Raw genomic sequence first — 48,519 nt, forward strand, 5'->3', positions numbered from 1 at the left:
CCAGAAAAAGAAGCTTTTCCGATAAATATTAAATGTATTGATGGTTATGCCTACTATGTTGGCCCAGGAAGAGATATTTATAAACGAATCGATATTGGTCAGTGGCAACAGATACAAAATGGTATTCCAGAGAGTAAATTCAATACAGATATGGGGTTTGATGATCTCGATGGTTTCTCTGAGCAGGATATGTATGCCGTTGGCGGTGCAGGTGATGTTTGGCATTATAATGGCGAAATCTGGATCCCTTGTGGTTTTCCCTCTAATGAGCAATTAAGTGCAGTATTGTGTGCCCCTGATGGTTATGTGTATATCGGCGGTGAAGGGGGCAGTTTATGGCGAGGGCGTGAATACCAATGGGAAAAACTTTATCACGGCAGTTCGGCTATTTTACTGAACCAGTTGCGTTGGTTTGAAGATAAAGTGTGGGCATGTGATGACTATCGCTTACAGTGTTGGAATGGTAAAGAAATGGTCCGTCCCAAGGATGGTGATAGAAATGTTATCGCCTCAGGTCATATGGATGTCCGCGATGGGATTTTAGTTGTAGCTGATGATTATAATGTTGATCTGTATGATGGAACCGCTTGGCATAAGATAGTGAGACCTTATAAATAATAGGATTATTGTGAACATCAAGGCCTTATTGGAACTTACCCCTCCAGAGTTCTAAAGCCTTTTCACCGGAGGAAAAACCTCCAGCATATGGCCTATTTTGAGTGGTTCAGGTGCTGTCAGTTTCAATGTCATTCCTCTTAAGGGGATTTAGACATCACTGTTTTTCGTAATGTCTCGTTGCTTACAAGTGTTGCATCAAGCGGGTTGATAAATTCCTGATAAACTTCGGGATTAACATTTATGACTCGCAGATCTTTCAGTGTTTCTTCAGCTGAACGTCGAACGGCTTTCAAAACAAATTCAGTATGGTTTTTTCCCACAGCACGAATAAAACAATAAAAAACCCAACAACGTATCTAATTAAACGCTGTTGGGTTATAAAACGTGTTATTTAACTGTATGCTTTAAAACGATGAAAAAGCCATTAAAGTACAGCGACAATGGCTTCACACAATGGAACCATATTTTCCAGTGTTAAGCCTGCGACATTAATACGACCAGAGCCGACAATATAAATACCATATTCAGCACGTAGACGTTCAACTTGCTCTTTATTAAGGCCACTAAATGAGAACATACCATTTTGGTCAATAATAAAGCTGAAATCTTGTTTTGCGCCTTTTTCTTGTAAGGTTGTCACCAGCAATTGACGCATACGCTGAATGCGCTCACGCATTGTGGTGAGCTCTTCAATCCACTCTTCTTTTAACTCTGGGTTAGATAAAATAGTGGTCACCACAGATGCACCATGTGCCGGTGGATTAGAGTAGTTTGCGCGAATAATCGCCTTGGCTTGGCTAAATGCTTTCTCAGCAGTATCGCTCTCTTTTGCGACAATAGTGCAAGCACCTACACGCTCATTATAAAGGCCAAAGTTTTTTGAATATGAGCTTGCAACAATCAGCTCAGGATTGCTTTCAGCAAACAGGCGTAAGCCTTGCGCGTCTTCTTCAAGACCATTAGCAAAACCTTGGTAAGCAAAGTCAAATACTGGTAACCAACCTTTCTCTGCGGATAAGGCAGCCAATTGACGCCATTGCTCTAACGTTGGGTCAATACCACTTGGGTTATGGCAACATCCGTGGAACAGCACAACATCACCTGCTTGTGCATTTTGTAGGCTAGCTAGCATACCTTCAAAATCTAAACCGTGGCTTTCGGCATCATAATAATCATATTGGCAAATCTCTAAGCCTGCAGTCTGAAAAATATTATTATGGTTTGGCCAAGTCGGGTTACTTATCCATACACGTTTAGCATTAGTTTGCTGAGCAATAAAGTCCGCAGCAATACGTAATGCTCCAGTACCACCCGGAGCTTGTGCTGTACGTGCACGTTTTTCTGTGATGATAGGGTGTTGTTCACCAAACAACAGTGCTTGAGTGACCGCACCAAACTCAGGAATACCGCTAATAGGAAGATAATTTTTAGTGGTTTCGTTTTCTAATAAATATTTTTCTGCTTTTTTAACGGTGGTGAGTACAGGTGTTTTACCTGTTTCATCCTTATAAACACCAATCCCTAAGTTAATTTTGTTTTCACGAGTATCAGAACGGAAACTATCAGCTAAACCCAGAATAGGATCGGCTGGTGCAGCAATGATTTTCTCAAACATAGTGTAATTATTCCCTAAGCTCAAAACGAAGCCGAATTATGAGTAACAAGAGTAACGCTATAGAATCGGTTTGCCAACAGTTTGTAGAGAAATTAGCAAGAAGTTGTGAACTAAGTGAGAATAAATAGCAAAACAAGATGTAAATAAGTAAATCTTTCGTGATTACATTAACATGTAAATATAACCACTAAAAATAACCAATAGTTTAGTATAATAAACTGTTTATCTTGGTATTAGAAAAGGAGGAACAGAAAAGCGAGCAATATAAATAGGATAGGCAAATAAAAAAGCAACACCGAAGTGTTGCTTTTCAAATCAATTAACTTGACTGTTTAATTACCTTAAAGGGTAATTAGAACTGATAAGTCAGACCTAAACCAACTACGTTGTCAGTTGCAACGCCGTTAGCTTTAGTGAAGTCATCTTCATCTAACAGGTTGATTTTGTAATCAACAACTGCAGTCATGTTTTTGTTAAATTTGTAGAAAGAACCTACAGAGATATATTTAACTAAATCATGGTTGTTGTCTTTCAGACCGCCAACACCATTATTCAGATCTTTACCTTTAGATTGAACATAACCTAAAGATGGTTTGATACCTAAATCAGCAAAGTCATACTGTGCAGTTAACTCGATATTTTGAGTTTTGTTTGCAATTGCACCGTCACCATAGTAGTTCATGTTACGGGTTTCACCGTACATTGCTGCTAAGTAAACATTGTTAGCTTCGAATTTACCACCAACGTTCCATGCTTCAGCACGTTTACCAGTAGCATCACTCTTATGTTCTTGCCAGTTAGTACGAGCAGAACTTGAGTAACCACCACCCAGTGTTACGCCCCAGCCTAAGTTATAAGCTGTAGAGAAACCAAAACCGTCGCCATTTGCTTCAGCGTTGTCTTTACGTTTATTGTTGGTGTTTTCGTTATTTTTGCCTTGATATTGCAGAGCAAAGCTTAAACCATCAACATAACCGAACATATCGGTGTTACGGTAAGTTAATACGCCAGTAGTACGGCTAGTCATATAAACGTCAGTTTGCGCCATGGAGTCACCACCCCATAAAGGCAGAACGTCAGTCCATGCGTTGGTGTCATAAATTACACCGTAGTTACGACCGTAATCTAAAGAACCGAAGTCAGCAAATTTCAGACCAGCATATGCTAGACGAGTTTTAGCTTTGTTCTCGCCTTCAGTAGTGTTTGTTTTAACTTCGTATTCAAAACGACCGAAACCAGTTAAATCTTTATTGATTTGAGTTTCGCCTTTGAAACCGATACGTGCACGAGAAGCGTCACCGCTTTCATGATCGCCTTTAGTATCAGCATCAGCGAAGTAATGACGAACGTCAACTTTACCGTAGATATCTACTTTGTTGCCGTCTTTGTTGTACATTTCAGCTGCGTTTGCTGCACCAGCAAACATTAAAGCTGGGATTACCACTGCAAGAATATTGCGCTTCATCATTATTATTACCCTCATTGGTGTTATTCAGACACCTTTGCCACTGCCAGAAATAGTTTCTTAATTTTTATGGAACTATTTATGAGAGTTAAGTGTCGTCTGTGTCGGGTGACAGTGTTCCATTGGTAAAAAATTTTATCTACCCCGAATTTGCTACAAAATCGAAAAAAGTGTAACAAATTGTAACAATGTATTTCAAAGTATGTATTTGGGGGAACTTTTCCATCAAATTGTAGCCATGCATAAAAAAAGCCAACCCTGAGGTTGGCTTCTGGTATAACTAAAGTTAGTACAATTAATCAGCAACACAAATGTTTTTTGTTGGCTGCTAATTAATCAAACTATTAGAAATCGACATTTCTTGGTGTACGTGGGAATGGGATCACTTCACGAATATTTGTGACGCCAGTCACATAAGCAACTAAGCGTTCAAAGCCGAGACCAAAACCAGAGTGTGGTACTGTGCCATAACGGCGTAAATCACGATACCACCAGTAGTCTTCTTTATTCATACCCATCTCAGCTAAACGTTTATCAAACATCTCTAAACGTTCTTCACGTTGAGAACCACCAATGATTTCACCGATACCTGGTGCTAACACATCCATTGCCGCAACTGTTTTACCATCTTCATTCATACGCATATAGAATGCTTTGATATCTTTCGGGTAGTTCTTCACAACCACAGGGGCTTTAAAGTGTTTCTCAGCAAGATAGCGCTCATGCTCGGAGGAGAGGTCGACACCCCAATAAACTGGGTTTTCAAATTTCTGGCCGCAATTTTCTAACACAGTAATCGCATCTGTGTAGTCAATTTGTGCGAAATCAGAAGCGATAAAGTGCTCTAAACGTGTAATGGCTTCTTTATCAACGCGTTGAGCAAAAAACTCCATATCATCTCTGCGCTCAGCTAACACGGCAGAAAAGGCATATTTCAGCATTTTTTCTGCTAATCCGGCGATATCATTCAGATCAGCAAAAGCCACTTCAGGTTCAACCATCCAGAATTCAGCTAAGTGACGACTAGTATTTGAATTCTCAGCGCGGAAAGTTGGGCCGAAAGTATAGACTTTACTTAATGCAGAGGCATAAGTTTCGCCGTTTAATTGTCCTGATACGGTTAAGAAAGCTTCGCGACCAAAAAAGTCTTCGCTAAAATCAACTTCACCTTTATCAGTACGTGGCAGGTTGTTCATATCTAAGGTAGAGACACGGAACATTTCACCCGCACCTTCGGTATCCGCCGCCGTAATTAATGGCGTAGAAACCCAGAAAAAGCCTTGTTCATCGAAGAAACGATGTAGTGCTTGTGCCAAGGTATGGCGAACACGTGCAACAGCACCAATTAAGTTTGTGCGTGGACGAAGATGAGCAACTTCACGCAGATACTCAACGCTGTGACGTTTAGCGGCCATCGGATAAGTTTCCGGATCATCAACCATTCCTACTACCACAACTTTGGTCGCATGAATTTCAAAGTTCTGACCTTGACCCGGAGATTCAACAATTTTACCGGTGACTTCCACAGAGCAACCTGTGGTTAAGTGCAGCACTTCATCTTGATAATTCGGTAAATTATTATTAATGATGGCCTGTACTGGATTAAAGCAGGAACCGTCATAGACGGTAAGGAATGAGATACCAGCTTTTGAATCTCTTCTTGTACGTACCCAACCGCGAACGGTGACGTCTTCGCCAACCGCGATACGGCCTTGCAGTACGTCGACTACAGGCGCAACGATCATAAATAAATCTCTCTTCGTTTAATTAAAATAATTGTTTAGTAAATTCATTCTGCCCCTGTCGGACAGTTTTTCTATGTTACTTGCAATAGCGCAGGAAACAAGTAGGAAATTTCAGTTTAAAGAGGGAATCAGCAAGAGAAAAGCCTTTATAGAAAATATTTTGCTAAAAATAGGTAAAATCAGTCGAATAGTGGGGGTGATAGCAAAAAGAAAGGGCAATATTGGCCCTTTCTTTATAGATAGAATAGATAGAGTGAATAAATAGCGATTTAATCTTTATTAACAAGCTTGCCTAACAAGAGGAACATCAAAGGCTTTACGTAGCTTGTCGACAAACTCATCATCTTCACAAATGGTTTTACCTGGACTATCTGATAATTTAGCAACAGGTTTACCATTACACTCCACCAGCTTAATCACAATATTAAGAGGTGTAATATTCGGGATATTACAAGTCAATCTGGTGCCGATACCAAAAATTAAGCGGATACGCTTATGGAAATGCTTATAAAGTACTAAGGCTTTCTGAAAGTCGAGGCTATCAGAGAATACCAATACTTTACTCATCGGATCGATACCGAGCTTTTCATAATGAGCAATGGCTTTTTCACCCCATTCAATCGGATCACCTGAGTCATGACGTAACCCTTGATAACGGCTGGCGAATGGCATATCAAAGTCACGCAGGAATGCATCCATAGTGATACAATCAGTGAGTGCAATACCGAGTTGATCTGGGTATTCATCTAGCCATGATTGCAATGCAGCCCGTTGACTATTGGCAAGCTCAGGACTAATTTGCTGATGTGCTTGGAACCATTCATGGGCTTGTGTGCCTACGGGCGCCAGTTGCATACGTTCAGCAAAATGATAGTTACTAGTGCCGATAAGATAAGGGAAATGATTTTTTAATTCATCGACAATGGCACGTTGCACATCATAAGAAAAGCGACGACGAGTACCAAAATCCATCAATTTGAAATCCGCTAAATCAATCTGTTGTTCAGCCGCATCACGATAGAAAATATCGATAAGTTTGCGTAATTGAATAACGGCGTCATCAGCGGTGATTTGTGGCGAACGAGCACGGTGGACAATTTCACTCACCAATGCTAACAAAGGAACTTCCCATAAAATAACTTCACGCCAAGGGCCAGTTATCTTAATCGTCAATTGATTGTCAGCAGTGGTCGCGATATGCACTTGCTCGGGTTTAAAGCGAAAATGTTTAAACCATTGCAGATAGTCATTTTTAAAGAAAGGCAGGCTTTGAAGATAGCCAAACTCTTCATTAGTTAATGACAAGTCTGCCATCATATCCACTTGATGGCGTAAGGTTGTTGCATATTCACCTAGACGTTCATCACTCCGGCAGCGGAATTCAGCAACGACAGGAATATCACTATAATGATGGTAAACCGCCTGTTGCATGTGGAGCTTGTATGCATCGGTATCCAACAGTGATGTAATAATCGGTGTAGCGTCTAAAATCATAGCGCGTCAAGCATCCTCACGGAGCGTTTTTATGTCAGCTAAATCGTTAAGGTTGGAGAGTATACCCGAATATGATGATAATGCGTCACTATTCGTTAATATTTCTCTGCGACATAAAAACAAGCTGTAAATCTCTATTGAGTTTACCACGTTAAACATAATTTGGGAGTATGTTAGCATCAATTAGCAAATAAATTAGTTACACATATTAATATCCCATTAACATTCTATTGACTTTTAATGTGCTCAATTGAATATTCGACTAGCTAAACCGTTTTTTGACGAGTAAGCTTTGGTTATATAACCGTAAAATAGTCGTGTTAACTAAAAGGTTTTTTTCTATGACACAACAAAGAATTGCTAAATATCGTAAAGATTACCGCGCCCCAGATTACACCATCACTGATTTGCATCTTGATTTTATCTTAGATAAAGAAAAAACACAGGTTACTGCTATTAGCCAATGCAAGCGCTTAGCGACAACGGCAACGTCGTTGGTGTTAGATGGGGAAGATTTAACATTAAAATCTATTTTTGTTAATGATGTTGCTTGGACACACTATAAAGAAGAAAACGGCAAACTCATCATTGACCAATTGCCTGAACAGTTTACGTTAAAAATTGTTAATGAGATTAACCCATCAGCTAATACCGCTTTAGAAGGGTTATATGTTTCTGGCGATGCGCTATGTACACAGTGTGAAGCGGAAGGCTTCCGTCATATTACTTATTATTTAGATAGACCGGATGTTTTAGCGCGCTATACCACTACGATCACTGCAGATAAAAAACAGTATCCTTATCTATTATCTAATGGTAACCGTGTTGCACAAGGTGATCTTGAAGATGGTCGTCATTGGGTGACTTGGGAAGATCCACATCCTAAACCAAGTTATCTCTTTGCATTAGTGGCGGGAGACTTTGATGTATTACGCGATACATTTAACACTAAAAGTGGTCGTGAAGTTGCTTTAGAGTTATTTGTCGATAAAGGTAATCTTGATCGTGCTGATTGGGCGATGACATCACTAAAAAATGCCATGAAATGGGATGAGTCACGCTTTAATTTAGAATACGATCTCGATATCTATATGATAGTCGCTGTTGATTTCTTTAATATGGGGGCAATGGAGAATAAAGGGCTTAATGTCTTTAACTCTAAATATGTTCTTGCTAAAAGCGAAACAGCAACAGACAAAGATTATTTAGGGATTGAATCTGTTATTGGCCATGAATATTTCCATAACTGGACAGGTAACCGTATTACTTGCCGTGACTGGTTCCAATTAAGCTTAAAAGAGGGACTAACGGTTTTCCGTGATCAAGAATTTAGCTCTGATTTAGGCTCTCGCTCAGTTAATCGTATCAATAACGTGCGTGTTATGCGTACAGCACAGTTTGCCGAAGATGCAAGCCCAATGGCTCATCCAATTCGTCCAGATAGTGTGATTGAAATGAATAACTTCTATACCTTAACGGTATATGAAAAAGGGGCGGAAGTGATCCGTATGATCCACACGCTACTCGGTGAAGAGAAATTCCAAGCGGGTATGCAGATGTATATTCATCGTCACGATGGTAGTGCAGCGACCTGTGATGATTTTGTACAAGCGATGGAAGATGCCTCTAATGTTGACCTGACTTTATTCCGTCGTTGGTATAGCCAATCAGGTACACCGGTATTGACTGTACGTGATAGCTATGACGCACAAAAACAGCAATATACATTAACCGTCAGCCAAATGACGCCACCAACGGCAGATCAGGCGGAAAAACAAGTTCTACATATTCCGTTAGATATTGAATTATATAATCAACAAGGGGAGGTTATCCCTTTACGCTCACAAGGTCAGCCGGTTTCTAATGTATTAAATGTGGTGAGAGAAGAGCAGCAGTTTATTTTTGATGATGTTGCTCAACAGCCAATTCCTTCATTATTGCGAGAATTCTCTGCGCCAGTAAAACTTGATTATCCTTTTACGGATGAGCAACTCTCATTCTTAATGAAACATGCACGTAATGCTTTTTCTCGTTGGGATGCGGCGCAATCTTTATTAGGTCGTTATATTAAAGAAAACGTTTCGCGTGTTCAAAAAGGGCAACCATTAATTTTACCTGAAATGGTAATTGATGCTTTCCGTGCTGTATTGCTTGATAAAGATATCGATCCTGCCTTGGCGGCACTTATTCTGACATTACCTACCGATGTTGAAGCGGGCGAAGCTTTTGCTATTATCGATCCTATTGCTATTCATCAGGCCTTAGGTTTTATTCGTAAAACTTTAGCCACTGAAATGGCTGATGAGTTCTCTGCGGTTTATCACTCAATGCATATCGGTGCTTACCGTGTCGATCATGGTGATATTGCTAAACGTGATTTACGCAATGTCTGCTTGGGTTATTTAGCCGTTGAAAACCAGCAAACGGGTAATCAATTGGTTGAAGCGCAATATCACAATAGCGACAATATGACCGATGCACTCGCGGCCTTAAATGCTGCAGTAATGGCACAATTACCTTGTAAAGAGGCACTATTACAAGAGTTTGATGATAAATGGCATCAAGATGGCTTGGTAATGGATAAGTGGTTTAGCTTACAAGCAATGAGTCCGGCAACTGATGTATTACAAACAGTACGCAGTTTGCTATCACATCGCTCTTTTACTTTAGCTAACCCAAATCGTACTCGTGCTTTAATCGGTGCGTTTGTGAATAATAACCCTGTGGCTTTCCATGCAGAAGATGGCTCAGGTTATTTATTATTGACAGAAATTCTGACTGACTTAAATAGCCGAAATCCACAGGTTGCATCTCGTCTTATTGAGCCGTTTATTCGTTTGAAACGCTATGATGCTAATCGCCAAGAGAAAATGCGTGCCGAGTTATTAAAGCTAAAAGCCCTTGATAACTTATCAGGTGATTTATATGAGAAAATCACTAAAGCATTAGCGGATTAACACTATATCGCTATCACTAAGTAAGTGATAAGAAGGTATTAAGTTAGCATGATAATTAGATCCCCAGCATATTCTGGGGATTTTTTATGGTAAGTATTTCATACAAAAAATTATAATGGTTTAATAATATGTATTGAATAAAAGCTAAGGGGTTATGACTATTATTCAAATAATTTTTGGCGTTCTTTTTCTAATTGTAAAATTAATTCTTTTTCGCTTGGTAATTCAAGCATATATTTTGAAGCGAATAGCTGTTTACTTTCATTTAGAATGGAGTATTTGGCTACTGTGTGATTTTTTTCAGTGCAAAGAATTAGCCCTATGGTTGGATTATCATCATGACGGCGTTTTTTCTCTTCATACATGCGGACATACATATCCATTTGCCCAACATCTTGATGGGTGAGTTTATGCATTTTTAAGTCTATTAACAAAAAGCATTTTAAGTGAAAGTTATAAAAAACTAAATCAATATAGAAATCACCATCATTAGTACTAATACGTTGTTGTCGTTCGACAAAAGCAAACCCTTTTCCTAATTCGAGTAAAAATTCTTTTAGGTTTTCTATTAAAGTTTGTTCTAGTTTATTTTCTTGCAGGATACTACTAGGTAGTCCTAGAAAATCAAAAATATAGGGATCACGTAAATAATCTTTGACTGAAGTTGCGAGTTCAGTAGTTTTTTGTTTTCCTTCAGCTAATACAGGATAAATACTTTGCTGTTTCCCCTGTGTTGAAAGTAATCGTTCATAATATAATGTGCTAATTTGTCTTTCTAATGCACGGGCGGACCAAGATTGTGTAATTGCTTCATCTATATACCATTGACGGGCGAGTTCATTCTTTAGTTTTAGTAGCGTTCTATAATGAGTCCAACTTAATTCGTGACGCACTGCGTCACGAATTGGAAATGTGAGATAAAATTTCCTCATATATCGAAGATTTGAGGTATCAAATCCTTTACCAAATTCTTTTGTTAATTCAGCTGATAAAGTTTGTAAAACTCTTTTTCCAAATTTTGCTCGATTATCTCCATGTTGTTCATCTTCAACAATTAAACGACCGATTTCCCAATATGTTTGTACCATTATGCTGTTTACTGCTTGTACTGTGTTTTTTCTACCTTGTATCAAGAGGTTTCGAATATTCGTAAGTAAAGGGGGGTGCGTGTTAATGGTTTTTTTATCGTTCATAAAGTAGTTTCCATTTTTGAGTATAAAAGACTCTTTTACTCAATTTACTATCCAAGTTTAGCGCTACTGAATTGCTAGGATTTAACTAGTGTTATATTGCTCAATAATTGTAGAAAACTTTATTTATTGATAAATATGAAAAAAATCTTAAATATTGATTTTTTTAAGTTTTTTGAGATGTTACATCATCTTAATGAAAGGAGAATTGTGCGAGGGACATCATAAACTGGGGATTTTTTATGGTGAATTGTGCAATTGAAACGTTTACTTTTCGTGCTTTTATCTATATGATGCTCGACGCTTAAATCGTCGTAGACATATCATTCCTAATACCCGATATTCTCAATGGAGATCGTATGTATTATTCCTTAGTAAGGAAGGCATTGTTTCGGCTAGATCCTGAACGTGCCCATGATTTTACCTTTCGTCAGTTAAAACGCTTATCTCATTCCCCATTTCAATTTCTTATTCAACAATCACTTCCTGCCAAACCCGTTTCTTGTATGGGACTTTCATTTAAAAATCCTCTCGGTCTTGCCGCCGGCCTTGATAAAAATGGTGATTGTATTGATGCACTAGGGGCAATGGGTTTTGGCTTTATTGAAGTCGGTACTGTTACACCACGAGCACAAGTAGGTAATGACAAACCGCGTCTCTTTCGCTTAGTAGAAGCTGAAGGCTTAATTAATCGAATGGGGTTTAATAATTTAGGGGTTGATAACCTAATAGAGAATGTAAAACAATCTCAATATGGTGGTGTGCTGGGTATTAATATCGGTAAAAATAAAGATACCCCCGTAGAGCAAGGAAAAGATGATTACTTAATCTGTATGGAAAAAGTTTACCCTTATGCAGGTTATATTGCGATTAATATCTCTTCACCTAACACCCCCGGCTTACGGACACTCCAATATGGTGAAGCATTAGACGATTTATTATCTGCGATTAAAAATAAACAACTTGAGTTACAAGGGAAATATCAAAAATATGTGCCTGTGGCCGTTAAAATTGCCCCTGATCTTACTCATGAAGAATTAATCCAAGTTGCAGATAGCTTAGTGCGTCACCATATTGATGGCGTAATTGCGACCAATACAACATTAGACAAATCATTAGTGAGTGGATTAGATCACTGCAATGAAGCCGGTGGGTTAAGCGGTCGCCCGGTTCAATCAAAAAGTACACAAATTATTCGACAACTAAATGAAGAGTTAAAAGGCACTTTACCTATTATTGGGGTAGGGGGGATTGATTCATTGACTGCCGCACGCGAAAAAATGGATGCAGGTGCTTCTTTAATACAAGTCTATTCAGGATTCATTTATCATGGTCCTGCACTTATAAAATCTATAATTAATCATATTTAATTACATTCAATAATCAGTTAAGGGCTTTTCTTCTGCCCTTAACTCGTTTATATTGCCTCTAGTTGATTATTTTTTATTAAATGGCAGTGATTGTGCTTAATTAATAAAAAAATGAACCCTGTTTTTGTTAGGTGGTATTAAATATTTTATTTAGGTTATTTAATATTGAGTATCAGAGAAAAAAGCAGGTAATAAATCGAAGGGGGAATAATTAGTGATAATAAAACCCGATGATCGCTGGCGCTGGTATTTTGATGACGAGCAACAAAAGTTGATGCTCGATTTAGCTAATGGAATGATTTTTCGTAGTCGTTTTCCAAGTAAAATGCTAAGTGCAACTGCTCATCAATCATCACCTTTTACTGTTGATGATGCTGCTCTTTATTATGGATATGATGAGCAAATCCGCCAGATTGATATGCCTTCTGAGTCGCGAGCAGAATTAGCGTTAAACGCATTAATAGCCCATCGTTTTTTAAAGCCATTAATGCCTAAGAGCTGGTATTTTGAAGTGAGTCATTCATCAACCCGCCCTTATTTAGCTCAAGTGGTGGAAGCCGCATTGAAAGATAGCAATGAAAAAGTGCTTTTTTTAGTGGCAGAAGTGGGAGAGCAAGCCTGTTTATGCTTATTAGCCCAGCCTCAGTTAGCATTATTTGATAGAACACTAACGTTTTGTGATCCACTAAAAATCATGAATGATCGGTTAAGTGAATATCATAAACAGTCTGAGCCAAGATCGTTTTTGTACGAAAAAGTCATCTAATAAAAGAGTAAAAAGGACTTACTCTTTTATTTTCACTTATTGTTTATAATATGCTAAAAACAATTGGCCTTAAACAACACTTCCTAAAATCAAATCTGCATTATTCTCTTTTTGCAACAAATTTATAAAAGTAAATAAAGTGAGTTTATAGTTAATTTAAAATTGAGTTATTGATGAGATAATTCTTAATCAGCAGAGCAGATCATGCAAAATAAAAAGAAGATAAGGACAGTTTACCTTCTTTTTATTTGTGATAAAGATAAGCGTTATTTTTTATTAAGTGAAAGTTTTACATTGCCTTTAGGAACACAACTACATGCGAGTATTCTGCCAGAACGTTTTATGGCACCTGCTTTTAATGCATTGACATCACCTTCATCTAATTGAATAACACAAGAGCCACAAATCCCCGCACGACAACTATAGGGAATAGCATAACCGTGATTTTCCAGTTGCTCTAACAACACCTCTTGATTATTCCCGGCAAAGCTGATGCCATTAAATTCAATAGTGACAGCTTGTTTTGGCTCTTGAGCGGAGGCTGCTGTAACCGCATTGTCAGTTGCTGGTTCGGTTGTTTGCTCTGTTGTTTGTAAATAAGATTTCGCTTCTTTATAAGCTAATATTTCAACTTTATCCCCAACACGAATAATACCTGATTGGCGAATGATAATATTTTGACCAAAATCCACATCGCCTTTTTCATCTGTACGGAATGTTTGCAGTGTTGCTAACGGTTCTGTGGTAGGATGCTTAATGCCTTTATCGATACTGATAGTGGTCATAATACAGCGACTGCAAGGCTTGACTAAGTCCATGACGACAGAGCCAATACGGATTGTTTGCCAGCTATCTTCTGCAAAAGGTTTTGCACCTGTGATGATGATATTACCGCGAAATTGCTCAATATTGATTGAAGCTGGGCAACGCTGTTGCAGAGACTGAAATGAGGCTTCATTAATCAATAGATAAGGGTAACCGTCAGCGAACGAAACCGCGGTTTCAGGAGATTTTTTTACTCGACGTGTTGATTTTTCACCCGTCCAGCGAAGTTGTACATCCATGCCTAAATAGCGGCTGAACCATTGATTTATTTCATCTGGGGCAACATAAGCGGTAAAATGATTTCCCCACACTTCAGTTGGTTGTAATGAAGATTGAAAATCCTGATAAGTAATGGCAATTCCTTCACCATCGGGTGCTTGAATATAAATACCATTTGTCATTACAGTGGGAATAAAACACAGCAACAAAGGGTATTTACGTGCGGTGATAAATGTCCCCTCAGGGGTCGTTATCATAAAATCACGATCAAACGTGAAGCCGCTTTCACGGGCAAAGGCTTGAGAAAGACGAGTCCCTTTCATTGATTTTACAGGGTGTATATAAAGGCGTGATACGTTGATCATCAGTGCTCCCAAAAAGGTTTTATTATTTTTTTATCGTCAGTAACTTTATGACAACGTAATACAATTAGCTATAATGCCCAACAATTTTATTTTAGGTGGTAACAATATTATGCGCTCTCTGTTTGCCAGCACAGGCCGAGGTCTGGAAGAATTATTAAAAACTGAACTTGAACACCTTGGTGCCCAGTCTTGCCAGATTACGCAAGGTGGTGTCTATTTCCGTGCTGATGATAAAACCATGTATCAGTCTTTGCTCTGGAGCCGTTTAGCTTCTCGCATCATGCTTCCGCTAAATGAATTTAATGTCTACAGTGATCTAGATTTATACCTTGGTGTGCAAGCAATTGATTGGAGCGAAGTATTTACAGTTAATCATACTTTTGCTATTCACTTTAATGGCACTAATGATGTGATCCGTAATAGCCAATATGGTGCATTAAAAGCGAAAGATGCTATCGTCGATTCATTCCAACGTAAAATAGGGCAACGACCGGATGTTGCTAAGCAATCACCGGATATTCGTTTAACTATACATCTACATAAAGAAAAAGCGTCATTATCTTTAGATCTCAGTGGCGATGGATTACATCAACGTGGTTATCGTGACTTAACAGGGCAAGCACCGCTAAAAGAGAATCTAGCCGCAGCGATTATTATGCGTTCAGGTTGGAAAACCGATACACCATTAATTGATCCTATGTGTGGCTCAGGTACTTTACTTATTGAAGCGGCAATGATGGCGACGGATTGTGCCCCCGCTTTAAATCGAGTCCATTGGGGTTTTCGTCATTGGTTAGGACATAATGAAGCGCTATGGAAAGAAGTCACTCATGAAGCATTTGCCCGCTTCCGTGAAGGTAAAAAGAATACTCAAGCGCGTTTTTATGGTTTCGATGTGGATAAACGTGTATTAGATATGGCAAGAGCCAACGCACGTCGTGCGGATGTGGCCGATTTAATTACTTTTACCCAAGGTGATGCAGCAAAACTGACTAATCCAGTATCCACGGGTGTTAAAGGGACGATTATTAGTAACCCGCCTTATGGTGAACGTTTAGAAAGTGAACCCGCACTCATTGCCTTACATAGCCAGTTAGGACGAGCGGTAAAAGCCCATTTCCCAGGATGGCGATTATCACTTTTTAGTGCTTCTCCTGAATTGTTAAGCTGTATTCAGTTACGTGCTGAGCGTGAATTTAAAGCTAAAAATGGCCCGTTAGATTGTGTACAAAAAAACTATTTATTATCAGAAACACCTTCGACGATTAATACACGACTGGCGGAAGATTTTGCTAACCGTTTACGTAAAAATGAGAAAAAACTCGCAAAATGGGCAAAACAACAGCAAATTGAGTGTTATCGCTTATATGATGCTGATTTACCAGAATATAATGTTGCGGTAGATCGCTATGGCGAAAAAGTGGTGATCCAAGAGTATGCACCTCCAAAAACTATTAATGAACATAAAGCACGCCAGCGTTTATTTGATGTGATTAGTGCCACCATGGAGGTTTTAGCATTACGCTCTGATCAACTAATTTTAAAAACTCGTCAACGCCAAAAAGGTAAACAACAATATGAAAAAATGGCAGAGAAGGGTGATTTCTTTTTAGTTGATGAGTTTGGTGCCAAATTCTGGGTGAATTTAACCGACTATCTCGATACTGGACTGTTTTTAGATCACCGCATTGCCCGCAAAATGTTAGGTGAAATGAGCAAAGGAAAAGACTTTTTAAATCTCTTTGCTTATACCGGTAGCGCGTCAGTCCATGCTGGGTTGGGGGGAGCTAAAAGTACCACAACAGTAGATATGTCAAGGACTTATCTTGAATGGGCTGAGAAAAACTTTCAAGCAAATGGATTATCAGGTAGACAACATCGTTTAATGCAGGCGGATTGCTTACAGTGGCTAAGCCAAAGTAATGAACAGTTTGATGTGATTTTTATCGATCCTCCGACGTTCTCTAATTCAAAACGCATGGAAAATACCTTTGATGTACAACGTGATCATATTGAATTAATGAAACATCTAAAACGTTTGTTAAGAAAAGACGGAACAATTATGTTCTCAAATAATAAACGTGGTTTCAAAATGGATCATGAAGCATTAGCGAATATTGGGTTAACAGCAAAAGAGATAACACAAAAAACGTTATCGCAAGATTTTGCACGTAACCGCCAAATCCACAATTGCTGGCTATTAAATCATGCTGGTGAGGAATAATTTACAATGCCGTTAATTAGTTTGACTGGGGCTTATTTAGCGTTTAGTGATGCCCCTTTATTAGATAATACAGACTTGTTTATTGATGAAAATGAACGCGTTTGTTTAGTCGGTCGCAATGGTGCCGGAAAATCGACCCTATTAAGAGTGTTAGCCAAAGAGCAGCCCTTAGATGATGGGCAAGTGGTGTATGAACAAGATCTGGTGACTGCACGTTTACAACAAGATCCCCCCAGAGATATCGAAGGCACCATTTTTGATTTTGTCGCGCAAGGCGTTGCAGAAGATGCGCAATATATTACCGAATATCATCGTGTTTCAAAGGTAATAGAAACGGATCCTTCTGAAAAAAATCTTAATCGATTAGCTCAGTTACAAGAAGTGCTCGATAACCGTAATCTCTGGTTATTAGATAGCCGTATTGCTGAAGTACTGGAAAAATTAGGGTTAAATGGCGAAGCAGAGCTTTCCTCACTTTCTGGAGGATGGTTAAGAAAAGCCGCATTAGGGCGCGCATTAGTGAGCGCACCGAAAGTGCTCTTTTTGGATGAGCCCACCAACCATCTAGATATAGAAACTATCTTATGGTTAGAGAAATTCTTAAAGGATTTCCAAGGTAGCATTGTCTTTATTTCCCATGACCGATCATTTATTCGTAATATGGCAACCCGCATTATTGATTTAGATCGCGGAAAACTATCCTCATGGCCGGGAAATTACGATAAATATCTGGAAAGTAAAGAAGAAGCATTGCGTGTTGAAGAGCAACAAAATGCTGAGTTTGACCGGAAATTAGCGCAAGAAGAAGCATGGATACGTCAAGGGATCAAAGCTCGCCGGACTCGTAATGAAGGTCGTGTACGGGCATTAAAAGCACTGCGAGTTGAACGAAGTGAACGTCGCGAAGTATTAGGCAGTGCTCGTATGCAGGTCGAAGAAGCAACGCGCTCAGGTAAAATTGTGTTTGAATTAGAAGATGTTAATTATAGCATCGGTACGCGTAGGCTCGTTCGGGACTTCTCTGCAAAAGTGCAACGAGGAGATAAAATTGCCTTAGTTGGCCCTAATGGTTGTGGTAAAACCACACTACTCAAATTGATGTTAGGGGATTTAAAAGCAGATAGTGGTCGTATTCATTGCGGCACTAAATTAGAAGTTGCTTATTTTGATCAACACCGTGCCACACTTGATCCTGATAAAACAGTGATGGATAACCTTGCAGAAGGTAAGCAAGAGGTGATGGTAAATGGTCGTCCTCGTCATGTTTTAGGTTATTTGCAAGATTTCTTATTTCCACCAAAACGTGCCATGACACCTGTTAGAGCACTTTCGGGGGGCGAAAGAAATCGTCTATTGCTTGCTCGTTTGTTCTTAAAACCAAGCAATTTACTTATTCTTGATGAACCAACTAATGATCTTGATGTTGAAACATTAGAACTATTAGAAGAGCTGGTGGATGCTTATCAAGGCACTGTGTTGTTGGTTAGCCATGATCGTGAATTTGTTGATAATAGTGTTACGGAGTGTTGGATCTTTGAAGGTGATGGCGTAATCAATAGCTATGTTGGTGGCTATTATGATGCGCAGCAGCAGCGGGCACAGTCTGTTTCTCTTAAAAATGAAGCGAATAAGTCACGTAATGCACCAGAAAAAACTGAAAAAGAGACTAAACCAAAACAGAACGCCAAAAAGGCTACACGAAGTAACAATAAGTTAAGCTATCATTTGATCCGCGAGCTTGAACAACTGCCCGCTAAACTGGAACGTTTAGAAGAGGAATTAGGTTGTTTACAAGAAGAAGTGGCTGCAGCTGATTTCTTTACACGTCCTCATGAAGAGACAGAAAAAGTGCTAAAAGCATTAGCTGATAAGGAAAATGAACTTGAAACAGCTTTTGATAGATGGCAAGAGTTGGAGATGATGCAAAACGGTGAATAACGTATGCCAACTCATAACGGGGCATAATGCCCCGTTTTAGTCTCTATACTTATTGTTGTTTATTGATTATCAAATAAATGAGAGGTGCCGTTGTGTGTTCGGGTCAACATTCTTGTCATGAAGAACAACATGAGCAAATATTGTGCCCTCAGTGCGATCTGGTAGTGAGTGTTCCTGAATTAGCCCAAGGAACCAAGGCGACCTGTCCACGTTGTCACACTTTGCTAACAGCACGTTGGCGACAACCTTTTTATCAGCCTGTAGCCTTGGCGATTAGTGCATTATTTATGTTGTTAATGGCTTGCCAATTTACTTTTGTCAGTATGGAAGTGGCAGGAATTACCAATAACATTACTTTAATGCAGATCCCAACTGTGATGTTTAGCGAAAATTATGTTGAGCTAGGCGCTTTCTTTTTACTCTTTGTACAAGTGGTTCCTGCTTTCTGCATGATAGCGATTTTACTGCTTTGTACACCCATTAAGCTGCCAAGAAAATTACAAATTTGGCTATCACGAATTCTTTTCCAATTAAAATCGTGGTGTATGGCAGAGATTTTTTTAGCCGGTATTTTAGTCAGTTTTGTCAAGCTAATGGCGTATGGTGATATCGGCTTAGGGTTAAGCTTTCTACCTTATGTACTTTACTGCTTATTACAAATTCGTGCATTTCAATGTTTAGATCGTCATACATTATGGGAAAAACTAGAATCGCGACCCGCTTATCCTAAAATTGAATCAGGTAAAACAGGTTTAAAGCAAGGAGTAAGATTATGTCGTTCTTGCACTGCTATTTTACCGGCTGATCAATATGAATGTAGTCGTTGTGAAGTAAAAGGGTATGCGAGAAAACCTCATAGTTTGCAATGGACGCTCTCTTTCTTAATTACTTCTTTAATTCTTTATATTCCGGCTAACCTATTGCCAATTATGGTGACGGAATCGCTGGGTAATAATCTTTACTCAACCATAATGGCTGGGGTTATCTTACTTTGGGAAGATGGCTCATATCCTGTGGCAATGGTTATTTTTATTGCCAGTATTATGGTACCCAGTTTAAAAATGGTGGCTATCGGTTGGCTATGTTGGGATGCACATAAAGCCAAAGGAAAACGTGATCCGGCGAGAATGCACTTTCTCTATGAAGTGGTTGAATATGTAGGGCGTTGGTCAATGATTGACGTTTTTGTTATCGCTGTTTTAGCTTCATTAGTCAGAATGGGACGTCTGATGAGTATCTATCCCGATTTTGGTGTAGTGCTATTTGCATTGGTTGTTGTATTAACGATGTTCTCTGCAATGATGTTTGATCCTCGGTTAACATGGGATAAATGTACTGCCGATGATGATAAACCCATGATTAAGGAGCCTAAGGGTGACTGAAAAGAACGATACTGCTTTAACACAAGCAAAAATTAATAAACTGAAAAGCTGGTCTCCAGTTTGGATAATACCTCTTGTTACGTTATTGATAGGAGCTTGGATACTTTATTATCATTTCAGTCATCAAGGTCCTGAAGTCACATTAATAACCTATAATGCTGATGGTATTGAAGCAGGTAAAACTAAAATAAAGAGCCGTAGTGTTGATATTGGCCTAGTCGAAAGTGTGACATTAGATAGTAATTTTAGTCGAGTGATCATCAAAGCTCGTCTCGATAATGAAATGAAAGAGCTACTGCGTGCTGATACCGCTTTTTGGGTGGTTAAACCACAAGTGGGAAAAGAAGGTGTCACTGGTTTAGGTACTCTACTTTCAGGTGCTTATATTGAGCTACAACCCGGTTTAACAGGCAAAGAGCAGGATGAATTTAATTTATTGGACTCTCCGCCACTGGCCTCTCCGGATGCAAAGGGGATACGCATTAATTTAGTCAGTGAAAGAGCAGGCCAGCTTAATGCAGGTGATCCGGTATTATTTAGGGGTTATCAAGTCGGCTCGGTTGAGACGAGTGAATTTAATATTGAAAGCCGAGATATGCACTACCAGCTTTTTATCAAAGCACCTTATGACAAAATGGTCACGTCGAATGTTCGTTTCTGGAAAGATTCAGGCATTGCATTTGATATGTCATCATCAGGGGTTCGTGTTGAAATGGCTTCGCTTTCCACACTGTTTAGCGGTGGGGTGAGTTTTGATGTGCCTACGGGGTGGTTACCTGGTGAAGCTATAGCCCCTAAAACAGAATTTAAACTTTATGATAACGAAAAGAGTATTCAAAATTCGTTATATACCGATTACCGTAGCTATATTATGTTTTTCTCTGATTCTATAAGAGGATTACAAGCCGGAGCGCCAGTTGAGTTCCGTGGTATTAGAATGGGTACGGTTGTTCAAGTACCTTATTACACCCAAGAAATGCAACAATCGTTAGATAAAGATTTCCGTATTCCTGTGCTTATCCATGTTGAGCCGGAACGTTTTGCGAATGATGTAGGTGAAAGTTTTGATTTTGTAAAAGAGCTTTCTTCTGCTGCTAAAAATGGATTAAGAGCATCGTTAAAATCAGGCAATCTATTGACAGGTGCGCTGTATATTGATCTGGACTTTTATCAAGATGTTGAACCTTGGAAAGGGCCACAAACTGTTGCAGGATTACCACAAATACCCACAGTCAGTTCTGGTTTAACGCAAATTCAGCAAAAAGTGATGACTTCATTGGATAAGATCAACAATCTTCCTGTTGAGCCAATGTTGAAAGAGATGACCGCGACATTAACCGAAAGTCAAAAAGCGGTTGCTGAAGCGAAGGAAACCCTGAAATCATTAAATGCTATGATTGGTAGTGATGACTTCCAAAAACTGCCTAATGATATTCAACAGTCATTAAAAGAGATCAATCGCAGTATGCAAGGTTTCCAACCTGGCTCACCGGCATACAGTAAAATGGTTGATAATATGCAACGCTTAGATCAAGTGCTAAGAGAGATGCAACCGCTATTGAAGACCTTAAACAATAAGAGCAACGCATTAATTTTTGAAGCACAACAAGGTAAAGATCCTGAACCAAAGAGGGCTGAAAAATAATGAAATATATTATTGGGATCGCGGTATTGATGCTGACGGCTTGTTCAAGTGTGCCTGATAAAGCTTATTATCAATTACCTGATGTTTATCAAGGTGCAAATAATAAGGTTGTTACAACTACTGAGAGCGCAAAGCAAGATCAGATTTGGGTTCAGCCTATCCGTTTATCTGATATGTTAGTTAACACGGGCATTGTCTATCAAACCAGTGATATCAATTATACCGTTGCTAACCAACATTTGTGGATAAACCCGCTTGATCAACAGCTACAGCAAAATCTGGTTGTGGGATTAGCAAAAGAATTCCCTAATCGAGTGGTCTCGACACAACCTATTGAAGATAAACTTGCTAAATTGACTGTCAATGTTAATTATTTTCAAGGTCGATATGACGGCAAAGTGATTATTGCTGGTGATTGGATCTACACTCAAGGCAATAAAGTGATTAGTCAGCCTTTTTCTGTCGCGTTAACACAAACGGAAGATGGCTATCCGGCTCTGGTACGTACGCTAGGGGAAGGATGGCAGAATGTCGTCGCTGAGATCGCAAAAACAATTAAATCACAATATTAATTGTTTTATACAGTAATATAGGAATAACCAATGCCTGACTAAAATCAGGTGTTGGTTTTTTATTCGAGATAACGAGAGAAAAATCTCATGCTGGAATTGATAAAAAAGAAATACCCTACAGCGATTTGTTGGTCTTTCGGGGATAATCCGCAGCTTGCTGATGAACTTGCACAACTTGTCGTTGAAAGAAAAAAAACAGCAACATGTAGCTCATTAAGTGGTTTTTTTAGTGATCCAGTCACGCCAACAATTGGTGGTTACAATATTATTTTAAATAGTCATGGGGTTCCTATTTGTGTTATCAGAACACGCTCTTTAACATTGGTACGTTTTTCTGAAGTCACAGAACAGTTAGCGCGTAAAGAAGGTGAGGGTGATCTAAGCTTGTCATATTGGCAACAAGGACATAAAGAATTCTTTATGCGAGAAGGCACCTACTCTCCAGATATGGAATTAATATTTGAAGAATTTGAGTTAATAGAGGTTTTTTAGTTAACAGGCTTCATATTTGTCGATAACTTAAGTTATATCATTAATGTTGCTATGGTTATTTGGCATAAATTTTATTTTTACTACTGTGAATAGTAGAAAATAGGCAATTCTAATAGGATTGTTATATTGACATAAATTGAAAAAAATCGATTATTTATTTTCAAGCGATTGTTTTTATTATTTAGGTCAGAAATCGGATCTTTAATATTATTTTTTTATAAAAATAAATAAAAATCAGCTTGTTATGATTTGCTTTATGTCTTTTATTAATAAATACAAATAGATATAAATTATTTAATTATATTAAATATAATTAATTGTAATCTAAGGTGATTTAAATAGGATCCAGCTTAGTATCACAAATATGACAATTATATTAATTTCTTTACTTGCTTAAATCCTCAATAAAGCGTATCAATTTATAGTGGTTGTATGAAAAACAATCATTATCTTTCCGCTTAAACTTAGAACGTGAGGGTTGTCTAAATATGAAAAGACAGAAACGAGATCGTTTAGCTAGAGCATTATCGAAAGGTTACCAAGCCGGTATGCAAGGTCGTTCAAAAGAGCAGTGTCCCTATTTTGCCATTGATGCACGTTCACATTGGCTAGGAGGTTGGCGACAGGCCATGGAAGATCGCCCTGGGCTTGCAAAATAAATAACCCGTCGACGTGATACTGCGGACACCTGTGTTATCGCAAATATTATCACCAAGATTTAATTGATAATCAAAAGAGGGTTATTTATGCATATTCCTATGAATAACTTGAACATAGGACAATTTGAATATAAATAACAACTGTGAATTGGAAATAAAAAGGTCTACCGCGGTAGGCCTTTTTATGTTGTAAAGTACGGTAGGGCGAAAACTTGCCAAGTACTCTTATCTGAGATACCACCATACCACCATAAAAGAAAAAGCCTAATCTCATCGAAGAGAATAGGCTCTTATCTATCTATGTGTAATATTGACTTAGAATGCTGAGGTATCTTTAAATAAGCCGACTTTTAAATCTTTGGCTTCATAAATCAGTTTACCATCAACATAAACTTCACCGTCAGCGATACCCATAATAAGCTTGCGATTGATAACACGTTTGAAATCAATTTTATAGGTGACTTTTTTGGCTGTTGGTAGAATTTGCCCAGTGAATTTCACTTCACCCACACCCAAAGCTCGGCCTTTACCTTCACCGCCTAACCAACCTAGGTAGAAACCTACCAGTTGCCACATTGCATCAAGCCCTAAACAACCCGGCATAACAGGATCATTGACAAAGTGGCAATCAAAAAACCATAAGTCTGGCTTGATATCGAATTCTGCTTCGATAAAGCCTTTATTATGGGAGCCGCCATCTTCAGTCATTTTAATGATGCGATCCATCATTAGCATATTACCTGAAGGCAGTGGTGGGCCATCTTGGCCAAATAATTCACCACGGCCTGAAGCAATGAGGTCTTCTTTAGAATAAGATTCGCGTTTATCAACCATTGTTTATATAGCCTTTATCAAGTGTAAGATAACAGAATAGCTTACACTTGTACGCTGAACAACTCCGATCACTTGAAACAGAATTATCTGAATAAGCGTAGGAACCAAGGTAACTTAGGCCTATCCTGATTATTCGCTTGTGTTATTCGATCATGAATAACAGCTAACAAGTGTTCATTTGATTGTGGATTTTCACATTGTTCTTCGTAATAAGGCTGATGTGTTAGCAAAGTAATAGCTTCTGCAACATGGACAACCGGCCAAATATGGAACTTATTTTCTTTGACGGCTTGTATCACGCTCTCGTTTAAAACCAGATGTCGCACATTTGCCAGCGGTATAATAACCCCTTGTGATCCTGTTAATCCTCTTTGCTGACAGATATCAAAAAAGCCTTCAATTTTTTGATTAACACCACCAATAGGTTGTACCTGACCAAATTGATCTACGGCACCGGTTACGGCGATTTGTTGATCAATTGGGTGTTGTGACAATGTACTGATTAGCGCACATAATTCTGCTAGTGAGGCACTATCACCATCTACTTCACCGTAAGATTGTTCAAAAACGACGGAAGCACTAAAAGGTTGTGGCTGATCTAATCGTAATTCAGAATTTAAGTAGGCTTGCATAATCATCATGCCTTTTGCATGGATATTGCCACCTAATTCTGCTTTTCGTTCAATATCGACCAGTTCGCCATCACCAATATGAGCCACACAGGTAATACGAGTTGGCTCGCCAATTAGATCGGGATAACCGGGATAATCTAAGACAGAAAGACCGTTTATTTGGCCTACCATTTCACCTTCAGTGTGAATAGTGACTTGGCCTTGTAATATTTCATCACGGCTTCGTTCTAATAAGTAGCTATGTCGCCATAAACGATTTTCTTGCGCTTTTTTAAGCGCCTCAGCACCAAGATAAGCGTCATGATTAAAACGCATGGCATAACGCAATTGGCGTAATAGGAATTCAAGATCGAGAGATAAGATAAGCTGATCTTCATGCTCTCTTGCGCCCTGAGTCAGTAATACTTGCCAAGCATCAGCAGATAATGAAGGAAGACGATATTTTTGGCAAAGTCCATTAACAAAACCACACCATTGGCTCAGGGCGGTTTCATCTTCTAAATACATATCGTATTCATATTCGCCATATAGCGCCGTACTGCTGATATTAGGCTCCATAAACTCAAGCTCTTCTAAGCTTAGGCGATCGCCCACTAAAATAACACGTAAGTGAAGGGGCATGGCTTCAATAGGCAAAGGAAGGGCTTGATGGTCATTCCACACTAACCATTCAAAGCGTTGCTCTTCAACCATCTTTTTCAGTCGGAACCACATTAAGGGTTGTGCTAAGAGCGTTTTAATGGATAAGACTAAAATACCACCATTAACTTTATGCAGCAGTCCTGGGTTAACGAGGAGCTTATCTTTATGATAATAAAATGAACCAAAAAGTTGTTCAGGCTCTATCCATTGGCAACAAGCAATAGATTCTGATGATGAAAATGAACCTTCTACATTATCTTGCCAATAAATTTGATTAGACTCAGCTTGATAGGCACCTACAACAGGATAATTTTTTATCTCTGCTTGTTGTAATGTATCAGCGAGTGTTTCGAAATAAGCAGTAGAATCTTCTGCTTTTAACAGCATAAATTGGCCTGCTTCTGCATTATTTAGCCACTGTAAGCTTTCATATAAGCGAGGTTGAACCTCACGAAGTGAAGATGCAGGCAATTGCGATGCTGTTTGAAAGAAAGTCTGGTAGGAGGCGTAATCTGGGCGTAACGCCTGCCATTCTAATTCGTTGTTTTTCAAGGTTACCGTTTTTATTATTGAGTAGTGAACATGGAAGTTAACATAAAGCGTTAATAGCTGGTATCTATCCTGCAATAAGACAGCTATTGACAGTTATATTATGTCTATACTTTTGGCCGGGAATATACGTTGCCATTACTTTTGCTATAACCTATTAAATTGAATGTATTGTTTTATTATAGCGACGCACGATTCTATCACAACGTGGTTAGAAAACTATCCCTTCTGACATTTGTCGGTGGGAGGTAACAAAAGCTACTTATCTTTTTTGGTGATAATTTAAGCAAAAATATTCGGTTTAAGGCAGTTTTTTGGCAAAATTGTTGATATGCTAGTATATAGTTACGTTGTCACGGTGATTTGTATGAAATATCAACAGTTAGAAAATCTAGAATGTGGCTGGAAGTGGGCTTATTTAGTAAAAAAACATCGCGAAGGTGAATTAATCACCCGTTATGTCGAAAAGAGCGCCGCCGATGAAGTGGTTGAGCAACTATTACGCCTTGAATCTCAACCATTAAAAGTCCTTGAATGGATCAATTTACATATGAACCCTGAGTTATCGAATAGAATGAAGCAAACTATTCGTGCTCGAAGAAAGCGTTATTTTAATGCTGAACATCAGCATACGCGTAAAAAATCTATCGATTTAACTTTTAAAGTTTGGCAACGCCTATCAGCACTATCTCAGCGCCGAGGTTTGACATTATCAGAAACGATTGTCCAGCTTATCGAAGATGCGGAGCGAAAAGAGCAATATGCACTAAAAGTACATAACCTAAAAGATGGCCTAATTGAGTTACTAGAACGAGACAAACAGAAAAAAGAGTAGAATGACGATAGTGTTGTTTATTATCGAGAGATCATCAGTATAGCGTTAACTTAAGAGGTATAGAGAATATCTCTGCTAATCATTTAAAGTCATCATCAAAAGAAAAACCCTGCCGAAGCAGGGTTTTTTTAGAATTCATTACAGTAGATGTCTCTACTATTTGAATTATTGACCAGGTTGAACAACAACTTCAGTTGTACCTTGGATTTCGATTTCTACACGACGGTCTGGCGCTAAGCAATCGATCAGAGCTGCACGAGCTTTGACGTTGTCACAAGTGTTGCCAGTTACTGGGTTTTCTTTACCACGACCTTCTGCAGAGATGCTGTTTGCAGGAATACCTTTAGATACCAGGTAATCAACTACAGATTGAGCACGTTTTTCTGACAGAGGCAGGTTGTAGTTTTGAGAACCGATACGGTCAGTGTAACCGATAACTACGACACGACCTTGAGTTGGGTCGATGTTAGCTAATTCATTGTACAGACCATTCAGTGCTTCTTGACCTTCAGCTTTCAGAGAAGATTTGTTGTAGTTGAACAGAACGTCTGAACGCAGAGTAAAGGTTTTGTTCTCAACAACTGGAGCTGGAGCAACTACTGGAGCTGGCTCAACAACTGGAGCTGGAGTTTCTTGGTTGAAACGGTAAGCAACACCAACACTCAGCATACCATTGTCTGGACGAGCGTTCAGAGTACCTTTATCACCGATGTTGTTGATCCACTGATACTCAAGACGAGTAGCAATGTTAGGAGTGATCGCGTATTCAGTACCTAATGCGAATACTGGAGAAACGCCAGTATCATTTTCAGAGAAACGTTTTTGAGTTCCTGCTGAAGTTGCATTAATAGTTGCAGTTGAATCTGCACGCCATACCATACCACCTAAACGTGTATAAACGTCTAAGTCATCCATTACTGGATAGCTTAATTTAGTGGTTAATTGGATACCTTGAGCTTTGAATGCACCGTTGTTGTATGAACCTTTATAAGCCATACGACCTAACCAGTCATAACCCAGTTCAAAACCTAAGTATTGGTTGTACTGATAACCAGCAAATGCACCAGCACCAATTTGGTCTTTGTGTGTGCTACCGTTACCGATATTCACGCCGTCCCAATTGTTACCAGTACTTTGATACTGAGACCAACCTAATTTACCACCGGTATACCAAGTATTGTCTTTTGGAGCTGCTTGCGCTGCAGTTGCGAAAGCTGCCACTGCCACTGCTAATGCGATAGCTGTCTTTTTCATTTTACGCCTCGTTATCATCCAAGTTAGGCATTTGGCTTTAAGCCTTATTATTTGCCCTTGGTTAAATTATTGTTAGGAATTCGATGCTTTCATCAAATGATGATCCCCAAAAACGGGATTTAAAGCATAACCTTAACGATATAAAGTCTACAATGAACTTAAAAAGTTACAAGTATCCCTTTAAAATTCGACTTAAAATTTTAAAAAGATCGGCCGTTATTCACAATAAGAATTATTCTATATTTTTGTTAAATTTCTTGTAACCATATGATTTAAGTTACAATTGATTATGACTTATCTTAAATGATAATGTTGCGTTATGAGTATTAGGAAAACTCTTAAATTTCACTAATGGTAGTGATTTGAATGAATTTTTATCGAGTTTAAATGTCGTTTAGAGGAATTATTGTTTTCTATTTGGATATGATTACTGTTTTGTTGTCGCATGATAAAACCTAACGCTTTACCGATGCTGGCAGCATATTCTAATCTTTTCATCTCTTCTGACGATATTTCTGGTAACCAACCCAATACTACACTGTAGTTTCCACTTAGTAGCGCTTTCTCCATTAATTCCACAGTATTAATTGAATCAACATGATTGAGTTGAATGATTTTATTCAGGGGTAAGCCGGTTTCTTTTAACCAACTACGATTTAATTTTTGTTGTGGACTTAACCACAGTAACCAACGTGATTCATGGCTATACTGTTTTAACAGAGGTAGTAAGATGTGGTTAATCATCAAGGGATTTTGGTAAAGAAGTTCACTTACTATGCCTTGTCTATTATCGGGCATTGTTGTTGTAATTGCATCGGAGGCCATAGAGAGAGGTAATACCTCAGTAGAGATCTCTTGGAAAAGGCCATTTTGTCTTGCCAAAGATGATGTTGAGAGTTTCATATTTACCTCGTTCAATATGTACTGTATGTATATACAGTATACCTGAGTTTCACTTAAATCAAGATCAATTTTTTGAAAGTTGCTCTCAAAATTTATGTAAATTCATATTTTTGAGCGGGTAACTATTGGCAAAAAAAGGACATTTATTTATTGTCTTAACCATCAAGAATACAGTCATATATTTGAATTTTAAGATAAAAAATATTTTTTGTGGTTTGGAGATCTGATGTCAATTTTACCTGAGCAAAGGAAGGCTCATTTATTATCGCGCGTAGCAGAATATGGAAAGTTAAGTAAGAAGTCTCAATTCGGCGGTTATAGCTTAATGGTTGATGAGGTTATCTTTGCGATTACTGCTGATAATGAATTTTATTTAAAAGGGAGTGGTTTTGCTGAAACACTCTATAAAGCAAACAACATGGATGCATACGTCTATCTAAAAAAAGGTATCCCCATTACATTGCGCTATTATCGTATTACGCAAGCAATATGGCGTAATAGCGCTAAGCTCAATCAATATATCGATTTTGCATATCACTATAGTACTCAGGAGTTTTTAGGGCAGCAAAAGCAGCCTCGTCGTATCAAAGATTTACCCAATTTGGGCATAGCATTAGAGAAAAAGCTGAATCAAGTTGGGATTAACCGTATCGAGGAATTACGTACGATCGGTGCGAAGGCATGTTATTTAAAACTGATTGCGCAACCTAAGCAAGGAAATAGCGACTTATTGCTTGCGTTAGCAGGTGCTATTGTTGGCTGTCATCGCTCTGTGTTACCTAGTCAATTAAAAATGGAATTGTTAAATTGGTATAAAGAGTTATCCGTTAAATCCTATTAAACTACAGTACTCGGACTTGAGTACATTAGAATGAACAGGAATAACGGAATAAGAGCAAACTTAAGCCAATAGAGTCTGTTATTTTCTCTAAGGTTCTAATAGAAATTAGAGAAAATAACTTTTTATCCATCAAGCTGTAGCTAATTTATCTTTATCGTTTTGCCATTCTGTTTGCTCAATTAGCTCAATGCAATTGACAATTTGTGGCAATAAATCCAGTAACAAGCGTATTTGCGTTAACACTAATTGAATACGGGCGTTATCTGAACTTGGTTGTGCATTAACACGTGCGATAAGTTGATCGTGAGATTGTATAAAATCATTATCTTGTGGTTTTTTACGTCTCAACGCTGAATCAATATAACAGACAGTATCATTAAGCAGGGTGAGTACTGCTTCATCTTCAATTTTGCAACGATGAACACCTAATGCTGAAATATAGCTCAGTAAAGTATGATTTAAACAAAGTAATTTAAATGCTTCTTCTTGAGAGGTTTGAAAGCTTTTAGGCTCTGATGACATGTTAGAAATTAAAGATGCTAACTCACCATCACTGCTATGTGCATTACGACGTGCAATACGATAATTAACGCTATTATCTCTTCCTTGATAATACTGAATGAGGATCGCATCAAGATAGTAGCAGTTATTGGTCATTGGTTTTTTGGATGAGCAATGGCAACTGACGGAACTTCCAATCCGGCCAAATAAAACTGACTGCAAACCAGGCAATAGCACAACCAATTAACGTATCAATGATCCGCGGTAGTGCGACATCATAGCCTTCACCTAATAAATTAAAACTTAATAAAACGAGTAGGGTAATAAACAAAGTGGCATGAGCGTATTGTACGGTTCGGAAAGCAAAAAAGAGCGTACCTGTCACAACAATAAGCACTAATTGACCTTCGATGGAAGGCACAAAATAGAGAATAGGGAAACCAATTAAAATACCAATAATAGTGCCACTGACCCGTAATGTTAATCGTCTACGTGTCGCATTATAGTTAGGCTGACAAACAAACAAACTGGTTAATAAAATCCAGTACCCTCGATGCAAATCAAAAAACTGGATGATCACATAACCTATACATAAGACAAGTGACATTCGTACTGCATGTCTAAATAGAGCTGATTTTGGTGTTAAGTGACCTTTTATTCTTAGCACGATATCTCGCCACCCAGTAAGCCCTTCATCAGATAACTGAGTTTCTTCTTTTTGGTCATGAGAGATTTGATATTGCTCTGTACTAATACTTTTTAATAAAGCATCGATGCCCTGTAAGTTTTGTAATAAATTATAGAGTGGCGCAATAATTTGTGGATCAGAAGTACTGTTTTTTACATTATTAAGTGCATTTTCTAAATGAGTGATTGCACGTTCAAAATGAGGATTATGTTGGTACTTTTTATGCCAAAGAATAGATTGAGCGACTTGTTCGCAGGCTCTTGCTTGCATTGACAGTAAGCGCTGAAAGCGGAAAAGGACATCACTGTGGCGTAATCTATCACTCAGTAATTGATATTGAATATGAGAAGAGCTGGCCCGTTCATGAATATCTTGAGCCACAAAGTAATAATGCAATGTGAAACGACTGCTACGCTGGCCCCTATCACCTTTTAAACGGCTTAGTAATGTTAGTTTAGTTTGGCTCATTGCCTCAATTAACTGATTATTAGCCAATGCCAAGTTATACAGTAATTGCTGTTGATCACCTTCAATATCGGGATCAAATAATGCGGCCTTGGCTTCTAGATAAGCGGAAAGCTGCTGATAATAACGCGTAAGGCTATCTTGAACGGGACGAATAGGGAAAAGTAGGTGACCAATTAAGGTAAGCAAATTATACCAAATCGCGCCTAAAAGGAGCCAAATAGGTTGTTCATGCCATTCTGGGAAAATCGGCATACCTAACATGGTATAAATAGCGATTAATAGCGCACCAAAGGCGATGGTAGCATAACGCTGACCCAAGGCGCCTAATAAAATAAACCCCCAAGTGGAGATAGCAAGACCACAAAAGAATAAAATAGGGTAAGGGTAGAGTAATCCGATGGATGTTGATGCTAATAAGAAACAACATAAGGTGATCACAAGGTTTCTTAAGCGGCCCACAAGCCTATCATCTAAGTCAGTTAATGCGGCTGCGACAACACCTAATGTAAGAGGTATAGTATATTTTGGTTCTTGTCCTAAAGCCCATGGAAATAAAGTCGTTCCCGTAAGTGCGATTATTATGCGAATATAATATAAAAAGTGGCTATTATAGATAAATCGGCGGGCGCCATTAAACAAATTGAACACAAAAAGCCCTTAAATAAACAAGATGGAGATAATTACCTCTTAGAATATAGGGTTTATTACAGATAAAAAAGAGTTTAACGACAGACTATTTGTTATTTATTGTAGGAATTACAGAATGGAACTGAAATCAACCCCAATGGGACAACGTTTAGCTCAGCATCCTTATAACAGGGTAAAATTGTTAAATGCGGGTATTGAGGTCAGTGGTGAAAAGCATCAATATTTAATTCCTTTTAATGAATTGATCGACATTTTTTGTAAAAAAGGCATTGTGTGGGGAGAGTTAGAGTTTTTACTGCCCGACAATAAAGTGGTTCGTTTGCATGGAACGGACTGGGAAGAAACGCAACAATTTTACCGCTATCTTTATCAAACTTGGCAAATATGGAGCCAAGAGATGAGTGAGATAACGGCGCAAGTACTTGAAAAGCAACTCTCTTCTATCCAAGATATAATTCAAAGCGATAAATGGATAAAACAAAACCAGTTAGCCGGTATTCAACAGGCTATCCAAGAAAGTTTTTCTGCTCTTCCTCTTCCTCTGGAACGACTTGCTCAATTTGATAACTGTAAGGTGCATTATCAACGCTGTTTACAGTGGTTACAGCAAGGTAAGGCATTAATTGCGCAAGAAAATGAGCAATGGATCACCCGTATGTTGACAGAGCATGCGGAGTTTTTTACTACCATTGAAACATCGCCTTTAAATGAATCGCAATGTAAAGCCGTTATCAACGGTGAAGATAATATATTGGTATTAGCGGGTGCTGGTAGTGGTAAAACGTCGGTACTAGTGGCAAGAGCAGGGTGGTTGTTACGTCGTAAACTAGCAACCTCTGAACAAATTCTACTATTGGCTTTTGGACGTAAAGCCGCTGAAGAGATGAACCAACGTTTATCTGAGCGCTTAAACGCTGATATTACGGCGAAAACCTTTCATGCATTGGCATTATTTATTATCCAACAGTCAACTAAAAAACAACCCAAGATCAGCGAATTAGAAATCAATAGTGAAAAGAGAAGAACACTATTGTTAACGCAGTGGCGTGAGCAGTGTCAGCAGAAAAAAGCACAAGCGAAAGGCTGGCGTGAGTGGTTATCTGAAGAGCTAGCATGGGAAGTCCCTGATGGGGAGTTTTGGCATGATAAAAAATTAGAAAATCAAGTTGCCGTAAGGTTAGAGCGGTGGATCAGTTTATTAAGAATGCAAGGTGGTAGCCAAAAAACAATGATTGATTCTGTGCCTGCAGAATATACGGATGCATTTAAAAAGTGTTTAAAACTATTAGCACCACTGTTAAAGGCATGGAAAACCGCATTAAAAGAAGAGAATGCCATTGATTTTTCAGGGCTATTACATCAAGCCATTAATCTGATAGAAAAAGGGCGTTTCGTCAGTCCTTGGAAACATATTCTGGTGGATGAATTCCAAGATATTTCACCACTAAGAGCAGCACTATTAAATGCGTTAAAACAACAAAATACACAAACTTCATTATTTGCAGTTGGTGATGACTGGCAAGCTATTTATCGCTTTAGTGGGGCTGAATTATTACTAACAACAGCGTTTCATCAATCTTTTGGTGATGGTGCTGAGTGTGCATTAGATACCACTTATCGTTTTAATTCGACTATAGGTGACGTTGCCAATACATTTATTCAACAAAATCCTAATCAATTAGCTAAACCTTTAAATAGCTTAACAAAAGGTAATAAAAAAGCCGTTGTATTATTGCCGGATGATCAATTAGAAAGTTTATTAAATAAAATGAGTGGTTATGTCAGTGACGATGAAACGATCCTTTTATTAGCGCGTTATCATTACTTACAACCTGATTTATTGAAAAAGGCGAAAACGCGCTGGCCCAAATTAAAATTACAGTTTATGACTTTTCATGCTTCAAAAGGTCAACAAGCTGATTATGTGATTATATTAGGTTTACAATCGGGTAAAGACGGATTTCCAGCTCCGGCAAGAGAGTCGATTATAGAAACCGCTTTATTACCCCCAGTTGAAGACTATCCTGATGCTGAAGAGCGCCGATTAATGTATGTGGCATTAACAAGAGCAAAAAAACAAGTATGGTTATTATTTAATAAACAACAACCATCTTGTTTTGTGTCAGAATTAAAATCTCAAGGTGTCCCTACGCAAAAAAAACCATAAGGCATTATTTTAAACGTTCTTTTAAATAACCTTCATAGTCGGGAATTTTAATTTTTGACTCTTGTGAAAAAAGAGGGGACGAAATAAGAAAATTAGCCGTCGCACGATTGGTTGCTACGGGAATATTCCAAACTGTTGCTAGGCGTAACAGCGCTTTCACATCTGGATCATGAGGAACGGCATTGAGTGGATCCCAAAAGAAAATAAGAATATCAATTTTCTTTTCTGCAATCATTGCACCAATTTGTTGATCACCTCCCATGGGGCCACTTAACATCTGAGTGACCTCTAATCCTGTATGGTGATTAACCAGATTTCCTGTTGTTCCTGTGGCAAATAACTTATGGTGAGAAAGCTGTTCACTGTTGTTTTTAACCCATTCAAGCAATGAGCTTTTACAGTGATCATGTGCAACTAACGCAATATTTTTTTCTGTGGCGAGTGTGCGGTCAATTTGTTCCATTTGCTACCTTTAAAAATAAATACAGTTATTATTCCAGTTGTCAACATACCTTTTTTTTATCTTACAAGCTATGAGCGGAACAAGATACTATGATGTATCATAAGATTTTCAATCTTCCTGCTGATAACGGAGCATATAAATGGTTGATTCAGAGATTTATGACATTCTAAGAAGTGTCAAAACAATTGCACTGGTTGGTGCAAGTCATAAAGAAGATCGCCCTAGTTATAAAGTCATGAAATTCTTATTAGAGCAAGGCTATGAGGTGATCCCCGTTAATCCGGGTATGGCAGGGGAAACAATATTAGGCCAGCAATGTTATGGTCATTTGCAAGATATTCCTGTGGCGATTGATATGGTAGATGTATTTCGTCAATCATCAGTAGCGCTCGAGATTGCCAAAGAAGCGATTAAAATTAATGCTAAAGTTTTATGGTTACAGATAGGTGTGATCAATGAAGAAGCAAAAGCATTAGCTGAACAATCGGGGTTGCGGGTGGTTATGGATCGCTGTCCTAAAAAAGAGATAGAAGCCCACGGATTGCCTTGGTAATAGGCAGAGTAAAATCGCCGAAATGTATTCGGCGATTATCATTAAGGTTAAGAATGGAAGAAAATTAGTTTCTTAATCGCGGGGCCTGTAATTGGTTGCGGATTGATTGTGACAACTCATCCATTGAGTCATTATCTAAATGCTCATCTGAGAGTTCATAAGTTATTTGAGCTTCAGCTAAATAGGTATGAACCGGTTGTCCTTCATCATCTTCCATGACAACATGATACCAAGGCGCTGATCGCAAGGTCATATTAGATGCAATATCATCCTCGTTAGGTTGATCAAGGGAATATTCAGCATCCACATCAACAACTACACCTAAATAACCGAGTAGTTTATGTCTAACCTGCTGGCCTATTCCAAATTTGCTGGCGATCATCATTTATCACCTCCGTAAAACCTTGCTTTATTAATTTCTGTATATGAGGGCATAAAGTGAAATTTCAAGGTGTAACAAAATTAAACACGTCGTTATCCAGTGTAAATGCAAACCTCACAAAATCAGATTATCTATTGTATAAAGAAAAGACAACAATCTTATCGGAATTTTTGCGTTACATATAAGTTTGGAGGGTAGGTAAATGAAGGTTGGTAGAGAATATATTATTCAAGGTCGTGTACAAGGTGTCGGTTTCCGCTTTCATACTTATCAATGGATGAAAAAGCAGCCTATTACGGGTTATGTGTGGAATCGTGATGATGGCAGTGTGGGGATCAGAGCTTTTGCTGAAGAGCAGGTACTGAGAAAAATAGAAGATTGGTTGGCTGCTGGAGGACCAATAGGGAGTAAGATTGTATTCTGGTCGGCAACACCATGCCAATATGAAGAAATGGCAGACTTTTCAATCCGCCATTATGCATCTTAGTATTAAATACATTTGACAGGTTTAGGTAAGCCCGCGAGCTTCGTTGCCTGTTTAGCTGGACCTTTAGGGAATAAGCGATATAGATAACGGCTATTGCCTTTTTCATCGCCATATTTTTGTGCTAATGCTTTCACTAACATTCGGATCGCCGGTGAGGTATTAAACTCTAAATAAAACTGGCGCACAAAACGGATAATTTCCCAATGTTGCTCTGTGAGTTCAATTTCTTCAAGTTCAGCTAATATTGGCACCATCTCTTCGGTCCATTCATTGCTGTTTTTTAAATAACCGTGACTATCTGTCTCGATTTGTTGTCCGTTAAATACAAACATGTGCTTCTAACCAATCAAAAATAATCATTTAATTTAGCAAAAATAACCGCAATACCCAAGTCTAATGCGTAAATCGTTGATAAATTAAGCTGTTAAATCAAAGGGCGTTTAAAATTACGCCAAACAAGACAATAAGGGCTTTACAATATAAGCGTGGATGTTTATATTGCTCCCCATTGCGGAGGGGTGGCCGAGCGGCTGAAGGCAGCGGTCTTGAAAACCGCCGATGGGAAACCATCCGAGAGTTCGAATCTCTCCTCCTCCGCCATCTCAACATCTCCTAGCGTCTCCTGAAGTCTCCTAATCCCAGTAAAATCAAGCAATCCAATCAAATTATTGTCTCTTGAAGTCTCTTTATGTCTCTTGAAAGCTCCATTTTTTTGGGGTACAAATGGGGGGACATTATACCCCCTTAATATTTAATACCCCCAGTATGAAACTAACAGTTAAGCAAGTTGATAGCAGTAAGCCAAAAGAAAAGGACTACAAACTATTCGATGGAGGAGGTTTATATCTATTAGTTACAAAATCAGGAAGTAAATATTGGAGATTAAAATATCGTATAGATGGCAAAGAAAAAGTTTTAGCTATCGGTGTCTACCCAACGATAACTCTCGCGGAAGCCAGAAAGAAAAGGGATGACGCAAAACGGCAGTTATCTGATGGCGTTGATCCTAACAAGATAAAGAAGGATAAGAAAAGGGATTCAAAGTTTGATGGAAGCAATACGTTTAAAAGCATTGCTCTAGAGTGGTATGAGGGAAGAAAAGACCGATGGTCTGAAGGTTACCGCAATGACATGATGGAAGCATTTGAAAATGATGTTTTCCCATATATTGGAGATCGCCCAATAGCAGAGATTAAACCTCTCGAATTGCTTGAGGTACTTTCGATAATGGAAAAGCGTGGCGTTACAGAGAAATTAAAAAAAGTCCGTCAGCGCTGTGGTGAGGTTTGGAAATATGCCATCATAACTGGACGAGCTGAATATAATCCCGCCCCAGATTTAGCTAGTGCGTTTATTCCACATCAACGAGAAAACTATCCGTACTTATTAGCTGATGAATTGCCTGAGTTTTTATCTTCGGTAGACAAGTATCAAGGAAGTCAGATCGTAAGAACTGCATTAAACATCTTAATGCTCACCGGTTTAAGACCAGGGGAGCTAAGAAAATCAGAATGGTCATTTATCGACTTTGAAAGCAGAACATGGAAACTGCCAGAAAGAATCATGAAGATGGGTAGAATGCATGTGGTGCCAATGTCAGATCAGGTGATTTCTTTACTGCGTCAAATACAGCCGATAAGTGGCGATTATCAGTATATTTTCCCTAGCCGAACGAATCATAAGAAACATCTGTCTGAAATGGCGATAAATACAATGATTGGCAGAATGGGTTATAGAGGAAGGGCTACTGGTCACGGCTTTAGACACACCATGAGTACAATATTGCATGAGAAAGGATTTAATACAGCGTGGATAGAGTTACAACTTGCTCATGTTGATAAAAACTCTATCCGTGGTACTTATAACCATGCGCTGTATTTGGAGGGGAGAAGGGAAATGATGCAGTGGTATGCTGATTATATAGACGAGCTGAGAAGTAAAAAGAAATAAAACTCAATTGATGGTATTATCAGGGCAACGAGCATTATTGATTCGTTGCTCTATCCATTCATCTACTTCACTTTCAATAAAACGAACTGAGCGAGATCCTATTTTTACCTGCTTTGGAAACTCTCCTTTATCTATTAATTTGTAAGTCCATGACTTGCTATATCCTGTTCTATCTAAAACTTCATCCAAGCGTAATAGTTTATATTCCATCTTTCTATTCCTTTTGTAATTTCGTAATACTATCCATTCTTCCGTTTATATTGCTCATGATCATCACCACAATCTTTACTGCAATATGCACTATTAGGTGCAACCGGTTCTTCGTGATACCAAATACACATTCCGTTATGAGATTTAATTGCTGGTTTACGATTTGATAATGATGTTTGAATATGTAATTCGTTTATTTCATTTGCTGAGTCAATAATATCCATAATTACGCTTGTCCTGTTTCAATTAAATAAATAAGTACACATAATGCTATTAGCCCTGCAAGTTAATTAAATATCATAATTCATCTATATTAATTTAATGCTTCCTTCTACTTGGTTGACATATACATCCCAATCACCATATTTCTCTCGTGCAAATAATTCGAGTCGAGGAACATCTCCGTATAATTCTTCTAACCTATAATGTATTTCTTTTGGCTTTTCGCTATGCTCACCAAGACATGAATAAATAACTTGCCTAACACTTGCAGACTTACGAGGTAATCCATTACCTCTTGTGGCTATTAAACACATTTCAATATTTTGACGAGTGTAATTACCGCAATTAATCTTCGTCTCATTGTTTAATATTTCCATAAAGTCAAAGAAATCTTCTGGGGTTTATTTATTCTATCTCCTGCATTTTTATTTAATTTCACCCATGCGAACCCGAACATGTTTTTAACTTTAAAATCCCATGCTTCGGCTAATTTAATTGCTTCGAGTGCAAAGTTTCCGGTGTACCACATAAACAGTACGGCATTTTTAGAGGAGTGTTTTTCTATTGGTAATCGGGAGAGAGAATATAAGTCGGTGGTGTTGTAATGATTATCTGCTGCGCCATTTGAAACTTTGTTATTGTAAGACCAAGGTGGATCGCACAATATCAAGTCATATTTTTTCATTCTTCGCATCCTTAATCATTAAGAATGATTCCATAGCGCCACGGTATAAGCTTTCACGCTCAACCTGACCAACTGAACCATGGCAGCACATCCAGCCACCTGAGCTTTTAATCATCGATATTTCATTCTCAATAATAATCGGCATTGCGTCAGTAGGGTTATTGCATGGGTCGAAAGTCCGATAGCCGCTATCCATATAAGCTAATACAGATTCTTCCGTTAATAAGCATTTCTTCTTTAACCTTGTAGCAACCAATTCATTAATTTGAAGATCGGTGTACTTATTATAGCTATTCATTGATTACTATCCTGTAATTTCTATATTGTCAGAGTCAATAAACCAAGGTTCTATTTCGTCAATCCGAATCCCCATATCATCTAGCGAAGGATAGCCATCAATTCCTTTATCTTTAGACCAATCGAATTGCTCGGTAAGCCATTCTTCATCCTTGAAGTTATTGAATGCTATTTGTTGGAAGCACTCAGCACAGAACATTGCAAAACCTGCTTTCTCATGGCTACCGTGTATATCAGCTCTATATTCATCACCAGAATAGAATTTATTAATTTGTTCACATGATTTTTTAAATTTATCTTCATCGATAACAGTGATTACCATTTCTAAATCTTTTTGCCACGAGCCAGAACTTATTTTAATTTGTCTCATCTGTATATTTCTCCACAAATAACCTTAACATCCCTCATTGACATTAAATATTCAGCACGTTTATTACATTCTGATTGGGTGTATATTTGCTCCGTCACAGGCACAGCAGAACCCTGTATTAGCATGAGTAATACATATCCGATTATTTTCATTAATTGTTACTCTGAATTTTAGGTATAAAAAACCCTGCTAGTGCAGGAGGTGGTTGTTAGATGTAATTTTTAACATATCCTCTTCAAGTTCAATAATACTATGAATAAGATCGACTCTTTCTCTAAATAAAGAGTTTTCATCTACAAGCCATGATTCTATTTTTTCATTGATGAATACTATAGAGTATATAATTGAGTAAATTGTTTCAGAATAATAGTTATCTGAATTTATGGATAGTATAAGTAAATTGTTTAAAGTGTCATAATTTATCTTGAGTATATAAAAATTAAGTGGGGATTTATTAGGTCTTGCAATTGTTATATGGGTATAATCTCCATTCCTATCGATTGTCCCATCTTTTGATTTTTGCTTTGTAATATGTTCATGCATTTTTTTTATGTACTTTAAATCATCACTAATTCTTCTGCACTCTAAAATTAACACGTCAGATATAGATTTATTTTTTTTGTTAGTTAGCTCTTTTTCAGCGTTTTTATTGTCTTTACGTTGCAATAAGTACACACCTATTGTGGCAAAGATACTAAATGCGGAAATAAAGCTAAAAAATGTACTCCATTTATTATTGTTATCAATATTCCAATAAAAGAAAATTGCGTAAGTTATAGCAACAAAAATAGCAACTCCCAAAGCTATGTATAACAACCAACTTCTATTCATACCCCCTCCTTATTTAAAGCAGAAATCATACTCACATCCATGTGACTAATCCACTGGCAAAATGCCTCCTTAGTCTACTTTGCTAAAATCAATAACCCATACCCATTCGTTATTTACCCAGCTATCAATTCCATATATTGCAATCCATACCGCAGCAAAGTCAGAAGTATGTGTATTTAATTTCCCGTCAAATCCCTCGGCTTCTGCATCACTTTCGCTGATATCGTTTACTTGCTGAACCCAAACATTAGTAATTTCAATTTTCCCTTTGATATTACCGTCCTTGTCTGCAATGTTAATGATGTCGCCAGTTTCACCATACGGGCAATCAACATCAACAAAGCCATGACACCATGCTGCACATACTTGCTCGGATAAGGTGTAACCCTCTTGCCATGCATTAAGCTTACGTAACTCTTCCTCGGTTACTTTAGGCTGTGGCTCAATCGGTCTACGTGCCTGCGTTTTTCTACCATCCATGACAGCCGCTAACATTGCATCGTTAAACTTGATTCTGTCTTTCATCACTCCACCTTTCTATATCCAGCTTTATATAAACGCTCTGCATACATGTAAGCAGTAGCCATACCTGTATCGGAAATATCAAAGCTTCCTTTTTCGGTGTTTACATTCGCAAGTGATAAATCCTTCGCCATTTGCTGAATTTCCTTTTCAGCTATCTCCTTACGTCTCTCATCAGCTATTTCTTTCGCTAAGTCAGAACAGTCAAAGCAAATGTTGGCTTTCTGTCCTTCAATTAAGTTTTCTTTTCCAACTTCACGACTACAAAGACTGCAAACATTTTTAGGATCTGGCTCTGGTACGATAAATTTCATAAATTGTCCATGATGCGAGTAACTATTCATATTCATTCCTCTGCTTGCATCCCTGCGAGTTAAATTAAGCTGTCCGTAGCTTTCATACTGATATCACTTGGTTAAATCACATAAATAGTGTGGCGTGGGTAGGGGAGTCCAATTGGCGCGAATGGAATGTCGTCTTCTTGAAAATCCATCGGTGGCTGATTCTGTGGTGCTTGATGTTGTGCTGGCTTCTGTGGTTGCTGTGGTTGACCCCATCCTTGGTTTTGTTGTGGATTCTGCCTACCAGCCTGATTGTTGTTACCTAACATTTGCATTGAACCATTAATATTCACTACAACTTCCGTGCTGTATCTGTCTTGTCCATTTTGATCTTGCCATTTACGTGTTTGTAATTGGCCTTCGATATAGACTTGTGAACCTTTATGCAGATATTCTCCAGCGATTTCGGCAAGTTTTCCGAATATCACAACTCTATGCCATTCAACGCGTTCCTTGGTTTCACCTGATTGTTTATCTTTCCATGAATCGCTGGTGGCTAATGTAATATTAGTAACTGCATCGCCATTTGGGAGGTAACGCATTTCAGGGTCTTGACCTAGGTGTCCGATTAATAAGACTTTGTTTACACCTTTACTTGCCATTACATTGCCTCCAATTCAGATTTTCTGATGTTATATACTTCCTTTGCTTTCGATTGTTCAGGCGTTTTTCTGAGTAACTTCCATGTTTCACCAAATTCTTTTTTCAAAATATTTAGATCTGTAATAGCTATTGCTGAATTAGTAAAATCTTTCAATATTTGATCTGGTGTTCTCGGTGCTACATTGTGGACTTCTGCATCAGCATCGATTGCCGTTTCTTCGGTTGGTATACAAAATGTTTGGAAAGCTGCGTATTTATATGCAATAGACATGGCTTTATTTGTGGCTTTGTCTCCGCTATCCATCGCTTCACCATAAGTCACAACTGTGTGTTTACTTCCATCTTCAACAGAAACAAATTCAAACTCAGCTTTCACTACGACATAGAATAACAAGCCACCTCTTTGTGTTTGTCTTTCCGTGACGGTACGTTCAATAATCCGTGGAAGAATAAGTAATCCATGCTTAACTAGAGCAGGAGCAAGGGCGTTATATACTGCATCGATTCCTCTGAACATAAATCCTTGTTGTTGGTTTACACTTCCTTTTTTAATGCCCGTTTCAGCCATTTCTCTGGCAACATTACTAATAGCTTTGTATACAGCAGTCATATTAATCCCCTAAATATTGACCTTGACGGCGATCACTTCCGTAGTAATCGACTTCAAAATTATTACTAGGTACATATGTCCTTTTTGAATCTCGTTGGGCTCGAATATGCTCTGGAAGAGGAGGGTGATTTTTTGATGCATCTAAATTCATATACCAAAGCGTCATAGCGAGTCTCTGTTCAGCTATGCTAGGCGAATTGTTAGGTATTTCTCCTTCAATAATAGCTATTGAATGAGCGAGAACTTCTTTGAAATTTCTTTTCGGAGTAGATGAACTTAGTCGAGGGTATTTATCATTTGGGTATATTTGATTATTAAAATTATTCACAAAAAATTACCTCTATCCATAGAGCCTATTCATTGGGATATTCATTTTTTTGCATACCTTTGCGTTGTATTGCTGTTTTATGCCATAAGCCTGTTTTAATGTCTGATTGGCCTTATTCCATCCATGTTCATCTTTGAGAAAATGGGCGTTCCTTGCTTGGATTTGAGCTAAACAAAGTGTGTATTTATCAATGTTCATGTTTACCTCTGGATGTGCAAAATCCTCACTAATTAAGTGATAGTGGTAATGATTAATATATTCTGGTGTTGGCGAAAAAAGATTTAGATGAGAGGAAAATATTTTTATTAATGTTTAACTTTGTTTACTAAGGTATTTAAAACGGCTTTTTTTAATGCCGTTTTTATCGCATTTTCTCCAATCAAATTATCTGAGAAGTCGCTTAGTAATATAGCTAACTCAGGGATTTCATCTGAAGCATTTATTTGAGTGTTTACTTCTACTCGATGTGGTTTATTTTCAATATGATTTAAAGTCAACTTGACGTTAATAACAACGGAAGTATCTTGTTGAGTCATGATTTATTTCCTATTGGTAAAGTTATTGTTGCTTATCTTATGGATTGGAATTAGTTAATTGTGGCTGCTTTTAACCACTTTAGGCGAGGTGGTTTCACTGTGCTCCTATATATGAAATCGGTTATAATTAACTCCCCACCCCACACAATATGAGAGTTAGTTAAATGGTCTTTGTCATTAATTTCTTATGCCCAGTTACGCAAAATACAATTAGTCAGCTTCAAGATAGGTGCTTAACAGCTATAGCAAATGGAGCTACTGAAATAAAAATACACATATCTAGTCAAGGTGGTGATATAGCTGCTGGATTCACTGCGTATAACTTTTTAAAATCTCTTCCTGTAAATGTCACCACGCATAACATTTCTAATGTTGAATCTATCGCAAATATTATCTATTTAGCTGGCTCAAAAAGATTAATAAATCCTATGGCTAGGTTCCTATTACACCCATTTCATTGGGGGTTGGGAGGATTGCAGAGCGTAGATCATGAAAGACTAAGGGAATGGGTTTTAAGTTTGGATAATGACTTAGAGAGATTTATCAATGTAATGAATACGGAATGTTCCCAGCAAGACTGGAGAGGTATAATCAAAGCATCAACAATATATAATTCTTCTGATGCTATTGAGTTAAATATTGCCAGTGAAATTTCCGATGCCTCCATAGAAAGCACTGATAAGTTGCTTTGGGTTATTTGTTAATTCACCATACTGATTATTTATATTTAACTCTATCGAATTAAAGGTGCTTTCTTTTTCCAATACAATAAAATCGCCTTTTACAAACTGAGCAATCTTTTGGGGTTTACCATTAGTGAAGTCATATGAATATACACGCTCTCGCTTCAAAATTTCAGCAATCGTTTCTCAGGTTATATTTTTCTATTCTGGTGAAAGATCTTTAAAACTCATTTTACCCCTATCTAGCGGTCACTCTGAACTTATTGCGGGGCATTTTTGTTTTAACTCCTGAAAATATTAATACGTCTGGTAAACAACAGTTATCAGGTGATGATTGATACTTAGGTTCAATACTTCTAGTCACAGGAATGTGGCTTAGTGATAGTGTCTTTTCAACGCGGTTTAATTTTTTAGTTTCTAGTTGAAATATTGAGTCCAGTTGCATCTCAATATCTTTAATTGCAATGGCTTCGACTTTCCGTCTGGCATGACGTCTATTTGCAGAGTTACCACGTAAAAAGTCTGGTTTGCGTGATTTCTTCACTTTTATAGTTGCCATATATCCTCCAAACAGTTGGCTTTAGTGATTGGTGATAAAATAAATCCGAAAACCTTCTGAGAAGGTTGACGCTTTATCAGCGTCGCCGTTCTGGTAGCTAATACACAGCTCGCCACCATCGTTGTTAAAGAACATCAACGTGCTGTGTTCCGTTGATGTTCTTAGTTTATTAAATACTAAAATATAGGTCAAGTATTTACTAAACACTATTTAGTTAATGGTTAACAAAACCATGAATGTTAAGCAAATTTATTTGTAAAAAACTTAGATTGTAGCGCAGATCACTTTTGGATGAATGGAAGATGAAAAAGAAAAGCCCTATCCTAAGTTGAAAGGGCTATATTATTGTTGCGAGAGAATGAATTGGACTTGAAAATTCCTTAGAAGCTCATTAGTTCTAATAGTTTTAACATTAAAATAATCACAAATATCAGGTATTTTTGGCTTACAACTATTGTTTTTATCTCTAATTTCGTGAGTAACTACAATGGAGTTTGTTGCTTTTGCTTTTGCTATGATCCATGGATCTGCAACGGATAAAAAGTTTTGTATATGGGGTAAGCTATTTTTATGTCTTGGTGTATATTCTTTTTGAACATAATTTGCAATAGCACGAAAATGTACTTGAGTTTCCTGATCATCAATGCTTTGGAAACAATGCCTTATGTTTTTTGACCAAGAACATATTTCATCATCTCGTTTTTGTAATTCATCAAAGACATTTCGAATACTTATTAATTGCCCATCTATGAATTTAGAACCCATAAATTCCCAGAAACCAGGACATAAATCAAAACAATAATAATCATTTTGAGCTTGAATAAATATATTTGCGTCAATTAGATAGCTCAAAGCCCGAACTCCTTCTGAGCAAATGCATATAGTTTATTTGGCTGTATTCCTGTTAAACTTTGAGCCTCTCTTAAAAGTATTTTTCCTTCTAACGCCTGAGTAATCACGGCAATAGTAAGACGCTCACTAGTTCTCACTTTTTGGTTGCGATTATAATCGCCACCACTAGAGGTACTTTTTTCATTTATTATACTTACGTATTGTGTATATTCATGTTTGCTTATCAGTTTTAAATCTACAGCTCGCCTAGCTATTACCCAGCTACTAACTCTGAAAATATCTCTCAACATATCAATATTTTCTTCAAGAGATATACTATTATTCCATTTTTCTAAAAATATTATTTCTGGAGTTAAATATTCAGCAGCAGCAGCATTGCAAATCATCTCTTCTTTTTCTCGAGAGTTTATAGATAGATCAGATATTGCGGACTGGCCGAGAATCAGATGAGATAACTCATGAACCAAAGTAAATATTTGTGCTGCTTTTGCATCGTTAGTGTTAATAAAAATTACTGGTGCTATCTTATCTGCGATACAGAACCCTCGAAAATCATCAACACTAATAGGTCTTGTATTATTGCTTTTTACAACACCACTTCTCATGACTAGAATTCCAAGAGACTCTATTTTTTTTACTAATACGGAGAAAAAATCCCTCCATTTACCTCTAGTTGGCGGAATTTGAAGGTCAATGTATTCTTTTATTGTAGCTACAATTTGCTTAGGGTGACTATTAGGTGGGAGCTTACCAATTAGCTCAACTTCAGGTATCCCATTGGATAAGGCATAATCTCTATACCAATCTTGTTTAATTAACACATCACTAATAGTGTCTTTTAGTGCTACACTCACCTCGTTATTTCTACTTCCCACAGTTCTCCTATCTGGGATTGGTAGATTTTCTTCTGGTGGCGTATTGAGATATAAATACCCAAACGGGATTTTTGTTATATTTGCATATCGTTGCGCTTGTGCAAAAGAGATAGGTTCTTTACCTTCTTCCCATGCAATAATTACATCAACAGGCTTTTTGAATTTTTCAGCAATATAATCCACAGAGAGAGAAGCTCTGCATCTCGCCCATGTAAGTATATTGTTGTTTATAAATGCCTGTGTCATTGTATGCCTTGATATGTTATACGCTATTCTCTTTATTTGAGTATGTATTTAACTGAATAAAATATCAATTTGGTTATACCTATTATTTCTTATACATCACAACATCTTTCTAAAGATGCTATGAGGCTACTAAAAAAGTGTTTTACCTGTTTTTTCACAGATATCAATAAACTTGATAGGTTTAACTATAGCTGCGACATAATGAATTGTATCTACTTGGTCTGGTGATAACGTTATTGGTTTATGTGAGTTGTTGATACTGGTGAATTGATAGTCGCCATCTCTAGTTTTATTAAAGATTTTTATCATGTTGTGACCATCAATCGTGCGTACAAATACCTCGTCACCTGTTTTTACTGATGTATTCGGTTCAACGACAACATACTCACCTGATTGAATGCGAGGCCACATACTGTCACCTTTAACTTTGAGCCCGTATGCATCAACATCATCACTGTATATTTTTAACCATCCACTATGGGCTTCAATCATATCAACAGCACCATCGACACCTAGAAATGCTTCGCCACGTACTTTGACTAAACCTGATGGTATTTTACCTATGAATTCAACCTCATCATCCTGAATATCTTGGGTATCCAGATAACCAATAGGCATCCCATAGTCTCTTTCTAGACGACGAGCTGCCTTCTCTCCAAACGATGATTTACCACTCATCAGTTGAGATATATAGCTTTTCTCTTTAGTGGGCAGGGTTTTACCTTTAAACCACTGTGAGAGTTTTATTTGTCTTAATTTTTTTATTTCCATACCTTTATTTTGATTAGTAATGACTAAACAAGCAAATACTTGACGTTGGGTTTAGTGTTTAATAAACTTCATATTTAAAACTAATGGAGAGTAAATATGGAGTTAAAAAAATATATAGATTCACTTGAGTGGGGTGGTGCTAAAGAATTAGCTGACCAATTGGGTGTTTCGAAGTCTTTCCTTTCTCAAATGGCATCTGGTGTTAGTGCTATTTCTCCTAAACGTTGTGTTGAAATTGAAATAGCAACAAATGGTGCAGTTACACGCAGAGATTTAAGGCCAGACGATTGGTATAAAATTTGGCCTGAATTAGAAACTGTATAGTTTTATTCGCTCTTTAACAATCGCAGTTTTTGACTGCTACGGAGTCGCTGATAAAGCGACAACTTTTCCCCCAATATCAACTCATACGGAATGAGCCACGGATCATTATTGTCCCTTAGTTAACTCATAAGGACTTTAAACAATGGAATGCGCAAATACACGCAAACAATTCAATCAATTTATCTCTAATCACCTAATAGCTTCAGCATTACAAGCATTGAGAAATAAAACTCAGTCTGCTGTGGCTAGAACGTTAGGTGTCCATGATTCAACAATCCTACGTCGTACTGAAAAATATCCTGAAATATGCGAAACA

General features: G+C 37.9%; 49 protein-coding genes, 1 tRNA gene and 3 pseudogenes. 21 read left to right on the forward strand and 32 right to left on the reverse strand.

Annotated features, from left to right (window positions below; all coding sequences use genetic code 11):
* Positions 1-618, forward strand: a pseudogene (locus tag HMPREF0693_RS07715) (hypothetical protein); the annotation flags it as partial.
* A 137-nt stretch (positions 619-755) separates the two neighbouring features.
* Here the strand turns inward: HMPREF0693_RS07715 and HMPREF0693_RS18550 are convergent.
* From HMPREF0693_RS18550 to asnS, 4 genes are all read right to left on the reverse strand, one after another.
* Positions 756-938: a type II toxin-antitoxin system TacA family antitoxin gene (locus tag HMPREF0693_RS18550; protein WP_004244661.1), complete on the reverse strand. Its 183-nt coding sequence runs from the start codon at positions 936-938 to the stop codon at positions 756-758.
* Positions 939-1,042: 104 nt separating this feature from the next.
* Positions 1,043-2,233, reverse strand: a complete 1,191-nt coding sequence (locus HMPREF0693_RS07720) for an amino acid aminotransferase (RefSeq protein WP_004244662.1) — start codon at positions 2,231-2,233, stop codon at positions 1,043-1,045.
* Between the two features lie 352 nt (positions 2,234-2,585).
* Positions 2,586-3,701 (reverse strand): porin, encoded by a 1,116-nt coding sequence (locus HMPREF0693_RS07725; RefSeq protein WP_004247675.1) that lies wholly within the window; start codon positions 3,699-3,701, stop codon positions 2,586-2,588.
* 341 nt (positions 3,702-4,042) lie between these two features.
* Positions 4,043-5,443: an asparagine--tRNA ligase gene (gene asnS / locus HMPREF0693_RS07730; RefSeq protein ID WP_004244664.1), complete on the reverse strand. Its 1,401-nt coding sequence runs from the start codon at positions 5,441-5,443 to the stop codon at positions 4,043-4,045.
* 73 nt (positions 5,444-5,516) lie between these two features.
* Here asnS and HMPREF0693_RS07735 point away from each other — a divergent pair, with 73 nt between their 5' ends.
* Positions 5,517-5,708, forward strand: coding sequence for a hypothetical protein (locus HMPREF0693_RS07735; RefSeq protein WP_004244665.1), 192 nt, complete (start codon positions 5,517-5,519; stop codon positions 5,706-5,708).
* 14 nt (positions 5,709-5,722) lie between these two features.
* On the opposite strand, the gene pncB is transcribed toward HMPREF0693_RS07735, so the two are convergent.
* Positions 5,723-6,937 carry a nicotinate phosphoribosyltransferase gene (gene pncB / locus HMPREF0693_RS07740; RefSeq protein ID WP_004244666.1) on the reverse strand — a complete coding sequence of 405 codons (1,215 nt, stop codon included), beginning with the start codon at positions 6,935-6,937 and terminating at the stop codon, positions 5,723-5,725.
* A 341-nt stretch (positions 6,938-7,278) separates the two neighbouring features.
* Here pncB and pepN point away from each other — a divergent pair, with 341 nt between their 5' ends.
* Positions 7,279-9,894, forward strand: a complete 2,616-nt coding sequence (gene pepN, locus HMPREF0693_RS07745; RefSeq protein ID WP_004244668.1) for an aminopeptidase N — start codon at positions 7,279-7,281, stop codon at positions 9,892-9,894.
* Between the two features lie 161 nt (positions 9,895-10,055).
* Here pepN and HMPREF0693_RS07750 read toward each other — a convergent pair whose 3' ends face one another.
* Positions 10,056-11,087, reverse strand: coding sequence for a PDDEXK nuclease domain-containing protein (locus HMPREF0693_RS07750; protein ID WP_004244669.1), 1,032 nt, complete (start codon positions 11,085-11,087; stop codon positions 10,056-10,058).
* A gap of 356 nt (positions 11,088-11,443) precedes the next feature.
* Between HMPREF0693_RS07750 and pyrD the strand changes: the two genes are divergently transcribed.
* Positions 11,444-12,454, forward strand: a complete 1,011-nt coding sequence (pyrD, locus tag HMPREF0693_RS07755; protein WP_036932283.1) for a quinone-dependent dihydroorotate dehydrogenase — start codon at positions 11,444-11,446, stop codon at positions 12,452-12,454.
* Positions 12,455-12,668: 214 nt separating this feature from the next.
* The gene (locus HMPREF0693_RS07760) at positions 12,669-13,220 is read left to right on the forward strand and encodes a cell division protein ZapC (RefSeq protein WP_004244671.1); all 552 of its coding nucleotides are present in this window, start codon (positions 12,669-12,671) and stop codon (positions 13,218-13,220) included.
* A 266-nt stretch (positions 13,221-13,486) separates the two neighbouring features.
* Here HMPREF0693_RS07760 and HMPREF0693_RS07765 read toward each other — a convergent pair whose 3' ends face one another.
* Positions 13,487-14,629, reverse strand: a complete 1,143-nt coding sequence (locus HMPREF0693_RS07765) for a YcbX family protein (RefSeq protein WP_004244672.1) — start codon at positions 14,627-14,629, stop codon at positions 13,487-13,489.
* A gap of 109 nt (positions 14,630-14,738) precedes the next feature.
* Between HMPREF0693_RS07765 and rlmKL the strand changes: the two genes are divergently transcribed.
* The 7 genes from rlmKL (at position 14,739) to rmf (ending at position 23,541) form a co-directional block, all read left to right on the forward strand.
* Positions 14,739-16,853 (forward strand): bifunctional 23S rRNA (guanine(2069)-N(7))-methyltransferase RlmK/23S rRNA (guanine(2445)-N(2))-methyltransferase RlmL, encoded by a 2,115-nt coding sequence (rlmKL, locus tag HMPREF0693_RS07770; RefSeq protein WP_036932285.1) that lies wholly within the window; start codon positions 14,739-14,741, stop codon positions 16,851-16,853.
* Positions 16,854-16,859: 6 nt separating this feature from the next.
* Positions 16,860-18,791 carry an ABC transporter ATP-binding protein gene (locus tag HMPREF0693_RS07775; protein ID WP_004244674.1) on the forward strand — a complete coding sequence of 644 codons (1,932 nt, stop codon included), beginning with the start codon at positions 16,860-16,862 and terminating at the stop codon, positions 18,789-18,791.
* Positions 18,792-18,883: 92 nt separating this feature from the next.
* Entirely contained in the window at positions 18,884-20,173 is a 1,290-nt protein-coding gene (gene pqiA, locus HMPREF0693_RS07780; protein ID WP_012367738.1) for a membrane integrity-associated transporter subunit PqiA, read from the forward strand.
* Positions 20,166-21,818 carry an intermembrane transport protein PqiB gene (gene pqiB / locus HMPREF0693_RS07785; RefSeq protein ID WP_004244676.1) on the forward strand — a complete coding sequence of 551 codons (1,653 nt, stop codon included), beginning with the start codon at positions 20,166-20,168 and terminating at the stop codon, positions 21,816-21,818. Before pqiA ends, pqiB begins: the two co-directional genes overlap by 8 nt.
* The gene (gene pqiC, locus HMPREF0693_RS07790) at positions 21,818-22,390 is read left to right on the forward strand and encodes a membrane integrity-associated transporter subunit PqiC (RefSeq protein WP_004244677.1); all 573 of its coding nucleotides are present in this window, start codon (positions 21,818-21,820) and stop codon (positions 22,388-22,390) included. The genes pqiB and pqiC overlap by 1 nt, the downstream gene beginning before the upstream one ends.
* Before the next feature lie 87 nt (positions 22,391-22,477).
* A complete protein-coding gene (locus HMPREF0693_RS07795; protein ID WP_004244678.1) occupies positions 22,478-22,882 on the forward strand; it encodes an ASCH domain-containing protein in 405 nt (134 codons plus the stop codon).
* Between the two features lie 488 nt (positions 22,883-23,370).
* A complete protein-coding gene (gene rmf, locus HMPREF0693_RS07800; protein WP_004244679.1) occupies positions 23,371-23,541 on the forward strand; it encodes a ribosome modulation factor in 171 nt (56 codons plus the stop codon).
* Positions 23,542-23,856: 315 nt separating this feature from the next.
* On the opposite strand, the gene fabA is transcribed toward rmf, so the two are convergent.
* Both fabA and HMPREF0693_RS07810 read right to left on the reverse strand, forming a co-directional pair.
* Entirely contained in the window at positions 23,857-24,375 is a 519-nt protein-coding gene (gene fabA, locus HMPREF0693_RS07805; protein WP_004244680.1) for a bifunctional 3-hydroxydecanoyl-ACP dehydratase/trans-2-decenoyl-ACP isomerase, read from the reverse strand.
* A gap of 83 nt (positions 24,376-24,458) precedes the next feature.
* Complete coding sequence (locus HMPREF0693_RS07810) at positions 24,459-26,201, reverse strand: AAA family ATPase (protein WP_004244681.1); 1,743 nt, start codon at positions 26,199-26,201, stop codon at positions 24,459-24,461.
* Between the two features lie 364 nt (positions 26,202-26,565).
* Here HMPREF0693_RS07810 and matP point away from each other — a divergent pair, with 364 nt between their 5' ends.
* Entirely contained in the window at positions 26,566-27,033 is a 468-nt protein-coding gene (matP, locus tag HMPREF0693_RS07815) for a macrodomain Ter protein MatP (protein ID WP_004244682.1), read from the forward strand.
* Positions 27,034-27,198: 165 nt separating this feature from the next.
* Here the strand turns inward: matP and ompA are convergent, their stop codons facing one another.
* Both ompA and sulA read right to left on the reverse strand, forming a co-directional pair.
* On the reverse strand, positions 27,199-28,287 hold the full coding sequence (gene ompA, locus HMPREF0693_RS07820; protein ID WP_036932288.1) for a porin OmpA: 1,089 nt from the start codon (positions 28,285-28,287) through the stop codon (positions 27,199-27,201).
* Positions 28,288-28,635: 348 nt separating this feature from the next.
* Entirely contained in the window at positions 28,636-29,190 is a 555-nt protein-coding gene (gene sulA / locus HMPREF0693_RS07825; protein WP_004244684.1) for an SOS-induced cell division inhibitor SulA, read from the reverse strand.
* Positions 29,191-29,416: 226 nt separating this feature from the next.
* On the opposite strand from sulA, the gene HMPREF0693_RS07830 reads away from it, so the two are divergent.
* The gene (locus tag HMPREF0693_RS07830; protein ID WP_004244685.1) at positions 29,417-30,031 is read left to right on the forward strand and encodes a TfoX/Sxy family DNA transformation protein; all 615 of its coding nucleotides are present in this window, start codon (positions 29,417-29,419) and stop codon (positions 30,029-30,031) included.
* 129 nt (positions 30,032-30,160) lie between these two features.
* Here the strand turns inward: HMPREF0693_RS07830 and yccS are convergent.
* Positions 30,161-32,336: pseudogene (yccS, locus tag HMPREF0693_RS07835) on the reverse strand (YccS family putative transporter).
* Positions 32,337-32,451: 115 nt separating this feature from the next.
* On the opposite strand from yccS, the gene helD reads away from it, so the two are divergent.
* The gene (helD, locus tag HMPREF0693_RS07840; protein ID WP_004244688.1) at positions 32,452-34,503 is read left to right on the forward strand and encodes a DNA helicase IV; all 2,052 of its coding nucleotides are present in this window, start codon (positions 32,452-32,454) and stop codon (positions 34,501-34,503) included.
* 4 nt (positions 34,504-34,507) lie between these two features.
* Here the strand turns inward: helD and HMPREF0693_RS07845 are convergent, their stop codons facing one another.
* Positions 34,508-34,966 carry a methylglyoxal synthase gene (locus HMPREF0693_RS07845; RefSeq protein ID WP_004244689.1) on the reverse strand — a complete coding sequence of 153 codons (459 nt, stop codon included), beginning with the start codon at positions 34,964-34,966 and terminating at the stop codon, positions 34,508-34,510.
* Positions 34,967-35,105: 139 nt separating this feature from the next.
* Between HMPREF0693_RS07845 and HMPREF0693_RS07850 the strand changes: the two genes are divergently transcribed.
* Positions 35,106-35,519, forward strand: a complete 414-nt coding sequence (locus HMPREF0693_RS07850; protein ID WP_004244690.1) for a CoA-binding protein — start codon at positions 35,106-35,108, stop codon at positions 35,517-35,519.
* A 64-nt stretch (positions 35,520-35,583) separates the two neighbouring features.
* Here the strand turns inward: HMPREF0693_RS07850 and hspQ are convergent, their stop codons facing one another.
* Positions 35,584-35,904, reverse strand: coding sequence for a heat shock protein HspQ (gene hspQ, locus HMPREF0693_RS07855; protein WP_004244691.1), 321 nt, complete (start codon positions 35,902-35,904; stop codon positions 35,584-35,586).
* A gap of 199 nt (positions 35,905-36,103) precedes the next feature.
* Between hspQ and HMPREF0693_RS07860 the strand changes: the two genes are divergently transcribed.
* Positions 36,104-36,388 (forward strand): acylphosphatase, encoded by a 285-nt coding sequence (locus tag HMPREF0693_RS07860; RefSeq protein ID WP_004244692.1) that lies wholly within the window; start codon positions 36,104-36,106, stop codon positions 36,386-36,388.
* A gap of 2 nt (positions 36,389-36,390) precedes the next feature.
* On the opposite strand, the gene tusE is transcribed toward HMPREF0693_RS07860, so the two are convergent.
* Complete coding sequence (gene tusE / locus HMPREF0693_RS07865) at positions 36,391-36,720, reverse strand: sulfurtransferase TusE (RefSeq protein ID WP_004244693.1); 330 nt, start codon at positions 36,718-36,720, stop codon at positions 36,391-36,393.
* A 180-nt stretch (positions 36,721-36,900) separates the two neighbouring features.
* Between tusE and HMPREF0693_RS07870 the strand changes: the two genes are divergently transcribed.
* Positions 36,901-36,988, forward strand: a tRNA-Ser gene (locus tag HMPREF0693_RS07870).
* Positions 36,989-37,153: 165 nt separating this feature from the next.
* A complete protein-coding gene (locus tag HMPREF0693_RS07875; RefSeq protein WP_004244694.1) occupies positions 37,154-38,338 on the forward strand; it encodes a tyrosine-type recombinase/integrase in 1,185 nt (394 codons plus the stop codon).
* A 3-nt stretch (positions 38,339-38,341) separates the two neighbouring features.
* On the opposite strand, the gene HMPREF0693_RS07880 is transcribed toward HMPREF0693_RS07875, so the two are convergent.
* The 13 genes and pseudogenes from HMPREF0693_RS07880 to HMPREF0693_RS07940 form a co-directional block, all read right to left on the reverse strand.
* Positions 38,342-38,548, reverse strand: a complete 207-nt coding sequence (locus HMPREF0693_RS07880) for a helix-turn-helix transcriptional regulator (RefSeq protein WP_004244695.1) — start codon at positions 38,546-38,548, stop codon at positions 38,342-38,344.
* A gap of 29 nt (positions 38,549-38,577) precedes the next feature.
* Positions 38,578-38,772 carry a TraR/DksA C4-type zinc finger protein gene (locus HMPREF0693_RS07885; protein ID WP_004244696.1) on the reverse strand — a complete coding sequence of 65 codons (195 nt, stop codon included), beginning with the start codon at positions 38,770-38,772 and terminating at the stop codon, positions 38,578-38,580.
* A gap of 84 nt (positions 38,773-38,856) precedes the next feature.
* Positions 38,857-39,455, reverse strand: a pseudogene (locus HMPREF0693_RS07890) (MT-A70 family methyltransferase).
* Positions 39,442-39,753 (reverse strand): DUF2591 family protein, encoded by a 312-nt coding sequence (locus HMPREF0693_RS07895; RefSeq protein WP_004244699.1) that lies wholly within the window; start codon positions 39,751-39,753, stop codon positions 39,442-39,444. Before HMPREF0693_RS07895 ends, HMPREF0693_RS07890 begins: the two are co-directional and overlap by 14 nt.
* 6 nt (positions 39,754-39,759) lie before the next feature.
* On the reverse strand, positions 39,760-40,122 hold the full coding sequence (locus HMPREF0693_RS07900; protein ID WP_004244700.1) for a DUF2528 family protein: 363 nt from the start codon (positions 40,120-40,122) through the stop codon (positions 39,760-39,762).
* A gap of 189 nt (positions 40,123-40,311) precedes the next feature.
* Positions 40,312-40,953: a hypothetical protein gene (locus HMPREF0693_RS07905; RefSeq protein ID WP_004244702.1), complete on the reverse strand. Its 642-nt coding sequence runs from the start codon at positions 40,951-40,953 to the stop codon at positions 40,312-40,314.
* Between the two features lie 69 nt (positions 40,954-41,022).
* Positions 41,023-41,478: an ASCH domain-containing protein gene (locus tag HMPREF0693_RS07910; protein ID WP_004244703.1), complete on the reverse strand. Its 456-nt coding sequence runs from the start codon at positions 41,476-41,478 to the stop codon at positions 41,023-41,025.
* Complete coding sequence (locus HMPREF0693_RS07915) at positions 41,478-41,789, reverse strand: hypothetical protein (RefSeq protein WP_169306785.1); 312 nt, start codon at positions 41,787-41,789, stop codon at positions 41,478-41,480. The genes HMPREF0693_RS07910 and HMPREF0693_RS07915 overlap by 1 nt, the downstream gene beginning before the upstream one ends.
* A 101-nt stretch (positions 41,790-41,890) precedes the next feature.
* Positions 41,891-42,418 (reverse strand): single-stranded DNA-binding protein, encoded by a 528-nt coding sequence (gene ssb / locus HMPREF0693_RS07920; RefSeq protein WP_004244705.1) that lies wholly within the window; start codon positions 42,416-42,418, stop codon positions 41,891-41,893.
* Positions 42,418-43,029 carry an ERF family protein gene (locus HMPREF0693_RS07925; protein WP_004244706.1) on the reverse strand — a complete coding sequence of 204 codons (612 nt, stop codon included), beginning with the start codon at positions 43,027-43,029 and terminating at the stop codon, positions 42,418-42,420. Before HMPREF0693_RS07925 ends, ssb begins: the two co-directional genes overlap by 1 nt.
* A 1-nt stretch (position 43,030) precedes the next feature.
* Positions 43,031-43,357, reverse strand: a complete 327-nt coding sequence (locus HMPREF0693_RS07930; protein WP_004244707.1) for a hypothetical protein — start codon at positions 43,355-43,357, stop codon at positions 43,031-43,033.
* A gap of 12 nt (positions 43,358-43,369) precedes the next feature.
* Positions 43,370-43,555: a hypothetical protein gene (locus HMPREF0693_RS07935; protein ID WP_004244709.1), complete on the reverse strand. Its 186-nt coding sequence runs from the start codon at positions 43,553-43,555 to the stop codon at positions 43,370-43,372.
* Positions 43,556-43,662: 107 nt separating this feature from the next.
* The gene (locus tag HMPREF0693_RS07940; protein WP_004244711.1) at positions 43,663-43,893 is read right to left on the reverse strand and encodes a hypothetical protein; all 231 of its coding nucleotides are present in this window, start codon (positions 43,891-43,893) and stop codon (positions 43,663-43,665) included.
* 164 nt (positions 43,894-44,057) lie between these two features.
* On the opposite strand from HMPREF0693_RS07940, the gene HMPREF0693_RS07945 reads away from it, so the two are divergent.
* Positions 44,058-44,597 carry an ATP-dependent Clp protease proteolytic subunit gene (locus tag HMPREF0693_RS07945; protein ID WP_004244712.1) on the forward strand — a complete coding sequence of 180 codons (540 nt, stop codon included), beginning with the start codon at positions 44,058-44,060 and terminating at the stop codon, positions 44,595-44,597.
* 217 nt (positions 44,598-44,814) lie between these two features.
* Here HMPREF0693_RS07945 and HMPREF0693_RS07950 read toward each other — a convergent pair whose 3' ends face one another.
* The 4 genes from HMPREF0693_RS07950 to HMPREF0693_RS07965 form a co-directional block, all read right to left on the reverse strand.
* Positions 44,815-45,135: a transcriptional antitermination N peptide gene (locus HMPREF0693_RS07950; protein WP_004244713.1), complete on the reverse strand. Its 321-nt coding sequence runs from the start codon at positions 45,133-45,135 to the stop codon at positions 44,815-44,817.
* Positions 45,136-45,477: 342 nt separating this feature from the next.
* Positions 45,478-45,987, reverse strand: a complete 510-nt coding sequence (locus HMPREF0693_RS07955; protein ID WP_004244714.1) for a DUF4411 family protein — start codon at positions 45,985-45,987, stop codon at positions 45,478-45,480.
* The gene (locus HMPREF0693_RS07960; protein ID WP_004244715.1) at positions 45,984-47,108 is read right to left on the reverse strand and encodes an ImmA/IrrE family metallo-endopeptidase; all 1,125 of its coding nucleotides are present in this window, start codon (positions 47,106-47,108) and stop codon (positions 45,984-45,986) included. Before HMPREF0693_RS07960 ends, HMPREF0693_RS07955 begins: the two co-directional genes overlap by 4 nt.
* Positions 47,109-47,237: 129 nt before the next feature.
* A complete protein-coding gene (locus HMPREF0693_RS07965) occupies positions 47,238-47,879 on the reverse strand; it encodes a S24 family peptidase (RefSeq protein WP_004244716.1) in 642 nt (213 codons plus the stop codon).
* A gap of 96 nt (positions 47,880-47,975) precedes the next feature.
* On the opposite strand from HMPREF0693_RS07965, the gene HMPREF0693_RS07970 reads away from it, so the two are divergent.
* Positions 47,976-48,203 (forward strand): transcriptional regulator, encoded by a 228-nt coding sequence (locus HMPREF0693_RS07970; RefSeq protein ID WP_004244717.1) that lies wholly within the window; start codon positions 47,976-47,978, stop codon positions 48,201-48,203.
* Positions 48,204-48,519: the final 316 nt, after the last annotated feature.

Origin of the sequence: Proteus mirabilis ATCC 29906 (assembly GCF_000160755.1) — a bacterium.
Taxonomy (GTDB): domain Bacteria; phylum Pseudomonadota; class Gammaproteobacteria; order Enterobacterales; family Enterobacteriaceae; genus Proteus; species Proteus mirabilis.

Excerpts from the sequence above, each read along its gene's own strand:
- HMPREF0693_RS07940 (WP_004244711.1), bottom strand. The coding sequence starts at position 43,893 with ATGACTCAACAAGATACTTCCGTTGTTATTAACGTCAAGTTGACTTTA.
- HMPREF0693_RS07915 (WP_169306785.1), bottom strand. The coding sequence starts at position 41,789 with ATGAAATTTATCGTACCAGAGCCAGATCCTAAAAATGTTTGCAGTCTT.
- HMPREF0693_RS07875 (WP_004244694.1), top strand. The coding sequence starts at position 37,154 with ATGAAACTAACAGTTAAGCAAGTTGATAGCAGTAAGCCAAAAGAAAAG.
- pqiC (WP_004244677.1), top strand. The coding sequence starts at position 21,818 with ATGAAATATATTATTGGGATCGCGGTATTGATGCTGACGGCTTGTTCA.
- sulA (WP_004244684.1), bottom strand. The coding sequence starts at position 29,190 with ATGAAACTCTCAACATCATCTTTGGCAAGACAAAATGGCCTTTTCCAA.
- asnS (WP_004244664.1), bottom strand. The coding sequence starts at position 5,443 with ATGATCGTTGCGCCTGTAGTCGACGTACTGCAAGGCCGTATCGCGGTT.
- HMPREF0693_RS07950 (WP_004244713.1), bottom strand. The coding sequence starts at position 45,135 with ATGGCAACTATAAAAGTGAAGAAATCACGCAAACCAGACTTTTTACGT.
- HMPREF0693_RS07765 (WP_004244672.1), bottom strand. The coding sequence starts at position 14,629 with ATGATCAACGTATCACGCCTTTATATACACCCTGTAAAATCAATGAAA.
- HMPREF0693_RS07775 (WP_004244674.1), top strand. The coding sequence starts at position 16,860 with ATGCCGTTAATTAGTTTGACTGGGGCTTATTTAGCGTTTAGTGATGCC.
- pepN (WP_004244668.1), top strand. The coding sequence starts at position 7,279 with ATGACACAACAAAGAATTGCTAAATATCGTAAAGATTACCGCGCCCCA.
- pncB (WP_004244666.1), bottom strand. The coding sequence starts at position 6,937 with ATGATTTTAGACGCTACACCGATTATTACATCACTGTTGGATACCGAT.
- HMPREF0693_RS07860 (WP_004244692.1), top strand. The coding sequence starts at position 36,104 with ATGAAGGTTGGTAGAGAATATATTATTCAAGGTCGTGTACAAGGTGTC.
- HMPREF0693_RS07900 (WP_004244700.1), bottom strand. The coding sequence starts at position 40,122 with ATGAGACAAATTAAAATAAGTTCTGGCTCGTGGCAAAAAGATTTAGAA.
- HMPREF0693_RS07720 (WP_004244662.1), bottom strand. The coding sequence starts at position 2,233 with ATGTTTGAGAAAATCATTGCTGCACCAGCCGATCCTATTCTGGGTTTA.
- ssb (WP_004244705.1), bottom strand. The coding sequence starts at position 42,418 with ATGGCAAGTAAAGGTGTAAACAAAGTCTTATTAATCGGACACCTAGGT.
- HMPREF0693_RS07965 (WP_004244716.1), bottom strand. The coding sequence starts at position 47,879 with ATGGAAATAAAAAAATTAAGACAAATAAAACTCTCACAGTGGTTTAAA.
- pyrD (WP_036932283.1), top strand. The coding sequence starts at position 11,444 with ATGTATTATTCCTTAGTAAGGAAGGCATTGTTTCGGCTAGATCCTGAA.
- HMPREF0693_RS07725 (WP_004247675.1), bottom strand. The coding sequence starts at position 3,701 with ATGATGAAGCGCAATATTCTTGCAGTGGTAATCCCAGCTTTAATGTTT.
- HMPREF0693_RS07830 (WP_004244685.1), top strand. The coding sequence starts at position 29,417 with ATGTCAATTTTACCTGAGCAAAGGAAGGCTCATTTATTATCGCGCGTA.
- matP (WP_004244682.1), top strand. The coding sequence starts at position 26,566 with ATGAAATATCAACAGTTAGAAAATCTAGAATGTGGCTGGAAGTGGGCT.
- HMPREF0693_RS07970 (WP_004244717.1), top strand. The coding sequence starts at position 47,976 with ATGGAGTTAAAAAAATATATAGATTCACTTGAGTGGGGTGGTGCTAAA.
- rlmKL (WP_036932285.1), top strand. The coding sequence starts at position 14,739 with ATGCGCTCTCTGTTTGCCAGCACAGGCCGAGGTCTGGAAGAATTATTA.
- HMPREF0693_RS07925 (WP_004244706.1), bottom strand. The coding sequence starts at position 43,029 with ATGACTGCTGTATACAAAGCTATTAGTAATGTTGCCAGAGAAATGGCT.
- HMPREF0693_RS07880 (WP_004244695.1), bottom strand. The coding sequence starts at position 38,548 with ATGGAATATAAACTATTACGCTTGGATGAAGTTTTAGATAGAACAGGA.
- HMPREF0693_RS07910 (WP_004244703.1), bottom strand. The coding sequence starts at position 41,478 with ATGAAAGACAGAATCAAGTTTAACGATGCAATGTTAGCGGCTGTCATG.
- ompA (WP_036932288.1), bottom strand. The coding sequence starts at position 28,287 with ATGAAAAAGACAGCTATCGCATTAGCAGTGGCAGTGGCAGCTTTCGCA.
- tusE (WP_004244693.1), bottom strand. The coding sequence starts at position 36,720 with ATGTTTGTATTTAACGGACAACAAATCGAGACAGATAGTCACGGTTAT.
- HMPREF0693_RS07945 (WP_004244712.1), top strand. The coding sequence starts at position 44,058 with ATGGTCTTTGTCATTAATTTCTTATGCCCAGTTACGCAAAATACAATT.
- helD (WP_004244688.1), top strand. The coding sequence starts at position 32,452 with ATGGAACTGAAATCAACCCCAATGGGACAACGTTTAGCTCAGCATCCT.
- HMPREF0693_RS07735 (WP_004244665.1), top strand. The coding sequence starts at position 5,517 with ATGTTACTTGCAATAGCGCAGGAAACAAGTAGGAAATTTCAGTTTAAA.
- HMPREF0693_RS07850 (WP_004244690.1), top strand. The coding sequence starts at position 35,106 with ATGGTTGATTCAGAGATTTATGACATTCTAAGAAGTGTCAAAACAATT.
- HMPREF0693_RS07905 (WP_004244702.1), bottom strand. The coding sequence starts at position 40,953 with ATGAATAGAAGTTGGTTGTTATACATAGCTTTGGGAGTTGCTATTTTT.
- fabA (WP_004244680.1), bottom strand. The coding sequence starts at position 24,375 with ATGGTTGATAAACGCGAATCTTATTCTAAAGAAGACCTCATTGCTTCA.
- HMPREF0693_RS07750 (WP_004244669.1), bottom strand. The coding sequence starts at position 11,087 with ATGAACGATAAAAAAACCATTAACACGCACCCCCCTTTACTTACGAAT.
- HMPREF0693_RS07960 (WP_004244715.1), bottom strand. The coding sequence starts at position 47,108 with ATGACACAGGCATTTATAAACAACAATATACTTACATGGGCGAGATGC.
- HMPREF0693_RS07795 (WP_004244678.1), top strand. The coding sequence starts at position 22,478 with ATGCTGGAATTGATAAAAAAGAAATACCCTACAGCGATTTGTTGGTCT.
- HMPREF0693_RS07935 (WP_004244709.1), bottom strand. The coding sequence starts at position 43,555 with ATGAACATTGATAAATACACACTTTGTTTAGCTCAAATCCAAGCAAGG.
- HMPREF0693_RS07895 (WP_004244699.1), bottom strand. The coding sequence starts at position 39,753 with ATGAATAGCTATAATAAGTACACCGATCTTCAAATTAATGAATTGGTT.
- HMPREF0693_RS07845 (WP_004244689.1), bottom strand. The coding sequence starts at position 34,966 with ATGGAACAAATTGACCGCACACTCGCCACAGAAAAAAATATTGCGTTA.
- HMPREF0693_RS07885 (WP_004244696.1), bottom strand. The coding sequence starts at position 38,772 with ATGGATATTATTGACTCAGCAAATGAAATAAACGAATTACATATTCAA.
- rmf (WP_004244679.1), top strand. The coding sequence starts at position 23,371 with ATGAAAAGACAGAAACGAGATCGTTTAGCTAGAGCATTATCGAAAGGT.
- hspQ (WP_004244691.1), bottom strand. The coding sequence starts at position 35,904 with ATGATGATCGCCAGCAAATTTGGAATAGGCCAGCAGGTTAGACATAAA.